Origin of the sequence: Bacteroides sp. Ga6A2 (genome assembly GCF_000702225.1) — a bacterium.
Lineage (GTDB): Bacteria > Bacteroidota > Bacteroidia > Bacteroidales > Bacteroidaceae > Ga6A1.
In genome coordinates this window covers 57,672-107,192 of record NZ_JNKX01000015.1, presented here as the reverse complement: position 1 = coordinate 107,192, position 49,521 = coordinate 57,672, and the positions used below count along the sequence as shown (strand labels likewise).

At 43.6% G+C, this 49,521-nt stretch carries 47 protein-coding genes and 2 tRNA genes (1 of these 49 cut by a window edge); 35 read left to right on the top strand and 14 right to left on the bottom strand.

The genetic code is table 11. From position 1 onward, the window contains the following. The first annotated feature begins 772 nt into the window (after nucleotides 1-772). From T538_RS0105185 to T538_RS0105135, 9 genes are all read left to right on the top strand, one after another. Complete coding sequence (locus T538_RS0105185; protein WP_031532522.1) at nucleotides 773-1,456, top strand: hypothetical protein; 684 nt, start codon at nucleotides 773-775, stop codon at nucleotides 1,454-1,456. 304 nt (nucleotides 1,457-1,760) lie between these two features. Beyond that, nucleotides 1,761-2,066: a hypothetical protein gene (locus tag T538_RS0105175; RefSeq protein ID WP_031532520.1), complete on the top strand. Its 306-nt coding sequence runs from the start codon at nucleotides 1,761-1,763 to the stop codon at nucleotides 2,064-2,066. Between the two features lie 84 nt (nucleotides 2,067-2,150). Next, complete coding sequence (locus T538_RS0105170; protein WP_031532519.1) at nucleotides 2,151-3,014, top strand: hypothetical protein; 864 nt, start codon at nucleotides 2,151-2,153, stop codon at nucleotides 3,012-3,014. Nucleotides 3,015-3,069: 55 nt separating this feature from the next. Then, nucleotides 3,070-3,945, top strand: a complete 876-nt coding sequence (locus T538_RS18580) for a hypothetical protein (RefSeq protein WP_051655887.1) — start codon at nucleotides 3,070-3,072, stop codon at nucleotides 3,943-3,945. A gap of 518 nt (nucleotides 3,946-4,463) precedes the next feature. After that, a complete protein-coding gene (locus tag T538_RS0105155) occupies nucleotides 4,464-4,652 on the top strand; it encodes a hypothetical protein (protein WP_031540867.1) in 189 nt (62 codons plus the stop codon). Further along, nucleotides 4,649-5,242, top strand: a complete 594-nt coding sequence (locus T538_RS0105150; protein ID WP_155994230.1) for a hypothetical protein — start codon at nucleotides 4,649-4,651, stop codon at nucleotides 5,240-5,242. The genes T538_RS0105155 and T538_RS0105150 overlap by 4 nt, the downstream gene beginning before the upstream one ends. A 187-nt stretch (nucleotides 5,243-5,429) precedes the next feature. Next, a complete protein-coding gene (locus T538_RS0105145; protein WP_031532515.1) occupies nucleotides 5,430-6,383 on the top strand; it encodes a leucine-rich repeat domain-containing protein in 954 nt (317 codons plus the stop codon). A gap of 286 nt (nucleotides 6,384-6,669) precedes the next feature. Then, nucleotides 6,670-7,581: an RHS repeat-associated core domain-containing protein gene (locus T538_RS17610; protein ID WP_031532514.1), complete on the top strand. Its 912-nt coding sequence runs from the start codon at nucleotides 6,670-6,672 to the stop codon at nucleotides 7,579-7,581. After that, nucleotides 7,578-8,141, top strand: coding sequence for a hypothetical protein (locus T538_RS0105135; RefSeq protein WP_031532513.1), 564 nt, complete (start codon nucleotides 7,578-7,580; stop codon nucleotides 8,139-8,141). Before T538_RS17610 ends, T538_RS0105135 begins: the two co-directional genes overlap by 4 nt. A gap of 737 nt (nucleotides 8,142-8,878) precedes the next feature. On the opposite strand, the gene T538_RS0105120 is transcribed toward T538_RS0105135, so the two are convergent. Next, the gene (locus tag T538_RS0105120; protein ID WP_031532511.1) at nucleotides 8,879-9,265 is read right to left on the bottom strand and encodes a 2-amino-4-hydroxy-6-hydroxymethyldihydropteridine diphosphokinase; all 387 of its coding nucleotides are present in this window, start codon (nucleotides 9,263-9,265) and stop codon (nucleotides 8,879-8,881) included. Between the two features lie 72 nt (nucleotides 9,266-9,337). On the opposite strand from T538_RS0105120, the gene kdsB reads away from it, so the two are divergent. The 8 genes from kdsB to T538_RS0105080 all read left to right on the top strand — a co-directional run bounded on the left by kdsB (nucleotide 9,338) and on the right by T538_RS0105080 (nucleotide 18,802). Continuing rightward, nucleotides 9,338-10,093 carry a 3-deoxy-manno-octulosonate cytidylyltransferase gene (gene kdsB / locus T538_RS0105115; RefSeq protein WP_031532510.1) on the top strand — a complete coding sequence of 252 codons (756 nt, stop codon included), beginning with the start codon at nucleotides 9,338-9,340 and terminating at the stop codon, nucleotides 10,091-10,093. Then, nucleotides 10,087-11,382 carry a M16 family metallopeptidase gene (locus T538_RS0105110; RefSeq protein ID WP_031532509.1) on the top strand — a complete coding sequence of 432 codons (1,296 nt, stop codon included), beginning with the start codon at nucleotides 10,087-10,089 and terminating at the stop codon, nucleotides 11,380-11,382. Before kdsB ends, T538_RS0105110 begins: the two co-directional genes overlap by 7 nt. A gap of 65 nt (nucleotides 11,383-11,447) precedes the next feature. After that, entirely contained in the window at nucleotides 11,448-12,569 is a 1,122-nt protein-coding gene (locus T538_RS0105105) for an MORN repeat-containing protein (RefSeq protein ID WP_031532508.1), read from the top strand. A 98-nt stretch (nucleotides 12,570-12,667) separates the two neighbouring features. Next, the gene (locus tag T538_RS0105100) at nucleotides 12,668-13,120 is read left to right on the top strand and encodes a NanQ anomerase/TabA/YiaL family protein (protein ID WP_031532507.1); all 453 of its coding nucleotides are present in this window, start codon (nucleotides 12,668-12,670) and stop codon (nucleotides 13,118-13,120) included. Nucleotides 13,121-13,155: 35 nt separating this feature from the next. Beyond that, nucleotides 13,156-15,168: an alpha amylase C-terminal domain-containing protein gene (locus T538_RS0105095; protein ID WP_031532506.1), complete on the top strand. Its 2,013-nt coding sequence runs from the start codon at nucleotides 13,156-13,158 to the stop codon at nucleotides 15,166-15,168. 15 nt (nucleotides 15,169-15,183) lie between these two features. After that, nucleotides 15,184-16,362, top strand: a complete 1,179-nt coding sequence (locus T538_RS0105090; RefSeq protein ID WP_031532505.1) for a DUF6057 family protein — start codon at nucleotides 15,184-15,186, stop codon at nucleotides 16,360-16,362. Nucleotides 16,363-16,382: 20 nt separating this feature from the next. Further along, nucleotides 16,383-17,801, top strand: coding sequence for a 23S rRNA (uracil(1939)-C(5))-methyltransferase RlmD (gene rlmD, locus T538_RS0105085; RefSeq protein ID WP_031532504.1), 1,419 nt, complete (start codon nucleotides 16,383-16,385; stop codon nucleotides 17,799-17,801). Nucleotides 17,802-17,803: 2 nt separating this feature from the next. Further along, nucleotides 17,804-18,802: an RluA family pseudouridine synthase gene (locus T538_RS0105080; RefSeq protein ID WP_081834869.1), complete on the top strand. Its 999-nt coding sequence runs from the start codon at nucleotides 17,804-17,806 to the stop codon at nucleotides 18,800-18,802. A 46-nt stretch (nucleotides 18,803-18,848) separates the two neighbouring features. Here the strand turns inward: T538_RS0105080 and T538_RS0105075 are convergent, their stop codons facing one another. The 6 genes from T538_RS0105075 to T538_RS0105050 form a co-directional block, all read right to left on the bottom strand. After that, entirely contained in the window at nucleotides 18,849-20,015 is a 1,167-nt protein-coding gene (locus T538_RS0105075; RefSeq protein WP_031532502.1) for a hypothetical protein, read from the bottom strand. A 12-nt stretch (nucleotides 20,016-20,027) separates the two neighbouring features. Further along, a complete protein-coding gene (locus T538_RS0105070) occupies nucleotides 20,028-20,831 on the bottom strand; it encodes an inositol monophosphatase family protein (protein WP_031532501.1) in 804 nt (267 codons plus the stop codon). Nucleotides 20,832-20,889: 58 nt separating this feature from the next. Next, nucleotides 20,890-20,966: transfer RNA gene (locus tag T538_RS0105065), tRNA-Asp, on the bottom strand. Nucleotides 20,967-21,070: 104 nt separating this feature from the next. Next, nucleotides 21,071-22,045 (bottom strand): transporter, encoded by a 975-nt coding sequence (locus T538_RS0105060; protein WP_031532500.1) that lies wholly within the window; start codon nucleotides 22,043-22,045, stop codon nucleotides 21,071-21,073. 29 nt (nucleotides 22,046-22,074) lie between these two features. Then, complete coding sequence (gene nrdG, locus T538_RS0105055) at nucleotides 22,075-22,581, bottom strand: anaerobic ribonucleoside-triphosphate reductase activating protein (RefSeq protein ID WP_031532499.1); 507 nt, start codon at nucleotides 22,579-22,581, stop codon at nucleotides 22,075-22,077. A gap of 22 nt (nucleotides 22,582-22,603) precedes the next feature. Continuing rightward, complete coding sequence (locus T538_RS0105050) at nucleotides 22,604-24,820, bottom strand: anaerobic ribonucleoside triphosphate reductase (RefSeq protein ID WP_031532498.1); 2,217 nt, start codon at nucleotides 24,818-24,820, stop codon at nucleotides 22,604-22,606. Nucleotides 24,821-25,202: 382 nt separating this feature from the next. Here T538_RS0105050 and T538_RS0105045 point away from each other — a divergent pair, with 382 nt between their 5' ends. The 3 genes from T538_RS0105045 to queF are packed head-to-tail and all read left to right on the top strand — an operon-like array spanning nucleotide 25,203 to nucleotide 28,789. Then, nucleotides 25,203-27,629, top strand: a complete 2,427-nt coding sequence (locus T538_RS0105045; protein WP_051655885.1) for a transglycosylase domain-containing protein — start codon at nucleotides 25,203-25,205, stop codon at nucleotides 27,627-27,629. Between the two features lie 24 nt (nucleotides 27,630-27,653). Continuing rightward, nucleotides 27,654-28,328 (top strand): 7-cyano-7-deazaguanine synthase QueC, encoded by a 675-nt coding sequence (queC, locus tag T538_RS0105040; protein ID WP_031532496.1) that lies wholly within the window; start codon nucleotides 27,654-27,656, stop codon nucleotides 28,326-28,328. Next, entirely contained in the window at nucleotides 28,325-28,789 is a 465-nt protein-coding gene (gene queF, locus T538_RS0105035; protein ID WP_031532495.1) for a preQ(1) synthase, read from the top strand. Before queC ends, queF begins: the two co-directional genes overlap by 4 nt. Before the next feature lie 14 nt (nucleotides 28,790-28,803). Here the strand turns inward: queF and T538_RS0105030 are convergent, their stop codons facing one another. Further along, the gene (locus tag T538_RS0105030) at nucleotides 28,804-29,991 is read right to left on the bottom strand and encodes a DUF4421 domain-containing protein (RefSeq protein ID WP_155993003.1); all 1,188 of its coding nucleotides are present in this window, start codon (nucleotides 29,989-29,991) and stop codon (nucleotides 28,804-28,806) included. Between the two features lie 18 nt (nucleotides 29,992-30,009). Beyond that, complete coding sequence (locus tag T538_RS0105025) at nucleotides 30,010-31,008, bottom strand: Gfo/Idh/MocA family protein (RefSeq protein WP_031532493.1); 999 nt, start codon at nucleotides 31,006-31,008, stop codon at nucleotides 30,010-30,012. A 44-nt stretch (nucleotides 31,009-31,052) separates the two neighbouring features. Here T538_RS0105025 and T538_RS0105020 point away from each other — a divergent pair, with 44 nt between their 5' ends. After that, the gene (locus T538_RS0105020) at nucleotides 31,053-32,174 is read left to right on the top strand and encodes a hypothetical protein (RefSeq protein ID WP_155993001.1); all 1,122 of its coding nucleotides are present in this window, start codon (nucleotides 31,053-31,055) and stop codon (nucleotides 32,172-32,174) included. On the opposite strand, the gene T538_RS0105015 is transcribed toward T538_RS0105020, so the two are convergent. Continuing rightward, on the bottom strand, nucleotides 32,168-32,683 hold the full coding sequence (locus T538_RS0105015; protein ID WP_155992999.1) for a hypothetical protein: 516 nt from the start codon (nucleotides 32,681-32,683) through the stop codon (nucleotides 32,168-32,170). The genes T538_RS0105020 and T538_RS0105015 overlap by 7 nt on opposite strands. A 187-nt stretch (nucleotides 32,684-32,870) precedes the next feature. Beyond that, complete coding sequence (locus T538_RS0105010; protein WP_031532490.1) at nucleotides 32,871-35,069, bottom strand: RelA/SpoT family protein; 2,199 nt, start codon at nucleotides 35,067-35,069, stop codon at nucleotides 32,871-32,873. A 125-nt stretch (nucleotides 35,070-35,194) separates the two neighbouring features. On the opposite strand from T538_RS0105010, the gene T538_RS0105005 reads away from it, so the two are divergent. The 7 genes from T538_RS0105005 (at nucleotide 35,195) to atpC (ending at nucleotide 42,563) form a co-directional block, all read left to right on the top strand. Beyond that, nucleotides 35,195-36,721 (top strand): DUF4301 family protein, encoded by a 1,527-nt coding sequence (locus T538_RS0105005; RefSeq protein ID WP_031532489.1) that lies wholly within the window; start codon nucleotides 35,195-35,197, stop codon nucleotides 36,719-36,721. 33 nt (nucleotides 36,722-36,754) lie between these two features. Further along, nucleotides 36,755-37,918, top strand: coding sequence for a formate-dependent phosphoribosylglycinamide formyltransferase (gene purT, locus T538_RS0105000; protein ID WP_031532488.1), 1,164 nt, complete (start codon nucleotides 36,755-36,757; stop codon nucleotides 37,916-37,918). A 100-nt stretch (nucleotides 37,919-38,018) separates the two neighbouring features. Next, nucleotides 38,019-38,091 (top strand) — tRNA-Gly (locus tag T538_RS0104995). Between the two features lie 29 nt (nucleotides 38,092-38,120). Continuing rightward, nucleotides 38,121-39,533, top strand: a complete 1,413-nt coding sequence (gene nhaD / locus T538_RS0104990; RefSeq protein WP_031532487.1) for a sodium:proton antiporter NhaD — start codon at nucleotides 38,121-38,123, stop codon at nucleotides 39,531-39,533. 35 nt (nucleotides 39,534-39,568) lie between these two features. Next, complete coding sequence (gene pfkA / locus T538_RS0104985; protein ID WP_031532486.1) at nucleotides 39,569-40,546, top strand: 6-phosphofructokinase; 978 nt, start codon at nucleotides 39,569-39,571, stop codon at nucleotides 40,544-40,546. Between the two features lie 236 nt (nucleotides 40,547-40,782). After that, nucleotides 40,783-42,309 (top strand): F0F1 ATP synthase subunit beta, encoded by a 1,527-nt coding sequence (atpD, locus tag T538_RS0104980; RefSeq protein ID WP_031532485.1) that lies wholly within the window; start codon nucleotides 40,783-40,785, stop codon nucleotides 42,307-42,309. A gap of 11 nt (nucleotides 42,310-42,320) precedes the next feature. Continuing rightward, the gene (gene atpC / locus T538_RS0104975; RefSeq protein WP_031532484.1) at nucleotides 42,321-42,563 is read left to right on the top strand and encodes an ATP synthase F1 subunit epsilon; all 243 of its coding nucleotides are present in this window, start codon (nucleotides 42,321-42,323) and stop codon (nucleotides 42,561-42,563) included. Between the two features lie 48 nt (nucleotides 42,564-42,611). Here the strand turns inward: atpC and T538_RS18330 are convergent, their stop codons facing one another. After that, a complete protein-coding gene (locus T538_RS18330) occupies nucleotides 42,612-42,767 on the bottom strand; it encodes a hypothetical protein (protein ID WP_155992997.1) in 156 nt (51 codons plus the stop codon). Between the two features lie 211 nt (nucleotides 42,768-42,978). On the opposite strand from T538_RS18330, the gene atpB reads away from it, so the two are divergent. From atpB to rpiB, 7 genes are all read left to right on the top strand, one after another. Beyond that, nucleotides 42,979-44,052: a F0F1 ATP synthase subunit A gene (gene atpB / locus T538_RS0104965; RefSeq protein WP_031532482.1), complete on the top strand. Its 1,074-nt coding sequence runs from the start codon at nucleotides 42,979-42,981 to the stop codon at nucleotides 44,050-44,052. Nucleotides 44,053-44,088: 36 nt separating this feature from the next. Then, the gene (atpE, locus tag T538_RS0104960; protein WP_031532481.1) at nucleotides 44,089-44,340 is read left to right on the top strand and encodes an ATP synthase F0 subunit C; all 252 of its coding nucleotides are present in this window, start codon (nucleotides 44,089-44,091) and stop codon (nucleotides 44,338-44,340) included. A gap of 45 nt (nucleotides 44,341-44,385) precedes the next feature. Next, a complete protein-coding gene (atpF, locus tag T538_RS0104955) occupies nucleotides 44,386-44,883 on the top strand; it encodes a F0F1 ATP synthase subunit B (protein WP_031532480.1) in 498 nt (165 codons plus the stop codon). Between the two features lie 8 nt (nucleotides 44,884-44,891). Next, the gene (locus tag T538_RS0104950) at nucleotides 44,892-45,437 is read left to right on the top strand and encodes a F0F1 ATP synthase subunit delta (protein ID WP_031532478.1); all 546 of its coding nucleotides are present in this window, start codon (nucleotides 44,892-44,894) and stop codon (nucleotides 45,435-45,437) included. 54 nt (nucleotides 45,438-45,491) lie between these two features. Further along, nucleotides 45,492-47,075: a F0F1 ATP synthase subunit alpha gene (gene atpA / locus T538_RS0104945; RefSeq protein ID WP_031532477.1), complete on the top strand. Its 1,584-nt coding sequence runs from the start codon at nucleotides 45,492-45,494 to the stop codon at nucleotides 47,073-47,075. An 8-nt stretch (nucleotides 47,076-47,083) separates the two neighbouring features. Then, nucleotides 47,084-47,956, top strand: a complete 873-nt coding sequence (locus T538_RS0104940) for a F0F1 ATP synthase subunit gamma (RefSeq protein WP_031532476.1) — start codon at nucleotides 47,084-47,086, stop codon at nucleotides 47,954-47,956. A gap of 105 nt (nucleotides 47,957-48,061) precedes the next feature. Further along, nucleotides 48,062-48,505: a ribose 5-phosphate isomerase B gene (gene rpiB, locus T538_RS0104935; protein ID WP_031532475.1), complete on the top strand. Its 444-nt coding sequence runs from the start codon at nucleotides 48,062-48,064 to the stop codon at nucleotides 48,503-48,505. A gap of 51 nt (nucleotides 48,506-48,556) precedes the next feature. On the opposite strand, the gene aat is transcribed toward rpiB, so the two are convergent. Continuing rightward, nucleotides 48,557-49,210, bottom strand: coding sequence for a leucyl/phenylalanyl-tRNA--protein transferase (aat, locus tag T538_RS0104930; protein WP_031532474.1), 654 nt, complete (start codon nucleotides 49,208-49,210; stop codon nucleotides 48,557-48,559). 12 nt (nucleotides 49,211-49,222) lie between these two features. Further along, nucleotides 49,223-49,521, bottom strand: the final stretch of a protein-coding gene (locus tag T538_RS0104925) for an AAA family ATPase (RefSeq protein WP_031532473.1). The gene runs 2,008 nt beyond the window's last position; the window shows 299 of its 2,307 coding nt (coding positions 2,009-2,307); its start codon lies beyond the right edge, outside the window; it ends in the stop codon at nucleotides 49,223-49,225.

The window sequence follows — 49,521 nt, the reverse complement described above, 5'->3', positions numbered from 1 at the left end:
GGTAGGTCCAAGGTAGGTCCAAGGTAGGTCCAAGGTAGGTCCAAGGTAGGTCCAAGGTAGGTCCAAGGTAGGTCCAAGGTAGGTCCAAGGTAGGTAGAGGGAAGTGGGGAGTAATTCACAATTCATAATTGTAGAAAAAGTGGGATATTTAGTCTTTTGGTAAATACAAAATAGTGTCAAGGTATATGAAAGGTATATGTAAGCTATATGCAAGGTATATGTAAGCTATATGTAGGGTATATGTAAGCTATATGTAGAGTATATGTAAGCTATATGTAAGGAGGATGTAAGCTATATGTAAGGAGGATGTAAGATATATGATGAGTTGCCTGAGAATTCAGAAATAAGCTGCCAGTCGTTTGTAAAATCCCGAACGAATCCCGAATGCATCCCGAAGAGGATTTGGCAGCAAGCGAACAATGTTTGTGCGGTAAATTTGGCTTTACATAGAGACAACCTTTTTGTATTTATTTTTCAAAATATTGTCAGAAATAGGCTTCAGTCAAAAAATAGTTTGTATATTTACCGCAGTAAAGCATCAATTTAAATTGTGAAAAACTTGCGTACAACGGCAATATAAGCAGCATGCAGTGGCTGAACGGCGCTTCATCGCCAAAGAGCGGATTTAAGTTTACCTACGACGTAGTTCTAAACAAAACGCGTGTGCAGTTTGGCAAATTAAAAAATGCTGCAAAAGCGCAGTTAATAGGAATTTAAATCAAAATGTTAATGGTGTGGAAATAAGGTTGTTAATCAATTAAGAACAATAATTATGAGATATTATAAATTTGAATATGGGTGTGATAATAAAGAAGTAGGATCACAATACCCACAAGTATGGGATTTTATCAAGGGATATTCGCCAAAGAATGAAGATAATGGCGTTTATTCTTTGTATTATGACTACAATCCTTTGTTTCCACCGGTAGATCCAGATTTGTCAGGCTTTAAGCTGGCTAGTGGCGCTAAATATACTGATTTTTTAAGTAGTGCATTTGGAAATGAATTATTTTTCCTTAATGAAAATGCGAAAAGATTTATGGAGGATCAAAATCTTGATGTCCATCGTTTCTATAAAGGAAAAGTAACTAGTTTAAGAAAAAAGAAGGTTGAAGACTATTATGTAATGAAACTAGTGTCAGAAAATTGGCAGTATTTGGATTTACCTAACTGCGAATTTTACATTGAGGATGTCGAAACAGATGAAATCATTCCGGTAGAAATCAACTCTTCCGAAGAATTTATTAAAAAGTGGAATGAATTTCTGGCTGATGAAGAGGATTATCACATAATATATTCTAGTACTATTAAAATGACAGAAGCATTTTATAAGAAAAAACTTGACCTGTTTATGATAGATAAATGTAATCATGATTGGTTTGTTAGCGAAGGATTCGTTGAGGAATATAATAAGAGAAAGTTAACAGGACTTGAATTTGAGCCCATTGACATTTAAATGGGTGTGCGGTGATTATAAAATTTCTGAGGACTGGCGGTAAACTTATTTATTATAAGGCAGATAGAATGGTGCGAGACCCAATAACAAACAAGTATAAAATGATTATGAAACAAATATCGTTTATTCTTTTATTTTTATTTTCGTTAAAATGTGGGGCACAAAATGAGTTGAAGCTATTTGGTACAACGCTACATTTTGATAGTGAAGTTGTATGTAAATTGCTATATAGCCAATGTCCTCCAGAAAATAAAAGCATAAAAAAGGAAAATTTTATTTTTCGACTTTTAAGGATACAATTACTTTGTCTAAAAAAGATAAGAAAAAAATAAAACTTTTTTTAAGAAAAAAGGAAACAACTTCGGAGGCTACAACACATTTTAATGCTTTTGATGATAAAGATTTATTGGCTTTTGATTATATAATACCTTTTCGTTTCTATTTTAGAGTGTATGTAAATTCTGATGATATGTGGACGGCTGCAACATTTCCTGATTTTCATCATCATAGGACGACCCATGTGTACAAATCTCCCGGATTTTATAAATACTTGTTAAAAAAAAGAAGGAGAGAGGAACGACAGAATCGCAAGAAAGATAAAAATGAATAAATTAACAGTTTTTATATTTGCCACTGTTTGTGTGCTTTTTATCACCAAAGCTGAGTTTACATATTTTAGAATTTAACTAGTTTTATGGAAAAAGGTCTTATTCTAAACACATCATACAATGATTTTATCCTTGGAACTCATGTCTCTGATTACTTCGATAAGAGGCATGAGGAGGGAGTAGCAAGTGATAGTCCCTATGATGATATAGTCAGTTTTGAATTTTATGACGACGGAGTTGAAGTCTGGTGTAAAAACAATATTATTGACTCTATCTTTTGTGAAACAACATGCATATACGAAGGAGTCAATCTGATAGGAATGAAATACGATGAGTTTCTGAACCGTTTTCACTTTACTCCTATTGACGAAGATGTTATTTGGCTTGAAGGCGGTGAGGGAAAGAATGGTCAGAATCAGCATGTCTATGATTTCGACAAGGAAGGATTGCAGATATGGGTGTGGCGTAACAGAATTCGCACGGTGATAATTAGCAATTATACAAATATTCCTGACTTGATACTAAACAAATCGTATGAGGAATTTGAATTAAATGTACCTGTCTTTAATTACTTCTATAAGAAATATGACGAGATAGCCCAGGACTCCATCAATCCATTCAAGCGTTATAAATTTACTTTGCCTAAGATTGAAATATGGTGTAGAGACGATATGATTGACACCATAGTGTGTGAATTAATCTGTTATTATGAAGATACAAACCTTATCGGTTTAGGGTATGATGCTTTCTTAAAATTGTTTGACGTGATTTCTCCTGACAGCAAGCAGATATATGTAGATGCTAACGGAAGGAAAGAGCTGCGTCATGTGTATGAGTTTGATTCATTAGGTCTTCAGGTTTGGGTTTGGCACAAGAGCATCAAGACAATCCTAATATATAATGCGGAAAAAAGTAAGTTGTATAGAACAATGATTGAAAGAACGAAATAGAATTGTATAGATATTTTACTTCTATGCCATTCTTCTTAAATGACAACTCATAATTATGGAAAAAGGTCTTATTTTAAACACATCATACAATGATTTTATTCTTGGAACTCATGTCTCTGATTACTTCGATAAGAGGCATGAGGAGGGTGTAGCAAGTGATAGTCCCTATAGTGATACTGTCTCTTTCGATTTCTATGACGACGGAGTCGATATCTGGTGTGAAAATAACATTATAGACTCTATTCGTTGCACGAAAACATGTATATACGAAGGAGTCAACCTGATAGGAATGAAATTCGATGAGTTTCTGAACCGATTTCATTTTTCTCCGGATGATGAAGATGTTATTTGGCTTGAAGGCGGTGAGGGAAAGAATGGTCAGAATCAGCATGTCTATGATTTCGACAAGGAGGGATTGCAGATATGGGTGTGGCGTAATAGAATTCGTACTGTGATAATTTGTGATTATTCAAATTGTACAGATTTGGTTCTTAACAAATCATACCAAGAATTTGAACTAAATGTACCTATATCAAATTATTTCTACAAGAAATACAAGGAATTAGACCCAGATACGACTCACCCATTCAAACGTTACCAATTTTATTCACCCGAAGTTGAAATATGGTGTAGAAATGATTTGATTGATAGCGTAATAATTGAAAGAATATGTGCTTATGAATACAAAAACAAAACAGTTAATCTTGTTGGTTTAGGGTATGATACTTTCCTAAGGATTTTTGACGTAATCTCTCCTGATAGCAAGCAGATATATGTAGATGCTAACGGAAGAAAAGAATTGCGTCATGTTTATGAGTTTGATACTTTAGGTCTTCTGATTTGGGCTTGGCACAAGAGTATCAAGAAGGTTCTCATCTATAACACAAAGGAAAGTAAATTGCACAGGACTTTGATTGAAACTGCAAAATAGAACTCAGTAGTGTTAAAGGAACTATAATGCAGACATAGAACATAAATAAAGCAACAATCATTCCCACACCTCCTTCAATTTCTCGTGAATTCTTTGGTGGTGTGGGATTTTTACCCCCCTTGTTCTGCCGAATTTGTAATTTGGCAGCGGCGATTATATCGCGAGTTTGCAACTCGCATTGTCGCAAGGCGACAAAAGGTTATGTGCGATTTTTTTCAGCGGTGGAAATTCTTGCGCCCTTTCAGTAGCAAGCGAACGGAGTTCGAACGTCAAATTCCCGTTTTTTTCTCTGCCGAATTGCAAATTCGGCAGAACATTAGCGGTGGAAATTCTTGCGTTCCTTCGGTAGCAAGTGCCCATAGGTCGAGTGGCAAATTCGGCAGATCATAGGCTTCTGTGTCAAGTTTGGCTTAACGTTGAGTCAACCTTTCCGCTCTCGTTTTCAAAATATTGTCAGAAATAGGCTTCATTCATAAAATAGTTTGTATATTTACCGCCGTAAAGCATCAATTTAAATTGTGAAAAACTTGCGTTACAACGACAATATAAGCAGCATGCAGTGGCAGAACGGCGCGTCGGCTGCAAAGAGCGGATATAAGTTCAGCTACGACGGACTGAACCGCCTTACCTCTGCCATCTACGGCGAGGGCGACGACATGAGAAAAATTCAAAACTGCGGTAAAAATAATAAATGGGAAATAACATGAAAAAAATATTATACATACTTTGGCTTTGCCTGCTATCATCACAAGTGGCATTTGCTGGTGATTTTGTTATAGGCAGATTAAAAAAGGAACTGCCAGAATATAAAAATGCACCTTTGAAAATATGTTATGATTCCAAGTTCAATGATTACTATCCTTCGCGAATTTTTGACATTGACCATCGTGAAAGTAAATACATCGTGTATAATCTGCATGTAGTATATTTAGATTCATGCTCTATCCCTAAACTGAAAACAGTAAAGGTTAAGATTCCAAAAGAATTCAAAGGTATTCGCTGTCGTGTTGACTCAAAAGAACTCGTATATGTGTTCTTTGCAAAGAATAGGGAGATAGACGTGTCAGTTCCTGCAATAGAAAAAGATACGCTTGGCAAATATGCTTATAGTAATCTTTATAAATACCCTTTGGAAAATCCTATAAAATATAAATTGATATATATGCGAGAAAAAGAAAGTAAGGATAATCGTTATTTTGGAATTAGACAAAGCGCCTCTTATACTCTATTTTACTACAATTTCACTCTAAGGCAAAGGAATAGATATGAGGATGTTTTGAATTCTTTTGTTATGTAATTCTCAGCCATTGGCGATGCCTTAACAAAGCACGGAGACTGAGAAATTAAGAAATCATTAATACAGACAAATCCTCAAATAAAGTTTAATATTTTGCGTATGACATTGAAGAATGTATATAATGACGAAGGTTGGATAATCGGTTCTGAAATAGATAATCTTTTAATAGACAATTATTAATTAAGGTATGAATCATATCATAAAAAAAATAACTTTGGTATTGTTGCTTGCTAACATTACAGTTTGGACTGACGCAAAACATATTGTTGTTGATTCTTCTTTCCTTGCAGATACATGTATATATGTCGATATAGATTCTGCAATCATAGATTGTAAGATTGATAGTTGTAAAACGAAAATCCAAAAACGTCTGCCAAATGCCAAATATTTTGTAGTCGGAAATCATTCTGGCTACGTAAGTGACGATGGGATTTTGATAAATAAAGAAAGAAGTGCCATTATTCTCGTTCCTGCAAATATGGATTTTCCGAGTGGTAAATATGTTTGCAAAAAAAACATTTCGGAATTGACTGATTGTGCATTCTATAACGTAAGAAACTTAAAATCAATTGATATGCACAATAAAGTGTCGTCTGTCGGCAAAGCTGTATTTTTTAAATGTAGTGCATTGTCTGATGTTGTTTTTCATAAAAAGATGAAATATATAGGAAGCAATGCCTTTGGATTGTGTATCGGATTAAAAAAAATAAAAATAAAATCAGTCGATACTATTGCATTGGCAGCATTTAATAGATGTGAAAATTTGGAAGACATTAATATTTATGGCAAAGTAAAATTGATAGACGATATGTGTTTTATTGATTGTCAAAAACTAAAACGCATAATATTGCCAAAAGCAGAATACGGTATGTATGTCTTTGGTTATCCCGATTCAAAGTTAGAAAAGTTGGAATACGTATGTATGCTTGGTAATCCTACATACGCCCCAAGAAAGTATACAAATCCGCAGTATCTTGCTCTATTCAATTATGTTTCATCAAGTGCTATTTTGTATGTGAAAAAAGGCTATGCAGGAATATATAAGGATACTGACGAGTATGGCTGGTGTAGTCATTGGAAACAATTCAAAGAGATAAGGGAATACAATGTCTTTTCAGAAAAAGTGTTTTTAAGAAGATGAGTCTCCTGCTCTCGGTAAAATGTAGTATGTTTATGCGTGTGTTTTTTGTAATCTCCACACTTTTGCAACTATGCAGCAGAATTTCGTAAAAGTCAAGGAACATACTATTTGATAAAGCATTTGTAATGTCCTCAAGGCATAGCCTTGCAAAATAAGTAATAGAGCGGAAAAGCGAAGAATCAAACTCTTTAGTTTTTCCGCTCTTGTTTTTCAAAATGCAGGTAAAAAAGACTTCAATCAAAAATAATTTTGTACATTTACCGCCGAAAAATACCGATATAAAATCGTGGAAAACAGGCTTTACAATAGCAACGATCGCGCCGTTATAAACGAAATTGGCGATGTGCGACAGGTAACGAACTACTACCCGTTTGGCGGAGTGTTCAGCACCACGGCATACAACAGCGGAGACGACTTGCAGCCATACAAGTATAACGGCAAGGAACTCGACCGCACCCACGGCTTGGATTGGTACGACTATGGTGCACGAAACTACGATGCCTTTTTGCCAGGGTTCACAACCATAGACCCACATTGTGAAAAGTATTATAATGTTAGTCCGTATGCGTATTGTGGCAATAATCCTATTTTGTTGGTTGATCCAAACGGAATGGATTGGTTGCTTGTAACAGGAGATAAGGTTATTTGGTATGGCGGTGATTTGGGAGATACAAAGGACGAAATAATGGCTTTTAATGCTACTTCTGGATATAAGAACGAAGATAAAAATGAGGATTATCAATCCGCTGAATACCAAACATTAAAAAATATAGGACCTACTCCAGAAGGACTTTATCATATAAATCTAAAGCCAGATCCAAGTAGACATGCTGGGCGATATCAAAATGCAGATGGTACCTTTAATTATAAAAAGAGTCCAGATGGGGGAATAGAGCAATTAAATTATTGTGAGGTTGATGAACAAGGTGAAATGAGGCATTTTTCTAGCCCAGATTGGGGAAATCAAAGAGCTGCACTAACACCAGATAAAGTCACAGGTGCTACTAATTCTCAAAGAGATAATAGTTCCTACTATTTTCATGATTCACAGAAAGGATATACTCATGGATGCGTAGAAGTTGAATCTTCGTTGTTTAATATGTTAGCTATTTATAGAGCAGGGGGTAATACCAGCATCTTTGTACAAGTAAAATACCCGAATTCAAAACATAAAACTAATGGAGGGACAAAACGATGAAAAAAAGCTTGCTCATAATAATTATAATGATATGTACATCTACTTTCGCGCAATCGCCAACCGACAGCTTGGATATCAAAGTTGCGCTGAAAGATGAGTATGTAATTGGAGATATTATTAATTTTGAATATTTCAATAAATCACATAAATATTTGCGTGTGCATATTTCTTTGGAGCGTGCTGATGACGAAGGAAAATGGACTCCGTTCTTTCATGAAATATTTTGTGAACACAAGTTTCAAGATTACGACAATAAAATATTTATTATACTCAATTCGCATTTTTCATTATCAAAATATTCGAACGAGCGGATAGAGAATTACAGAAAAGACAAGTGGACGGTAAAAAAATCTTGCTTATATGGACAAGAAACTATTGCATTGTTCCGTTTCAAATATACCATTGGACAGATTCCATATGGTTTGGTTTTTAAAGAAACCGGAACGCATCCAGAAGAAACCGTTTACTATTCAAAACCCTTTTATATCAAAAAAAACAAATCTATAAAAAAGGATGATTTGGGCAAATGTGGTTATAAATTTAGTTTGTTAAAACTTTAATGATAAGCTATTTGGGCTTGCATTAAGCTTTTCGAATCAAATGCATTCCCCAAAGTTATTTGTAACGCCCCCAAGGCATAGCCTTGCAAAATAAGCAATAGGGCGGAAAAACGAAGAATCAAACCCTTTCGTTTTTCCGCTCTTGTTTTTTCAAAATGCTGGCAAAACAGAAGCGTTCGGCTAAAAGAAGTGCTTCGTATTGTAGCAGATGGGGCACTCTTTCAGTGTGCTTGTTGTTGGCTGGTGGCTTTTCCGCAGGTCGTTCCGACCTACGGTTACTGAGCGGAGACGCTTCCAGCGTCTGCAATTTCAACTTTCTTTCGTTCTGTTGGGGGGGCGCTCGACTTGTGGTCGTTTGCTCCCCCCTTGTTCTGCCGAATTTGTAATTTGGCAGCGGCATTATACCGCGAGTTTGCAACTCGCATTGTCGCAAAGCGACAAAACATCGCATCAAAAACAGACGTTTCTAAGCGGTGGAAATTTTAATTCATAATTCACAATTCATAATTGACAATGCTCGTAAAAGAAAATTCTGAAGTTGAATTCTTGTGTCTGTATGGTAGCAATCGAACGAATTTCAGTGGTGGAAATTCTTGCGTCCCTTCGGTAGCAAGCGAACAAAGTTCGAGCGCGGAAAATCGGCAGAACATTAAGTTTTAGATGAGTTTTATTTTGCACACGCATAATCATGGCTGTCAGACAACAGAGAAATATTGCCAGACAGCCATGACTGCTTATCAGAGGGCAATGCCAAGTTGCTTTGCTCCCTTTTTAATATAATCGCGGTCAACGTCCGTATCTTTTATAACCTCGCCGTCGAAGGCAATAAGGTCTATGTCTATCTCAATACATCCGTCGCGTTTCTCTTCGGGGTTTCGTCCGCACATATCCTCAATTCCTTTCAGCTGCATTTTTATCAGCCTTAGCGGTATTATGGTCTTGAATACACCGCATTGGTTAATGAATGGCGGCCAGTCGGGATGTCCTATAGCATCAGAGTTTGTAGGTTCAGCCCATGTTATTTTACCTAGAGACGCTTCGAGCACAAGTCGTGCGTTATTTAAAGATTTCTCTGCGCGAAAATTGCTTCCTATGCAGATAAAACAGGTATGTTCGTGAATCATGGCTGCAAAATTACATTATTAAAATTAAATTTTAACATTTTTTTTGTAATTTTGCGCCCAAATAATAAAAATATGAATTTTATTGGTATTATTCCGGCTAGATATGCATCTACGCGTTTTCCTGCCAAGCCATTGGCAATGCTCGGAGGAAAAACTGTAATTCAGAGAGTTTACGAACAGGTTAAGGATTTGTTAGACAAGGTTGTTGTTGCTACTGATGATGAGCGTATAGAACAGGCTGTCAAGGCGTTCGGCGGCGAGGTGGTGATGACATCGCCAAACCACAAGAGCGGTACAGACCGATGCTTCGAGGCTTACACAAAGGTTGGCGGCGACTTCGACGTTGTTGTAAACATACAGGGCGACGAGCCTTTCATCCATCCATCGCAGATTGCAAGCATCAAGGCTTGTTTCGACGATGACACAACTGATATCGCAACGCTTGTAAAGCCTTTCACTCCAGCCGACGGACTTGCGGCTCTTCAGAACCCTAATTCTCCGAAGGTGGTTCTCAACTCAAACTTCAACGCGCTGTATTTCAGCCGCTCGGTAATCCCTTATCTCCGAAACAAAGAGCCTGAAGAATGGCTTTCTTCGCACACATATTACAAGCACATCGGACTGTATGCCTATCGTGTAGGTGTGCTGAAGGAGATTACGTCTCTCCCTCAGTCGTCGCTCGAGATTGCCGAGTCGCTCGAACAACTCCGCTGGCTCGAAAACGGCTATAAAATAAAGGTAGGAATCACCGAGATTGAGACTGTCGGCATCGATACACCTCAAGACCTCGAAAGAGCAGAGAAATTCCTAAAGGAAGGCAGATGTTAGACCGTACAATTCTGCCGAAATTGTCGCCTCTTGGCGATTTCGTTCTGCCGGTTCCCGAAGACTCAACATTCTCAAACAACATTCCCGTTTCCGTTCTAAACGTAGGCGGACAGGACATTGTGAGAGTTGACATCGTTATAAATGCCGGCAAGATGCATCAGGAAAAGCTGCTTGTGTCATACTTCACAGGCATGATGCTGAAGGAAGGAACGTCGACCATGAGCAGGCAGGACATTGCCGAAAAACTCGATTTCTACGGCTCGTGGATGGTGGTTCAGTCAACCACTATATACACTTGCGTCACGCTGTTCTCTCTCAACAAATATCTGAAAGAGAGCATGGATATCGTTGTGGCTGCGATAACCGATTCGCAGTTTCCCGACGAGCAACTCGACAAGTTCCGTCAGATTCAGTATCATCAGTGGCTCGTGAACAACGAGAAAGTAGAAGTAATGTCGAACCGCGCGTTCCATTCAAACTTCTTCGGCTCTGAACATATCTGCGGAAAATATGCAGATGATGCTGATTATAACCAACTTACGAGCGATGATTTGAAGTGTTTCTTCAGAAAACATTATAATAGCGGAAATTGCCGCATCTATCTTTCGGGAATGGTGACGGACAAAGTCGTTGTCGATGTAGAGAGACTTGTGGGCACAACCTCGTGGGGGCAGATTTCCGAGCCTACCAGGTACATTCCTCAGACGGTTTGCAAAACATCAGAAAAACGAGTCTTTGTAGAGAAGAAAGATGCCACTCAGAGTGCCGTTAAGATGGGCAAGATGCTCATTTCGCGCAAGCATCCCGACTATGCAAAACTTCGTCTGCTGATGAGCCTCTTCGGCGGAAGTTTCAGCAGCCGCCTGATGAGCAATATCCGCGAGGATAAGGGCTACACATACGGCATCAACGCAAGCTATATGCACGTTCCCGATGCAAGTTACATGCTCATCTCGTCGGAGTGCGACAATCAGTATGTCGAGCCGCTCATTGCCGAAGTCTACAAGGAGATGGCTCTGCTTCGCGATGTAAAAATAGAGGAAGACGAACTCCGGCAGGTGAAGAACTATCTGCAAGGCGATATGATGCGCACATACGAAGATCCGCTCACGATGATGGGTGCGTACATCTCGATGGATTACAACAAAGTAGGTCGCGGCCATCTGGCAAGATGTTTCAACGAGGCGAATGCTGCAACAACCGAAGAATTGCATCTTCTGGCACAGAAATACTTTACTGAAGATGGATTTTTAGAGGCGATAGCAGGAAAAAAGATAAACAAATCTTAATTTTTTTTGCTTGTTTGACATTGTTTTGCTAACTTTGATGCCCTAATTATGATTGCTTTCTTGAAATGAAAAGATTTAAATTATTATATATATCGTTTGTCTTGAGCGTGTCGTCGGTCTGCGCCCAACAAATAAAGATAGGTAATTATACCTTCAAGGACGGGGCAGAGTATAGCGGCGAGATGGTTGGCAACAAACCCAACGGCAAAGGCAGAACGGTATTCCAGAATGGCGATGTCTACGAAGGCGAGTATGTAAAAGGCAAGCGCGAGGGCTACGGCATCTATTCGTTTCCCGACGGCGAGAAGTACGAGGGCGAATGGTTTCAGGACCAGCAGCACGGCAAGGGCACATACTACTTTATGAACAACAACCGCTACGAAGGCCAGTGGAACCGCGATTATCAGCAGGGACAGGGCACGATGTATTACTACAACGGCGATACATACGTTGGCAACTGGGTGCAGGATAAGCGCGACGGCTTTGGTACGTACACTTGGAGCAACGGCCCTACTTACACCGGCGAGTGGAAGAACGACCATAAATGCGGCAAAGGCGTGTACGACTGGAAGGACGGTTCGCGCTACGAAGGCATGATGCGCGACGACCTGCGCAACGGCAAAGGCACATACGTCTATGTAAACGGCGACAAGTACATTGGCGATTGGGTAAACGATATGCAGGAAGGCAAGGGCATATACGAGTTCAAGAACGGCGACAAGTATGAGGGCGATTACGTCAAGGGCGAGCGCACAGGTCAGGGCATCTTCCACTTCAGCAACGGCAACAAATATGTTGGCCGTTACGAGAAAGGCGAGCAGAACGGCTACGGCGTTTTTACTTGGAAGAACGGAGCAGTTTACGAAGGCCAGTGGAAGAACGACAAGCGCGAAGGCAAAGGCAAATACCGCTGGGCCAACGGCGATGTTTACGAGGGCGAATGGCGCAATAACAACATGAACGGTCAGGGCATCCTCCGCATGGTAGACGGTACAAAATACAAGGGCGGCTTCAAAAACGGACTGAAGGACGGCAAGGGCGTTATGGAAGACAAAGACGGCGTCCGCTTCGAAGGATTCTTCAAGAACGGAATGAAAGACGGTCCGTTCGTAGAGATGGATAAAAACGGCAACGTAACCCAGAAAGGCGTGTTTACCAACGGAAAATTGGACACATCAGCCAAATAATGCGTCGTTTTTCGTTCGTAATTAAAAATATTTTCATAATTTTGTATTTGTAAGTGACTATTATATAATTCGAAACAACATATATAAAATAAAAAACTATGGTAATTGATAGATTGGAAAACTTGGAAAAGTACGCTTCTCTTAATCCACTTTTCCCAAAGGTTGTAGAGTTTTTGAAGAATACTGATCTCGCTTCTCACGAGGCAGGAAAAGTCTTCATTCAGGATAAAGACCTTTTTGCTAACTTCACTACTGCCAAGGGCAAGAAAGCCGACGAGGCTACACTCGAGACTCACATCGAGATGATTGATATTCAGATTCCTATCAATACTTGCGAGACAATGGGCTACATTCCTGCATGCAAGCTTCCACAGGTAGAGTACAATGCAGAGAAGGACATCACAAAGTATCCGGGTGTGGCATCTGAGTCGTACATAAAGGTTCAGCCGGGAATGTTTGCCATCTTCTTCCCAGAAGACGGACATGCTCCTTGCATCTCTGACGAGGCTGAAATTCAGAAAGTGATTTTCAAAGTTAAAGTTGCGAAATAACAAACCTACTATCCTTAAATAAATCCCCTTATACCATGGAGGCAAAACTTAAAATACTTAAGAAAGATGCTTGGCTTGAACCGTATTCGATGGCGATTAACGGTCGGCACAGACATTATCTTGACAAGAAAAACGAACTTACGGGCAACGGCGAGAAAACCCTGTCCGAATTTGCTACTGGATATCTGTATTTTGGTTTGCGCCGGATATCAAAGGGGTGGGCTTTCCGCGAGTGGGCACCGCATGCAACAGAGATTTATCTCATAGGTGACTTTAACAACTGGAAGGAAAGCGAGAAGTTTAAGCTTAAAAGGATTACAGAGTCGGGCAACTGGGAACTGATTCTGCCTCCGAGCACGATAAAGCACGGCGACCTTTATAAGATGAAGGTCTACTGGAACGGCGGATGCGGCGAGCGCATTCCGGCATGGTGCCAGCGCGTGGTGCAAGACGAGCAGACCAAGGTTTTCTGTGCTCAGGTTTACGAGCCCGACAAACCATATCGCTTCAAAAAGAAGAACTTCAAGCCGAACGTTAATCCGCTGCTGATATACGAATGTCACATCGGAATGGGACAGGATGCCGAGAAAGTCGGAACATACGATGAATTCCGCGTGAACGTGCTTCCACGAGTGGCTGCCGACGGATACAACTGTATTCAGGTGATGGCTATTCAGGAGCATCCTTACTACGGAAGTTTCGGATACCATGTTTCGAGTTTCTTTGCGTCGTCGTCACGTTTTGGAACGCCCGACGATTTGAAGCGTCTTATCGACGAGGCTCATCAGATGGGCATATCCGTCATAATGGATATTGTTCATTCTCACTCTGTCAAGAACGAGAACGAGGGCTTGGGCAATCTCTGCGGCGATCCTTGCCAGTATTTCTATTCGGGCGACCGAAGAGAGCATCCGGCGTGGGATTCGCTTTGCTTTGACTACGGCAAGAACGAGGTCCTGCACTTCCTTCTGAGCAACTGCAAGTATTGGATGGAAGAGTTCCACTTCGACGGATTCCGATTCGACGGTGTGACATCGATGCTCTATTACAGCCACGGATTGGGCGAGTCGTTCAACGGCTACGAAGATTATTACAACGGTCATCAGGACGATAACGCAATCTGCTATCTCACGTTGGCTAACGACCTTATTCATGAACTCAATCCTAAGGCTATAACCATTGCCGAGGAGGTGAGCGGAATGCCGGGACTTGCTGCGCCGATAGAGTGGGGCGGCTACGGATTCGACTATCGCATGGCGATGAATATTCCGGACTATTGGATAAAGACCATCAAGGAGAAGGCTGATGAGGACTGGAAGCCGGGCAGCATCTTCTGGGAACTGACTAACAGAAGAGCCGACGAGAAGACAATCTCGTATGCCGAAAGTCACGATCAGGCACTTGTAGGAGATAAAACTCTGATATTCAGACTTGTCGATTCGGATATGTATTGGCATTTCAAGAAGGGTGACGAGAATTTTCAGGCTTCGCGAGGAATTGCTCTGCATAAGATGATTAGACTGGTAACGCTGTCAACAATAAACGGCGGTTATCTCAACTTCATGGGAAATGAGTTTGGTCACCCTGAATGGATTGACTTTCCGCGCGACGGTAACGGCTGGAGTTACAAGTATGCCCGCCGCCAGTGGAATCTGGTAGATAACAAGGAGTTGTGCTACAACTATCTTGGCGAGTTTGACAAGGCGATGATAAATCTGATGAAGCAGAGCCGAGGCATCCAGAAGACGGCGGTGATTAAGATTTGCGACAACGACGGCGACCAGATTCTGGCGTTCAAGCGAGGCGACTTGCTGTTCGTCTTCAACTTCAACCCTACAAAGTCGTTCAGCGACTATGGAATGTTGGTTCCGGAAGGAAGCTACAAGGTTGTGCTGAATACCGATAATCCTGAATTTGGCGGCGGTGGATTGACCGACGATACGGTAGAACATTTCACCCAGCCCGACGCGCTTTATCAGTCGTCAGGCAAAGGCTGGCTGAAGTTGTATATTCCATCGCGCACTGCTGTGGTTCTAAAAAAAGTTTAAGAGGCATAAAGAATAATGAGTTATAGTAGTATAAACCGTAATAAGACCGTACGCTCAGTCATTGTTGTGTGCGGTCTTGTTTTCGTTGCATTCTGCTTCTTGTTCCTTTGGAGAATGCAGGGAAGTATCATAAGTGCCGGACAGTATGCCTTTGCACACGGACAGACATCGTACAATCCGATAATCGGTGCGTGCATCACAACGTTTTTGCTGGTGCTGTTGCAGATAGGCGTGCAGAAGATGCTGCATTTTACTCGTCAGTTGTACGCTCTGTCATATCTGCCGTCGTGCGTGGTGCTGGGCTTTTACACGAGTTTCGGACCGTCAATCTATTCGGGCTTGAATTTTTCGTGGACATGGATTCTGATGCTCGTCCTTCTCATCGTCTTTTGCCTTCTGAGCAAGCCGATAAAGCGTCTTGCAATCTTCGATTTTGAGGAAGATGACAGAAATGTTGAGTTCTGGCGTCAGTATGGCGGAAATGCCATCATCCTTGCTGTGTTGTTCGGCATAACGGCGTGCATTTCGAACACAAACGATGAGTTTCATTACGATGTGAATATGCAGAATTATATCGTAGACGGCGACATGGATGCAGTTTTGGCAGAGGGTAGCGAATCGGAGGTGGCTAACCACGATATTACGGCGATGCGTGCCTTCGCTCTTTCAAAGAAAGGCGAGCTGGGCGAGCGACTGTTCGAATATCCGCAGTATTACGGTTCTGAAGGATTGCTCATCAGCATGGCAGATACAACTCATTTACTGTTTTCGCCTCTTGTGCAGTACAGACATCTGGGTGCGCTTCCGCGTCGCGAACATCGCACGGCAATACAATATCTCGAGGCTCTGAACCGTCATCCGCAGCAGGCAAAAGCCCCTGTGAAGCATTATCTGATGTGCGCCTATCTGCTGGATAAAGATATTGAGTCGTTCGTTTCGGAATTCGTAAAGCACTACGACGTGTCAAAGAATCACAAGATTCCGAAGCATTATGCCGAGGCACTTCTTCTGTACAAATATATGCAGGTTGACAGCGTTCAGGTGGTTTACAACGACAATGAAATGGAAAGTAATTATTCCGACTACCGAATGTTGGAGAAGAAATATAAGAACAAAACAGAATTGAAGAACAGATGCCGTGAAGATTTCGGCAAGACATACTGGTGGTACTATCAGTATGGAAAAAAAGATTGAGAAATAAACGAAGGTAAATTATGGCAAGAAAGAAAAAACAACTCCCTTTGCTGGAGAATATTACGATACAGGCCGTGGCTGCCGAGGGCAAGTCGCTTGCAAGGGTCGATGACCTTGTGGTATTTGCTCCGTACGTTGTGCCCGGCGATGTGGTGGATTTGCAAGTCCGCCGAAAGAAACACAGCTATGCCGAGGCAGAGGTTGTGAACATTCATCATTATTCGGAGTTGCGCGACACACCTTTCTGCGAGCACTACGGCGTTTGCGGAGGCTGCAAGTGGCAGTGTCTGAAGTATGAGGAGCAGTTGAAGGCAAAGCAGCAGCAGATAACAGATAATCTGACGCGAATAGGCAAGATTGAACTTCCTGAAATCAGTCCGATTTTGGGAAGCGAGAAGACAAAGTTCTATCGCAACAAACTCGAATTCGGATTCAGCAACAAGCGCTGGCTCACGAACGAGGAGGTGAAGAGCGGCGTTAAGTACGAGCACATGGACGGCGTAGGCTTCCATATTTCTGGCTGTTTCGACAAGATTCTTCCTATCGAAAAGTGCTGGCTGATGGACGACCTCTGCAACACGATTCGTAACGATGTGCGCGACTATGCCTATGCCAACAACCTGTCGTTCTACGATCTTCGCGAGCACAAGGGTCTGCTCCGCAACATGATGATTCGCAACAGCAATTCGGGCGAGTGGATGCTCGTAATGCAGTTCTGCTGGACATATAAGGACGAGGAGGCATCGGCAATGGCTCTGATGCAGCATCTTAAAGAGACATTCCCACAGATTACGAGCCTTATGTATGTTAATAATCAGAAGTTTAACGATACGATAAACGACCTCGACATAAAGACATACAGCGGCAACGACCATATTTTCGAGCTGATGGAGAATCTTCGTTTCAAGGTTGGACCGAAGTCGTTCTATCAGACAAATACCGATCAGGCTTACGAGTTGTACAAGGTGGCTCGAAACTTTGCTGGTCTGACGGGTAACGAACTTGTCTACGACCTCTACACGGGAACTGGAACAATAGCAAACTTTGTGGCTCATCAGGCTAAGAAAGTGGTTGGTATTGAGTATGTTCCAGATGCTATCGAGGATGCTAAGGTAAATTCGGAAGTAAACGGAATAAAGAATACGCTTTTCTTCGCTGGCGATATGAAGGATATGCTCACTCAGGACTTCATTAATGAGCATGGTCGCCCGGATGTGATTATCACCGACCCTCCAAGAGCTGGAATGCATCAGGATGTGATTGATGTTCTGCTGTTTGCAGAGCCAAAGAAGATAGTTTATGTTAGTTGCAATCCTGCTACTCAGGCACGCGATTTGCAGCTGCTCGACGTTAAGTATAAGGTCACGGCCGTTCAGCCGGTTGATATGTTCCCTCACACTCAGCATGTCGAGAATGTTGTTTTACTCGAAAAGAAATAATTATGCCACAGCCAAGAAAACAGTTTGTAAACAAACGAAATACAGTAAACGAATATGTGGTGAAAGAGTCGGGCGAACTGATGGCTTTTATTATGCAGGCGATGCACGGAATAAGCCGCACGAAGGCTAAGGAACTGCTCACCAAGAAGTGTGTTTCTGTAAATAATATGAATGTGTCTCAGTGGAATCACGAACTTCATAAGGGCGACAAGGTTCAGATTGGACATTACAAGGGACATAAGGAATTCCACAGCGATGCCCTGAAAATCGTTTACGAAGATGCCTATCTGCTTGTTGTCGAGAAGCGCGAGGGCGTTCTGTCTGTCTCAACCGGAAGACAGAAGAATTCGGCTCACGATATTCTCGACGAATATCTTAAAAGACAAGGAAGAAACAGTGGCGTTCACACCGTTCATCGTCTCGACCGCGAGACTTCGGGCCTGATGATTTTCGCTAAGGATATTAAGACGCGTCTCACTTTCCAGGAGGCATGGAAGGATTATGTTTACGACCGCCGATACATTGCGGTTGTGAGCGGCGATATGGAGAAGGACAGCGGTACGGTGGCTTCGTGGCTCACCGATAACAGAATGTTTGTAAGCTACTCAACGCCTTACGACAACGGCGGAAAATATGCTGTTACGAACTACAAGACGATAAAGCGTGCAAACGGCTATTCGCTCGTTGAGTTGAAACTTGATACGGGAAGAAAAAATCAGATTCGCGTTCATCTTCAGGACTTGAAGCATCCGATTATTGGCGACCGCAAGTACGGAAATGGCATCGATACGATTGGCAGACTTGCTCTCCATGCTTTCAAGTTGTGTTTCCGTCATCCTGTTACAGGCGCAAATCTTGAGTTTGAGACGCCTTATCCGCCAAAGTTCAAGAAGTTGTTCGAACAGGGAGCATCGCAATGTCCTGCTCCTACAAAGGAACTGAAAAAGCCTGTATTCAAGCCTCGTCACAACGAGGAAGATTATTACGGAGAAGAAGATTAAATAAGAAAGAGAGTTTTGCATTTGTTTGCAAAACTCTCGTTTTTATTTAGAAGGGGATATTGTGTTCCTTGCAATAAGCCTCTTGTTCTTCATCTGAGACAAAGATTTCGTCGCAAATCTTTTCAAATGAGTTTAGTGCATCATTCGTGTAGTCTTTAGTTGCATTTAGAACTTTTGATAGTTTTGTTATAAATTCACAAAAATCAGAATTGAGGTTGTTTAGTTTTTCTATTGTTGTATAGTCGAGTGCTTTTTCGCGAGCAGGAAAAAGAATTTTTGAATCGTTTACTTGCATCAGAATGACTCCAATACCAAAAGCGTTGTTTAATCGTTCAATTTCCTCATGTAAATCTTCATTTATTTCAAAGGCAACCAAGTAGCCGAAGTTTGCCCAACTACTATTTGACAGAGCCTGAAAATAATACTGTTTTAATTGGTAATCTGTTTCAATTCTCTTTTTTAACTCGTAAGAGTAAATATGTATTGTTTCTTTAGGCTCAGTAGCCTTTAGCAATGATAAGGTTGCATCATTCTTGAAATTGTCAAACTGTACACTCACAATATCTGGATGTACCCATTTTTGATTGGCATCACTCTTTGAAGAGGATTTCTCATGAAAAATGGTTTTGGCATAATTGTTTCTGGTTCTGAGAAAACTACAAAATATTTTGTGCAATGAACGCTCGTCGAAGTCTTTCTGATGCTCGTGCTGTACGGGTGCGGAATAGTGATTTCCTGCAATCAGTGCTTCTATTTCTTCTGAATATTTGGTGATATCACAGCATGTACCAATTGAACCCGAAGAATTTTTCAGGTTTTGCGACATATCTTTTCTGCTTATGGTTTTATTAATCCATTCAACTTTTCTGCGATGCGGGAGTTCTGAATTAGGAATGTAATAATAGTCGCTTGTAATAGTGCCGATATAGTAAAATCCTTCGCCTGAAGGACATAGAACGACATCGCCAATATTTAGTCCTTTTATTATTGTCCATAAGAAACCGCAAGCCAGTCCTGCTGATGTCTTAGATTTTCCCGGAACATGTTCCATCCAAATAGGAATGAATTTATTGTTGAAGTCTCTCCAATTTTCAAAAAGGGAGTCTGAAAGGTCTACGTTTATTTCAAAGGATGCACCGATGTAACCTTCTTCATGGCACAATTTTGCATATTTGCAACCCTGTCCCAACATTATTCTGTTGTATTTTTTCATGGTTGTTGATATTTATCTTCTAATATCATTCACAATTCTCAGCATCTCGTCATGAATAAGACCATTAGTGGCAAGAACCTCTTTGCCAGAGTAGAAGTTGTCGCCGCCGCTGAAATCAGTTATTCTGCCGCCTGCCTGCATCAATATAAGTGCGCCGGCTGCAACGTCCCACGGACCGAGCAAGCCCTCCACGCGCGCTTCAGCTCTGCCGGCTGCGATATAGCACAACTCGGTTGCACATGCTCCGATAAGTCTGAGTCCGCACGCATTACCGTAGAGTCTGTTGACTAGTTTTGTTTCGAAATCTCTGAAAGCCTCGGCATTGTAAGGGAAGCCGAGTTCAACGAGTGCATCGTCTACCTTGTCGATGTTTGTACAGTGAATCTCCTCGCCGTTAAGATATGCCTTGCTGCCTTTGTAAGCCCAGAAAAGCTCGTTTCGTGTACATTCGTAAACCACACCTATAAGCAGTTCCTTCTTTGAGCGAAGGGCGATGCTGATACAATAAGGAGTGAGATTATGTATGAAATTGGTTGTTCCGTCGAGCGGATCGACAACCCAATAGAATTCCTCATCGTTTAGTCCTGCCGAGCCTTCCTCGCAGATGAATCCGGCTGATGGCAGAAGTTCGTGAAGTTTGCCGACAAGTCGTTTCTCGCTTTCCTTGTCAACGTACGAGACATAGTCGTGAGCCGCCTTTTTCTCTACCTTTCCGCGTTCAAACTTACTGCGTTCGTCGCGAACCATTGCTCCATTAAGTACTGCGAGTTTTTTAACCTCTTCTGTAAGTTGTTCCAGATTGAGTTCGATATTCATAGTGGTCTGTTTTTCTGCATTTATAAAACAAAAGCAACCAAGAAAAATCTTGATTGCTTGGCGGTGCGTACGGGACTCGAACCCGTGACCCCATGCGTGACAGGCATGTATTCTAACCAGCTGAACTAACGCACCTAAAACTATATTTTCTTAAACCAGAATCGCTGTTCTGGAAAAGCGATGCAAAGATACAACAATATTTCGAATCTGCAAATTTTATCGGCAAAAATATTCGGTTTTTATGCTTTTTCTTGTTTCTGAGACTTTTCAGCCGTCTTTCTCACCTTGTAAAGTTGATAAGAGTTTACGACGTTGTGGCATACTGAGTAGAATCCTCCTGCGATTGACGTTACTGGCGTAAGGAATGTTGCCCCAAGCCAGATGGTGAAGACTGTATTCTTCTGTCCGAGAGCCTGTCCGCCGCTGATTCGGTCGTTGTATTTGCCGCCAATCATCTTTCCGAGTGCAAACTGAATGGCGCATGTTATGAGTGCAGCCACGGCTATGCCGACTTCCATAATCAAGTTTTCGTTGCTATGGACGATGCTTCGGGTTGTTACGGCAATGGCAAGAGACAGCGAGACTGCCCACATGTAGAATGCCAGATTCTTTGGCTTCTGCATCATTGCATGGAGTTTAGGCATGAAAATTCGCACTAACCACGCAAGAAAAAGCGGAAAAATGAGCAGCGGAAAAACTTTTCGCAGGATGGCAATGAATGCCGGCAGAAAACTGACTCCTTCGCTTGGATGTACCATCGGCACAACAATCGGAATTACGATTGCCGAAGTCAGGTTGGCAAGCATCGTGTAACTGACAAGCGTTTGTGCATTTCCGCCCAGTTTTCCGGTTATGACGGCGGCTGCCGTTGCTGTTGGGGTAATCATACAAATCATTGCTCCTTCGAGAACAACGCGATACTGATTCTCGGGACAAAAGATGAGCGGCAGTCCGAGTAGGACGAATGTGCAGACTTGTATCATGATGAGCCAGAGATGCCATTTTGTCAGACGAAGTGACTTAGGGTCAATCTTGCAGAAAGTAAGAAACAACATGCAGAATATCAGCATCGGCTGAATGTATGCTATTGCTTCGGATACAAATTCGTGCGTTTCGTCGAGTTGTGGAATAGCCGTGTATATAAAATATGCAGCAACTCCCGTTAGCATGGCTATCGGGAGAGTCCAGTTTCTTAAGAATTGTATGATTTTCATTTTTGTTTGTTATCCCGGAAATTTTGTGTTTAGAATAGGCGGGTAGGGTCGTAGTCGAGCAGAACGGTCTTCTGCTGCTTGAGCGATTCCTGAACGTCGATGATGCGCTGGTTGCTGCTTCCTCTGAACAGTAAATCAGGGTCGTGCAGGGATTCCTCAAACCGACCGTCTACAAGCACGTCTATCGACTTCAGAAGTCGGAGAGCCTGCGGATTCTGTTTCAGCGTCTCGAACGTATAGCCGGTATAGCACCAGATGTTCTTGCTGCTCGAATGCTTTATGGCTTCTGCCAGTTCTGCGAATCCTTCGGCCTGATACATCGGGTCGCCGCCTGTGAATGTCACGTCGGCAAATTCATCGGTAAGGATTTCCTTCAGGATATCTTCCGTAGATGTCATTGTGCCAGCGTTAATGTCCCATGTGCTGGGGTTTTGACAGCCTTTGCATGCATTTACGCAACCGGCACAATAAATTGAGGTCCGGAAGCCCGGACCATCAACTGTTGTGTCATGAATAATTTTTATGATGCTAATCATATCTTGTGTTTCAAAGATATTTTTAGTTCTTGAAGTCGTGAACCACTCTGTCGTTCAACTCGGCAAGCTTTGCGCGGTTCCATCTGTCGGTAGTTCCAACAAGGTAGCCGGTGATTCGCTGGAGCTTGTCTACGTTTGTGCCTCCACATTTAGGACAGGTGTCAAGATTCTGGTCGGCATTCTCGTATCCGCAGTCAAGACAGCGGTTGCGGTTGTGGTTTACCGAGCCGTATCCCATGTTGTACTTGTCCATCATGTCAACCACGCGCATAATCACATCAGGGTTGTGAGTAGCATCGCCGTCAATCTCAACATAGAAGATGTGGCCGCCGCGTGTAAGGTCGTGGTATGGTGCCTCAACCTGAGCCTTGTGAAGCGCGCTGCACTTATAGTAAACCGGAACATGGTTTGAGTTTGTGTAATAGTCACGGTCTGTCACACCCGGAATAACGCCGAATTCGTTGCGGTCTGTGCGAGTGAACTTGCCAGACAAGCCCTCGGCAGGAGTTGCAAGAACGCTGTAGTTGTGTCCGTACTTCTCAGAATATCCGTTCGCACGGTTGCGCATGTATGTGACAATCTTAATTCCAAGTTCCTGAGCCTCTTCGTTTTCGCCGTGATGCTTGCCTACGAGTGCCACAAGACATTCAGCCAAGCCTATGAAGCCGATTCCGAGAGTTCCTTGGTTGATTACCGATTCGATTGTGTCGGTTGGCTTCAGTTTCTCTGCACCGAGCCACAATGATGACATTACGAGAGGGAACTGCTTTGCAACGGCTGTCTTCTGGAACATAAAACGCTCGTGAAGCTGCTGTGCCGTGATGTCGAGCACGTTGTCGAGTTTTGCAAAGAACTGTGCGATACGCTCTTCCTTGCTCTTGATGTTCATGCACTCGATGGCAAGGCGAACGATGTTTATTGTTGTAAACGAGATGTTTCCTCGTCCTATTGATGTCTTTGGTCCGAAGCGGTTCTCGAACACGCGTGTGCGGCATCCCATTGTTGCCACCTCGTGAATGTAGCGCTTAGGGTCGTCAGCCTTCCATTCTTCGCTCTGGTTGTAAGTTGCGTCGAGGTTCAGGAAGTTAGGGAAGAATCGGCGTGCCGTAACCTTGCAAGCCAGTTTGTAAAGGTCGTAGTTTCTGTCTTCCGGCAGATAGTTCACGCCTCTCTTCTTCTTCCAAATCTGAATAGGGAAGATGGCTGTTTCGCCCTTTCCAACGCCCTCGTATGTGCTGATGAGCATTTCGCGGATGATGCATCGACCCTCGGCAGAAGTATCTGTTCCGTAGTTTACAGAGCTGAATACAACCTGATTACCGCCGCGTGAGTGGATCGTGTTCATGTTGTGGATGAATGCCTCCATGCTCTGATGAACGCGCGCAACAGTCTTATTGATAGCGTGCTGCTTTACGCGAGCCTCGCCTTCAAGTCCGTCGAGCGAAGTGTTCAGGTAATCGTCTATAGGAGCGTCGTAAAGATGCTTGAAGTCTTGAGCATAAAGATTTTCAAGATTCTTCACCTCTTCTATATAGCTGCGGCGAACGTAAGGTGCAAGATAGAAGTCGAAAGCTGGGATTGCCTGACCGCCGTGCATCTCGTTCTGTGCCGTTTCGAGAGATATACATCCAAGTATGCTGGCTGTCTCGATGCGCTTTGCAGGGCGCGATTCTCCATGACCTGCGCTGAATCCGAACTCAAGAATATGGTCGAGCGGATGCTGAACGCATGTGAGCGACTTTGTAGGATAGTAATCCTTGTCGTGAATGTGGATATAGTTGTGCGATACGGCATCGCGTACCGGCTCGCTCAGCAGATAGTCGTCAACGAAAGGCTTTGTTGTTTCGCTCGAGAACTTCATCATCATGCCGGCTGGGGTGTCGGCATTCATGTTTGCGTTCTCGCGTGTAATATCATTAGACTTGATGTTGATGATTTCGAGGAACATGTCGGTTGTCTTTGCCTTTCGGGCAATGTTGCGCTGGTTGCGGTAAGAGATGTACTGGCGTGCCACATCCTTACGGCTTGACTTCATCAGTTCGCGCTCAACCGCGTCCTGAATGTCCTCAACTGTCATTTGTGATTTTCCACGGGTTGCAATGTGATCGGTAATCTGGTTGATGAGGTTTGCGTCCTCGCCAATCTCGGTGTGGAGCATTGCCTTGCGTATAGCGCCAGAAATTTTGGATTCGTTGAATCCAACAATTCGACCGTCTCGTTTAACGACTGTCTGTATCATTTTTTTCTTGTCAGTTAGAATTGTTAATTTTTTAATTGCTGCAAAGGTATAATATAAGATTTGAATTTCAAAATTTTTCAACTTTTAAATTTGTTAAAAATATTAAAACGCTGAAAATCAATAATATAAAAAATAGAAATGGAAAACTTTATAGTAAAACATTAAATAAAGTTTGCAAAAAGCTATTGCTGTGATAGTTATGAAAATTACATTGCTATCCTGCTATTTTTACCATAATTTTATGGCAAAATCTTATAAAGTTTTGTGGTGGTGTGTTTATCGTTTTTACACATTTGTTGTTAAGCGTTTGCAAATATATGAAAATATTTTTGTTGTTCGATTGATATTAGGTCAAAAAAAAATAAGTATTTTTGCAATCGATATGAGACGAAAAATTATTTATGTTCTTTGGGCACTTTTGTTGCTTATTATATTAGGTGTTGTCGGCGCATTCACCGCAATATCTAAAGGTTGGATTGGACACCTGCCTAAAATTGAGGATTTACAGAACCCTGTAGACAAGTACGCAACTCAGATTATATCGTCTGACGGAAAGCTCCTCGGCACATGGTCGTACTCGAAAGATAACCGAATCTATGCCGAATACAATTCCATCTCGCCAAATCTGATAAACGCATTGGTCGCTACCGAGGATGCGCGTTTCTACGAGCATTCTGGAATCGACGTGCGCGCTCTTTTCCGTTCGCTGGTAAAGCGCGGAATCTTTATGCAGAAGAGTGCGGGCGGTGGCTCAACCATCACTCAGCAGCTTGCAAAGCAGCTTTATACTAATGTTGCTAAGAACAGCGTTCAGCGCGCCCTTCAGAAGCCGATAGAGTGGGTTATTGCTGTTCAGCTCGAAAAATACTATACAAAGGAGGAAATCATCACGCTGTATTTCAATAAGTTCGACTTTCTTAACAACGCAGTCGGAATAAAGACTGCCTCGAAGACATATTTCGGAAAAGACCCTTCGCAACTCACCATCAACGAGGCTGCAACCCTTGTCGGAATGTGCAAGAATCCGTCTCTCTTCAATCCCGTAAGACATAACGAGCGTTGCCGCGGTCGTCGAAATGTGGTTCTCGGTCAGATGCTAAAGGCTGGCTTCATCACCAAGGCGGAGTACGACACTTTGAAGGAAGAGCCTCTGGTGCTCGACTTCCATCGTGTTGACCACAAGGAAGGACTTGCGACTTACTTCCGCGAGTATCTCCGTGGTGTGATGATGGCAAAGAAGCCTGAGCGCGACAGATATCCGGAGTGGAACTATCAGCAGTATTATCAGGATTCACTTTCGTGGGAGAAAGACCCGCTTTACGGATGGTGCAACAAGCACAAGAAGAAAAACGGCGAGAACTACAACATTTACGAAGACGGATTGCGAATCTATACAACCATCGACTCGCGCATGCAGGCTTATGCCGAGCAGGCAGTAATTGAGCATATCGCCGGAAAATTGCAACCTGCGTTCGACAAGGAGAAACGCCGCAAGAAGACCGCTCCGTTCAGTTCGATGCTCTCGACAGCCGATGTCGAGAAAATCATGAAGCGAAGCAAGATGCAGAGCGAACGCTACATCATGATGAAGAAGGCAGGCTGCTCGGATAGCGAGATTGACGAGGCTTTCAGCACAAAGACAGAGATGAGCGTTGCCAAGTATGTTGTAAGTCGCGACGAGAAGGGTGCGGTTAAGAATGTAGATATCATCGAGGTCGATACGATGTTGACTCCGATGGATTCAATCAGATATTACAAGCATTTCTTGCGCAGCGGATTCATGAGTATGGACGCTAAGACTGGTGCGGTTAAGGCATACGTCGGCGGCTTGGATTATACTCATTTCCAGTATGATATGGTAACTCTCGGACGCCGTCAGGTTGGTTCTACAATCAAACCGTTCCTTTATTCGCTTGCGATGGAGAACGGATTCACGCCTTGCGACGAGGCTCCTAATGTTCAGGAAACGTATAATATAAATGGTGTGGACTGGACTCCGCGCAACGGTAGCCGCGCCCGTTATGGCGAGATGGTTACGCTCAAGTGGGGACTTGCAAACTCTAACAACTGGATTAGCGCATGGCTTATGAACCAGCTCGACCCAGTTCAGCTTGTCGATTTGATGCATCAGTTTGGCATCAACAACAAGAAGATTGACCCTGTTATGAGCCTTTGCCTCGGTCCTTGCGAAATTTCTGTCTCTGAGATGGTTAGTGCATATTCAGCCTTTGCCAATAAGGGAATCCGTGCTCAGCCTATGTTCGTAACCCGAATTGAGGACAGTGAGGGCAATATCGTTGCCGAATTCCAGCCTCAGGTAAACGAGGTTATCAGCGAGATGAGCAGTCTGAAGATGGTTGATATGCTTAGAGCCGTTGTTGATCACGGCACGGCAGCCCGAATCCGCTGGATGTTCAAGATAAAGGCCGATATGGGCGGTAAGACCGGTACGACAAACCGCAACTCCGACGGATGGTTCATGGGCTTTACTCCAGAACTTGTGAGCGGTTGCTGGGTTGGTGGCGAAGACCGCGACATTCATTTCGACAACATGGCAAACGGTCAGGGAGCCGAGCAGGCTCTGCCAATTTACGGCAAGTACATGAAGATGGTTTATGCCGATGAGTCTCTGCCGTACAAGGAGAGCGCGACATTCGCATTCCCTGAGAATTTCAGCCTTTGCAACGAGCAGAGTTACGGAAAGGAAGAGGTTATGGAAGTGGGAGATGCTGCTTCTTCTGCAACGGGAAACACAAATAAAGCACCTCAGCAAAAACAAAGTGGAGGTATAGACGAAATATTTGATTAAACGGAGAGTTAAATTATGATGACAATGAACAAAGAGAAGGCTCTTGTGGTCTTCAGTGGAGGTCAGGACTCAACAACATGCCTATATTGGGCAAAGAAGAACTTCAAGGAGGTCTTCGCCCTTAGTTTTATCTACGGACAGAAGCATGTTAAGGAAGTTGAACTGGCAAAGAAGATAGCCGAGAAGGCGGGAGTAGAGTGGGCTTGCATGGACGTGAGTTTCATAGGCAAACTCGGTAAGAATTCGCTTACAGATTCGAGCATACCGATGGACAAGGATAAACCGTTAGATTCGTTTCCAAACACATTTGTTCCGGGACGTAATCTGTTCTTCCTCAGCATCGCAGCCGTTTACGCTCGCGAGCGTGGCATAAATCATCTGGTAACAGGTGTCAGCGAGACAGATTTCAGCGGATATCCTGATTGCCGCGATGCATTCATCAAGAGTCTCAATGTGAGCCTGAATCTTGCGATGGACGAGCAGTTCGTAATCCATACTCCGCTGATGTGGATTGACAAGTGTCAGACTTGGGAGATGGCAGACAATCTTGGCGTGCTCGACATCGTTCGCAACGATACGCTAACATGCTATAATGGCATTCAGGGCGACGGATGCGGCGAGTGTCCTTCGTGCAAACTCAGAAAGGAAGGACTCGACAAGTATCTATCAATTAAAAACTTAGCTTTGGCTGGAAAATGAGCGAGAATAGAGAAAAAGAAGGTCTTCAGGCCTTAGGAAAGAAGACCGAGTACAGACAGGACTATGCTCCCGAGGTGCTCGAGAGCTTCGTAAACAAGCATCCCGACAACGATTATTGGGTGCGTTTCAACTGTCCAGAGTTCACAAGCCTTTGTCCTATCACAGGACAGCCCGATTTTGCGGAAATCAAAATCGACTACATTCCGGGCGAGCGCATGGTCGAGAGCAAGAGCTTGAAACTTTATCTGTTCAGTTTCCGCAACCACGGAGATTTTCACGAGGATTGCGTAAACAAGATTATGAAGGATTTGATAAAGCTGATGGATCCGAAGTACATCGAGGTTACAGGAATCTTCACTCCGCGCGGCGGAATATCAATCTATCCGTATGCCAACTATGGCAAGCCGGGAACGAAGTACGAAAAAATGGCAGAATACAGACTTATGAACCACAATCTTTAATAGGTTGTGGTTTTTTATTTCTCGATAATCGGCTCTTTTACAGGTAGTTCTATTGCATTCTTTTTCTTCTTTTTACCAAAATTGAAGCCTGCATAGAACTTGAGTGATGCGTATGTATTGTTCACGCTGAAATACTCACGTCTGAAACTATAGGTGTGAACAACGAACGATAGCCCCGTGTAGTATTTTGCATTGTTCCAAGTTATTCCGATGCGGCTGAACATATCCAGACTGATGTATTTCATCTGCCTCTTCAGTTGGTTCATCGTTATGTCGCTGATTTTTACCTCCGATTCCTTGTAACCGATGGCTGGCTGCAAAGATGCCGACAGCAGGCAGTTTCTCTTGAAAACCCAGTTGTATGCGTATCCGAAGTTGATGCTGTAGTCCGAATATTTCAGTTTGTTGAACATCATGCTTTGGTCGAGTTCTTCGACCATTTTCTTCGGCAGTTTCTCGTGATTGAAGTCTATTTCGTGTTTTGAACAGGTTATGCCGAGCAAGAACGAGCCGCAACTTCGCCGTTGGTTTGTGCTCTGTGCAAATGCCGCCGGATACGAAAAATGCTTGTGATTGAAGATGTAATATGCATTCAGACCCTTTATCGAAACGTCGAGGGCATTACATTCTTTTCCGATTTGCGAATCGTCGGAAAAACCTGTGTAGTCGTCGAGTGTCATCGGTGAATTTCCTGATTTTCTCCAATAGATGTCGCCGCCAATCATATTAGTGTAGATACTCAGTTCGAACTCGCGCTTTGCGCTTGTCGAACGGCTGAATAGTCTGGTTGCATCTACCGAATATCCAAGGAAAATCCATTTCCATCCGAAGTAAAGACCGAGTTTGTAGTTGGCATTCGGACTGAAATCTATTTCCTGTTTGCTCGTAGAACTGCTGATGTTGTAGAATTCGTACCAGTTGCTTGTCTCCAGCATCACGGCATAGTTGTATTGATTTGGCGAAATCCAGATAGTATCGCCCCTTTTATCGAATTGTCTGAGTGTTGCTCCGACGGTGCTCTCAACGCCTCTTTCAAAGAGTTTTCCCGTCATCTTTCCTTGGTCAACGACAAATTTGCCCACCTTGTTTATTAAAGGTTTGCGCTGTGAGTTACTGTCGTTTGTTTCGATGTCGTTTGCATACAATGCCGTACACAGCGACAAAAATAGTGAAATTAGGTATGTTGCTTTTATTTTTCCCACGTTTGTTTTTCAGGTAAATTACTGTTTGCCAAGAATCTTGTCCATCACCCAGTTTGTAGTCGTTGCGCTGATGGCTGTTGCCGAGCATTTGCCGAGTCCCTGAAGATCCTCGACAACCGCCTTGATAAGCGGAAGCTGAACGTAGCTTGGATTCTCTATCGGATACTCTATTCTGCCTTTCTCGTTGTGCAGGGCGATAGGCTCGAAGGTGAATACCGAGCAGCATATCATTCCCTTTGTGCCGATTATCTCGATGCGGTCTTCCTTTGCCGATTCGTGACCGATGAAACACCACGAGCCCGAGCCTACGAGTCCGTTGGCAAACTTGAACGTTGCACTTACATTATCCTCAACATTGTAAAGTCCGCCCATGTTCACGCAGAATCCGTGAGCCTCGGTTATGACGCCCAAAAGTTCCTGAATGAAGTCGAGTTGATGAGGGGCAAGGTCGTAGAAATATCCGCCGCCGGCGATATCTTTCTGAAGTCTCCAAGGAATGTCCTTGCTGTTGTAGTCGAGGTCGCGCGGAGGCACGGAGAATCTAATCTGTACGTTCACCACCTTGCCAATCTCGCCGTTATCAATCAGTTCCTTTATCTTCAGGAAATAAGGCAGATAGCGGCGATAGTACGCAACGAAGCATGGTACGCCGGTCTGTTCTGAGATACGGTTTATTCTCACGCAGTCGGCATAGCTTGCCGCCATCGGTTTTTCGATATAAGCCGGCTTGCCAGCCTTCAGCGCCATAATTGCATATGTTGCATGCGATGAAGGCGGAGTGGCTATATAGACAGCATTTACGTTTGGGTCGTCGACCAACTCTTGAGCGTCGGTGTAGTACTTCGGAATGTTGTGTCTTTCGGCATACGAGCGTGCCTTCTGACGGTCGCGGCTCATCACGGCAGTAACCGACGAGCCTTCAATCATGCTGAAAGCCGGTCCGCTTTTCTTCTCTGTCACCTCACCACAGCCGATGAAGCCCCATTTTATTTGTTTTATGTTATTTATGCTATCCATATTTGCTAATTACATTTTAGAAGTTACAAAAATAAGTCAAAAAAATGAAAAAACAAATTATCGTCCGTGCTTTGCCTGTGTTTTTGTCGTCTTATGTGCTATTTTTGTGTTTTTCATGCCGATTTTGTCAGATTTTCTTTTTTGTTAAAAGCGAAAAATGTATACTTGCTCATAGTGATTCTGCAAATTTTATAAATAACTATTTGCAAAAACAATACATTTGTCTTAACTTTGCCGAAGTTAAACTAATAATTTTGGTGATGGAAACAGAAAACAAGACTGTTCTTTTTTATGACAAACGTAGTGTGTTGAAAAATATCGCCGTTGGAACATCGGTATTTTGCAATAATTTCAAGTCGCTTTTTCTGAAGGGCTTGCCTTATATTCTATTGTTGGCAGTGTTTACAGCGCTGTTGAATATGTCTTACAACCCTGAATATATTTTACAGAACATTCTGATTTTTATTGTGGAAGCGGTGTTTAGTATCTTTGCCAATTCTTTATTGCTGGCGTTTATTGCCGCTAATATGGAATATTATAGTGTTTACAACAAAGTGCCTCAATATTCGCTTAAAGAGATGTTAGATCTTGTTATGAAGAAAATATGGAAGGCTTTGGCAACAATAATAACAAATATTTTACTTTATACACTTATATTTGCATTTATTGCTTTTGTTTCCGTAGAAGCGAATTTGTCATGGGATGTGGCTATTATTCTTATTCTTGTGGCTTTTGTGGCGTGTATTCTTCTTGCAATTCCGCTTGGCTTGTGGGAGGTCGAGTTCAACATTACAGATTACCGATATGGTTTCTCGCTTGCAAACTCGTTTAAATTAGGCTACGGCAATTTTGTGAATTCCCTCGTTCTGTTAATCCTGATTTGTTGTGCGTTGGTTGTTCCGATGTTGCTTGTGGCAAGCCCGAGAATGATTCTTTTCCTGTCGGAGAATATGTTTATGCAGAGTAAGGAGATGGGCGATAATGTTTCGCTTCCTGGATATTTCGGAGCGTTGCAAGGTCTTTCAGTCTTTGTGATAAGCCTTGTTGCATCGGTTGTTAATATTGTGCTTTTCTGCATATATTTCTTCTTCTACGGAAGTCTGCTGAATGGTGCAGACAAGAAGAAAGCTTATAAGAACGAAATGGCAGCAGAGGAGATTCAATAGTAGAAAATCTCTCTCTGTTCTATAAATTCCTTGCCGTTGTTGTTGTATTTAAGCTTTCGCTTAGTCCAGTTCCCGTTATTGTCGAAAGTCAGATACATATAGTCTATGGCATAGTTGCGGTTTTCCTCATCATGGTTTATCCCATTGAAAATATGCGATTCATGATGACGAAGACCGTTTTTGTATGTGTACTTTATTATCTCGTTGCGCTTGCACGCATTGCAGGCATTGTGGTCGCTGTTGCATTTCTCGATAGTCTGCGTAAGTTGTCTGTTCTTATCGAAGACAAACTGAATGGTCAGAGTGCGGTCGCTCGTCTTGCAGATGACAGTTGAAATGTTGTCGTTGTTGTCGTGGTTAACGTACACGTCGCTGTATGTGCCAGAACTAATGGATGTAAGCTTGCCACTTCGCGAGAAATATAAGGTATCATCGTTGATGACATATTTCTTTACCTTCCCTTTCAGTTGGAAGGTTGGCAAATCCGTAGACCCGCTACAGGATGCCAAAATTATAATAAACGAAAATATTGTTGTATTAACAATTTTTTTACCAAAACTCATATGTAAATAAAGTTGTACCTTATAAAACAATGCAAAGGTACAACTTCTATTTATAATTACCGAAAAATCGTAACGTGTTTTTTAGCCAGATTTACTTTTTTGCCATAAAATGAAACATATAGAGCACCTGACTTTATATTCTGTTCACCTGTTTCACACCCTTTATTGTTTTGAGTTTGCGCAGAAGAGCCTCGAGTTTTGTGATGTCGTCGACCATAATTGTCACGTTCCCGGAGAAAAGTCCGTCGTTCGAACTGATGTTTATGTTTCTCAGAACAACCTTTTCTTCTTTTGATATTATCGAAGTGATGTTGTTCACGATTGTGATGTCGTCGTTACCGATTACTCTAACCGTTATTTCGTACTGCGAGCCGCCCTTGCCTGCCCATTTTGCCTTAACTATTCTGTAGCCGAAGCGTTTTCGAAGTTCGGTTGCGTTTGGACAGTCGGAACGATGCACCTTTATTCCGCCGTTTACAGTAACAAATCCGAAGATGTCATCGCCGTAAATAGGGTGGCAGCATCGTGCAAGCGTAAAGTCGATGCCCTTCATGTTCTGGTCAATCACAAGTACATCGTTGCCCATGCCTTGTGGCAGGGCACTTGTGTTGTTGATGTAAGTGTCTGCGCTTGTTACGGTTGTCTCTGTCTCCGGATTTAGCATAGACAAGTACAATTCCAGAACGCTGTTCACGTCGCGCTTGTTCTCGGCGATGTCGGCATAGAATTCAGAACCGATTTTGTATCCGAGTTTCTTTATCAGACGCATCATTATCGTCTCGTCATAGTCGAGTTTGCGGTTTTTGAACTTTCGCTGGAGTTCTTCCTTGCCGAATTCAGCCTGCTTTATGAGAGTTTCTTTGAGTGACTGCCTGATTTTTGTGCGTGCGTGCGGAGTTGCAGCGATGTTCAGCCATTCAGTCTTCGGTGTCTGAGTTGACGACGTGATGATTTCGACTTGGTCGCCGCTTTGCAGAACGTGGCGCATATTCACAATCTTTCCGTTTATGCGTGCCGATGTGCATCGGCTTCCCACGTTTGTGTGAATTCGATAGGCAAAATCGAGCACCGTCGCACCCTTTGCCAGTTTGTACAAATCGCCTTTCGGGGTGAAGACAAAAACCTCGTCTTCGTACAACTCCATCTTGAACTGGTCCATCAGGTTGCGGTCGTCGGCGTTGGTTTCGAGAGCCGTTCGAATGCTTGTCAGAATCTCGTCGATGCCGTTGTCGCCCTTGATGCCCTTGTATCTCCAGTGGGCAGCAAGGCCTCGTTCGGCAATCTCGTCCATTCTTTCAGAGCGGATTTGCACCTCGACCCACTTTCCCTGCGGTCCCATAACGGTTATGTGCAGACTCTCATATCCGTTGCTCTTCGGAATTGAAAGCCAGTCGCGCAATCGTTTGGGGTTTGGCTGATACATATCCGTGATGATAGAGTAGACGAGCCAGCAATCCTGTTTTTCTTTTTCAACGGGGGAGTCGAGAATGATTCGTATGGCAAACAAGTCGTACACGCCCTCGAAAGCGCATTTCTGTTTTTTCATTTTCTGCCATATCGAGTGGATGCTCTTCGTTCTTCCCTTCATGTGGAATTTCAGTCCGGCATCCTTCAGCTTTTTCTCGATTGGCAAGATGAATTCCGAGATATATTGGTCGCGCGCCTTTTTCGTAGCGTTCAGCTTGTCCTTAATCATATAGTAGGCATCGTGCTCAAGATATTTAAGCGACAAGTCTTCCAATTCCGATTTCAGAGTGTACAGACCGAGTTTGTGGGCGAGTGGGGCATAGAGGTACGCCGCTTCTTGTGCCACCTGTTTCTGCGCCGAAATGTTGTCGGTGTCGCGAATCTGCCTCATCAGATTTACTCTGCTGCCAATCAGAATAAGGATTACGCGCATGTCCTCGGCAAACGACAGCAAGAGGTTTCTGAAGTTCTCGCTCTCGATTGTCGGTTTCTTTGAATAGAGTTCGTTAATCTTTATCAATCCCGAAACAATCCCGGCAACATCCTCTCCGAAATCGTTCTTTATCTGTTCGGTCGAAGTTGTGTTGTTCTGCACGCAGTCGTGCAGCATTATACTTAGAACCGACGCGCGGCTCATGCCAATCTCGGATGCCACGATGATGGCAGTCTGCATATCCGATATTATGGGGTTTAGTCCGAACTGGTCGCGTTTTATTCCGTTGTTTGATACGGCTTCTATCAGAATATCCTTTATTTTTGCACAATCGTCATGTCGTAATGTATCTTCCGACAGTTTTAGTAGTTGACGGTACAAGGTGAAAAGCATAACCTTTTCTTCGTTTGTGAAGAATGTGTTTTCGTTCATATCCTGTCTGTGTATAGTTTTATAGTTACAAAAATAAGTTTTTTTTTTGAAACATGGTGCAAATACAATATATTTTTGTATTTTTGACGAATAAATTTTAATATCAACCTTTTAAATATACAAGTATGTTGACACTACAGGACAAGGAATTCCTTGCATCAAAGGGAATAACAGAAGAGCAGGTTGCTGCGCAGTTGAAGGATTTGGAGAGAGGCTTCCCGTTTTTGAAGCTTGCAGGTGCGGCCGAGGCAGGAAAGGGCATTGTGGTTTGTGATGATGCGGCTGTAAACGGATATCTCGACACCTGGAAAGAGTACAAGAAGAGCAACAGCGGAAAGATTTTCAAGTTTGTCCCAGCCAGCGGAGCGGCAAGCCGAATGTTCAAGAATCTCTTTGAGTTTGTAGATGCTGAATATGAAGAACCTACATCGGATTTTGAAAAGAAGTTCTTTGCAGAGATAAAGAAGTTTGCCTTCTACGATGCGCTTGATAAGGCTTGTAAGAAAACAAAAGGTAAGAATATCGACGAACTCGTAGCCGAAGGCTCATATAAGGCCGTTGTAAGCACTCTGCTCGACAAGGACGGTCTTAACTACGGACAACTTCCGAAGGGACTCCTCCTGTTCCACTCATACGACGATGGTTCGCGCACTCCACTCGAGGAACATCTGGTAGAAGGCGCGCTATATGCAGCCGATGGTGCAGGAAACGTGAATGTTCATTTCACCGTAAGTCCTGAGCACAGGGCGATGTTCGAGAAACTCGTGGCAGAGAAGGTTAAGAAGTACGAGGATAAGTTCGGCGTCAAGTACAATGTTTCGTTCTCTGAGCAGAAATCAAGCACCGATACGGTTGCCGGCACGATGGATAACCAGCCGTTCCGCACGAGCGATGGCAAGATTCTGTTCCGTCCGGGCGGTCATGGTGCTCTTATCGAGAATCTTAACGACCTCGATGCCGACGTTGTCTTCATCAAGAATATCGACAATCTTGTTCCTGATTGCTTGAAGGACGAGACCGTAAAATACAAGATGGTTCTTGCCGGACTGCTCGTTTCATTGCAGAAGAAGGCATTTGCATATCTGAAGAAGTTGGATAGCGGAGTCTATACTCATACCGACCTCGAAGAGATTATCCGTTTTGTTCAGCAAGATTTGTGCTGTCGCAATCCAAAGATAAAAGAGTTGGAGGATGCCGACCTCGTAATCTATCTGAAAGGCAAACTTAACAGACCAATGCGTGTGTGCGGAATGGTAAAGAATATCGGCGAGCCGGGTGGCGGTCCGTTCTTGGTTTACAATGCCGACGGAACAATTTCTTTGCAGATTCTCGAGAGTTCTCAGATTGACAAGAACAACAAGGAAAGCATGGAGATGTTCACAAAGGGAACTCACTTCAATCCGGTAGACCTCGTTTGCAGTCTGAAGAACTACAAGGGCGAGAAGTTCAACCTGCCTGAGTATGTTGACAAGAGCACAGGCTTCATCTCTTACAAGTCAAAGAACGGCAAGGATTTGAAGGCTCTCGAACTTCCGGGCTTGTGGAATGGCGCGATGAGCAACTGGAATACCGTGTTTGTTGAAGTTCCGCTTATCACCTTCAATCCGGTTAAGACCGTGAACGACTTGCTTCGTGAGCAGCATCAGAAGTAATCAAAGAAAAATAATCAATATATTCAACGTAAAATGAAAAAAATTCTGCTCCTGGGTTCAGGAGAGTTAGGTAAGGAGTTTGTAATTGCCTGCAAACGCAAGGGACAGTATGTCATTGCTTGCGATTCGTATGCAAAAGCGCCAGCCATGCAGGTGGCTGACGAGTGTGAGGTTTTCTCGATGCTCGATGGAGAGGCTTTGGAGGCTGTGGTGCGTAAGCATAAGCCAGATGTGATTGTTCCAGAGATTGAGGCTATTCGTACCGAAAAGCTGTACGATTTCGAGAAAGAAGGAATACAGGTTGTTCCAAGTGCGAAGGCTGTAAACTTCACAATGAACCGAAAGGCAATACGCGAGTTGGCTCATACCGAACTCGGTTTGAAGACAGCCAACTACCGTTATGCCACAACCTTCGAAGAGTTGCAGGCTGCAGCGAACGAGGTGGGCTTCCCTTGCATCATCAAGCCGCTGATGTCATCGTCTGGGCACGGTCAGAGCAAGGTCGATTCTGCCGACGATTTGAAGAAGGCTTGGGACTATGCTTGCAGCGGTGCTCGTGGCGACCTTATGGAGGTTATCGTAGAACAGTTCATCAAATTCGACAGCGAGATTACTCTGCTTACCGTTACTCAGAAGAACGGCCCAACGCTTTTCTGCAATCCTATCGGACATGTGCAGAAGGGTGGCGACTATCGCGAGAGTTTCCAGCCGGCTGCAATCTCGCCAGAGCAGCTCGAAGAGGCTAAGCGCATGGCAGCTAAGGTTACCGAGGCACTTACAGGAGCAGGAATTTGGGGCGTTGAGTTCTTCCTCAGCAACAAAGACGGCGTTTTCTTCTCAGAGTTGAGCCCGCGTCCGCACGATACGGGTATGGTTACGCTTGCCGGAACACAGAATCTCAGCGAGTTCGAACTTCATGCCAGAGCGGTGCTCGGACTTCCTATTCCATGCATTTCGCAGGAGCGTCAGGGCGTTAGTGCCGTAATTCTTTCAGAAATCGAGAAGAAAAATCCTGATTATGAAGGAATGGAAGATGTTTGCGCGGCAGAAAAGACTTATCTGCGCATCTTTGGCAAGCCCGAGGCTCACGTTGGCAGACGTATGGGAGTTGTTGTATGCTGGGACGACTTGAATGCCGACCAGAATGCTTTGCGCGACAAATGCAAGGCCCTTGCAGCAAAAGTTACAGTAAAATGAAAATATTGTAAAAAAATAGGATAAAATGTTACGAGTGCAAATATTTTTATTATATTTGCACTCGTTTTTGAAACTATTTTGAACAAAACGAAACCTTAATGCGGTTATAGCTCAGTTGGTAGAGCGTTGGCTTCCCAAGCCGAAGGTCACGGGTTCGAGACCCGCTAACCGCTCAAAAGAAAATGCACAAATATTTGCCGCAATGACCCTAATTATTGTCCTTATATTGTTATTGGGTTATGTTGCAATTGCAACAGAGCATATTACAAACATAAACAAAGCCTCGGTAGCTATGTTTCTGGGTGTAATAGGTTGGCTACTCTATATGTTCTTCGGCGAATATTACGTATCGGAAAATTATCCACTTGAATATTCGGCTTATCTTAGCGGAACGGCAGAAAACGTATGGTCTCTGCGCTCGTTCATAGCACAGCATGTCTTTGTGGGCTATGTTGCAAGCGCAGCTGAAATCGTCTTGTTCTTTGTTGCTACGATGAATATCGTCTCGGTACTGAATGCCAACGAATGTTTTGATTTCATCTCCGAGTGGATGCGTACGAGAAACAGCAAGAAACTTGTTTGGATGGTTGCTCTCGTAACGTTCCTCATATCTTTCAATCTCGACAATCTTACAACCGTCATGATGATGATTGTGATATTGCGAAAGTTGATTCCGAATGTACACGATCGTGCGTTGTATAACTGCGTTGTGATTCTTGCTGCAAACTGCGGCGGATGTTGTTCGTGCATCGGCGATGTAACAACGCTGATGATATGGGTTAAGGGTGCGGTTACCCCTACGGCATTTACGGTCGGCCTTATTCTTCCTGCTTTGGTTGCACTCGCTATCCCTACATATCTTGTTTCGAGAGTTCTTCCTGAAAGAGTGAACCTGACATCTCAGTTGGGAATGTATAACGGTGATGACAGCGTGTTGAGCCGCTGGCAAAGACTTCTGATGCTGTTTGTCGGCATCGGCGGTTTGTGGGCAATCCCAACATTCCATAACCTTACAAAGTTGCCGCCTTTTGTCGGTGCAATGTGTATTCTCTCAATTCTGTGGATTATTTACGAAGTCTGTAATCTGAAGAGAATGAGAAACGATGTTATGGTTAATAACCAGCGAGTTCCTTATTCAATACAGGATGTGAACAGCCAGCTTATCCTCTTCTTCTTGGGTATTTGGTTTGCCATCGGTGCGATAGAAGAGACAGGCGCGTTGGAAACAATGGCAAACTGGCTTGACGAGAATATTCACAACGTGTATATAATAAGTGTTGCGCTCGGATTTGTTTCGAGTGTGCTTGATAATATTCCGTTGGTGGCAAGTAGCATCTCTATGTACGATGTTGTTGACCCAGCCGATGTGACAGGTAGTGACTATGCCAGCGCATTCAGTCAGAACGGTTCGTATTGGCAGATTCTCGCATACTGTAGTGCTGTTGGCGGTAGCTTGATGACAATTGGTTCTCAGGCTGGATTCGCTGTGATGAAAGTTGAAAGAATAAGACTGAAATGGTATCTTCGCCACTTCTCATGGATGGTTCTTCTGGGATGGGGCGCAGGACTTATTGTTTATTGGGTAACAGAAATATTGTACGAATATTGTTTTTAGGATAATTTTATAGCAGACGCAAAAATCTATAGCTTATGGCAAGAGTAAAGTGTATTGGTATTCTTACTTCCGGAGGCGATGCTCCGGGAATGAATGCTGCCATACGTGCGATAACACGAAGTGGTATTTGTAACGGTTTCACCGTGAAGGCAATCTATCGCGGTTATGAGGGTTTGATGAACAATGAAATTGTTCCGTTCTCTACAGAAAACGTAAGTAACATTATACAACGAGGCGGAACGATCCTGAAAACCGCACGTTCTAAGGGCTTCGAGACTCCTGAAGGACGAAAGAAGGCATACGACAACATGGTTGCTAACGGAATCGATGCGCTTGTCGTAATTGGCGGAAACGGCTCTCTGACGGGCGCAAAAATCTTTGCTGAAGAATATGATGTGCCTTGCATCGGTCTGCCGGGAACAATCGACAATGACCTTTATGGAACAGACCTCACTATCGGTTACGATACAACGTTGAATACCATCGTCGACTGTGTTGATAAGATTCGCGATACGGCTAATTCGCATGAGCGTATCTTCTTTGTTGAGGTTATGGGACGTGATGCCGGATTCCTTGCGCAGAATAGTGCCATCGCATCAGGTGCAGAGGCTGCCATCATTCCAGAGGATAATACGGATGCCGACCAGTTGGAGCACTTCATCGGCCGAGGCATCAGAAAGTCAAAGAATTCATCAATCGTCATTGTGAGCGAGAGTCCGAAATGTGGTGCGATGTACTATGCCGAGCGCGTAAGAAAGGAATATCCTCAGTACGATGTCCGTGTTTCTATTCTTGGACACTTGCAGAGAGGCGGAAGTCCATCGGCACGTGACAGAATACTTGCCAGCCGCTTGGGTGCGGGAGCAATCGATGCTCTGCTCGACGGACAGCGTAATGTTATGATTGGAATCAAGCAGGACAATGTTGTCTATGTTCCTTTTGTCGATGCAATCAAGAAAGAGAAACCTATAAATAAGGAGCTTATCAGGGTTCTCGATGAATTGTCAATATAATATCGAAATCACCGATTACAATGATAAAGTGTCGTGCAAATGCTTTTGTACGGCACTTTTTGTTATCATAAGCATATTTTATGCCTAAAACACATTTCTTTCGACCTTTTTTGTACTATAGGCAAAAAAAAGTCGTTTTTTTTGTTGTTATTAAGAAATATTTACTAAATTCGCATTTGATAAACAATAAGTGAAATCATTTCGGGATAGTAAAAATATAAAAATAAATAAAGCTTATGTCACAAATAATTGGACATATTTCGCAGGTCATCGGTCCTGTTATTGATGTGTATTTTGACACAAAAAATGAAGATGCCGAAAATGTACTTCCAAAAATCCACGATGCTTTAAAGATTGAACGTCCGGGAAGAGGAGATTTGATTCTCGAGGTTCAGCAGCATATTGGTGAAGATACCGTTCGTACTGTCGCTATGGACCGTACTGACGGACTTAGAAGAGGTATGGATGTCTATCCGACAGGAAGTCCTATTACAATGCCGGTTGGCGACCAGATTAAGGGACGAATGATGAATGTTACAGGTGACCATATCGATGGTCTGAAGCCACTCAGTCGTGAGGGCGCATATCCTATTCATCGTGAGCCGCCTAAGTTTGAGGAACTTTCAACTACACGAGAAATTCTAACAACAGGAATTAAGGTTATCGACCTTCTTGAACCTTATTCAAAAGGTGGAAAGATTGGTCTGTTCGGTGGTGCTGGCGTGGGAAAGACCGTGCTCATCATGGAACTTATAAATAATATTGCCAAGGGACACGATGGCTTCTCTGTTTTTGCCGGTGTAGGTGAACGCACACGAGAAGGAAATGACCTTTTGCGAGAGATGATCGAGTCTGGTGTAATCAAGTACGGAAAGGAGTTTGAGGAGTCTATGGAAAGAGGCGAATGGGATCTCTCTAAGGTAGATTACAACGAAGTGCAGAAGTCACAGGCTGCACTTGTGTATGGTCAGATGAATGAGCCGCCGGGTGCGCGTGCATCTGTTGCGTTGTCTGGACTTACTGTTGCTGAATCGTTCCGCGATGAGGGTGCAAAGACAGGAAAGGCAAGCGACATCTTGTTCTTTGTCGATAATATCTTCCGTTTTACTCAGGCTGGTTCTGAGGTATCGGCTCTTCTTGGCCGTATGCCATCGGCTGTAGGATATCAGCCAACGCTTGCCACCGAGATGGGAGCGATGCAGGAACGAATCACGTCAACAAAGAACGGTTCTATCACATCTGTTCAGGCTGTATATGTGCCTGCCGACGACTTGACAGACCCTGCTCCTGCTACAACATTCTCGCATCTTGATGCTACAACCGTGTTGAGCCGTAAGATTGCCGAACTTGGAATCTATCCTGCGGTTGATCCGTTGGATTCTACATCTCGTATTCTCGACCCTTTGGTTGTGGGCAAGGAACACTACGAGTGTGCACAGAGAGTAAAGCAGATTTTGCAGAGATACAAGGAACTTCAGGATATCATCGCCATCCTTGGTATGGATGAGTTGTCAGATGAAGACCGTCAGACTGTAAATCGTGCACGTCGTGTTCAGCGATTCCTTTCACAGCCGTTTACCGTTGCTGAGAAGTTTACAGGTGTTAGCGGTGTGATGGTTTCTATTGAGGACACTATCAAGGGATTCAATATGATTATGGACGGCGAGGTTGATTACCTTCCAGAACAGGCGTTCCTCAATGTCGGTACGATAGAGGATGCCATTGAGAAGGGTAAGAAACTCCTTGCTGCGGCTAACGCATAATACATACGTTTATGAGTTTGAAACTGAAAATCGTTTCACCAGAGAAAGTGGTGTATGAAGGTGAGGTGGACAGCGTTCTCGTTCCGGGAACGAAAGGACCTTTCGAGATTCTGAATGACCATGCCGCAATTGTCTCAACCTTGGAAAAGGGTGTTGTAGAGATTGGTACATCACAAGGTAAACAGCAAATACCAATATCAAACGGATTTGTTGAGGTTCATAAAAACAATGTAAGTATTTGTGCAGAACTTTAATAAGTTGGAGAAAACACAGGGGCGAGACCTTTCTATGTCGTACCTCGTTCATAGTGTCTGTATATTGATGACGCTTGTTGCTGTGGGTGGGGTGGTTATCGGAGTAACCTCTTTGGATTGTTTGAAGAGAATGCTCGTTATCATCTTTGCGTACAATGCCTTTATGAGCGTTACATATACGTTGATGTGGAAGTTTTCCGCCATGTCATCGTCGAGAACACAACTTGTTTCTTACATGGTGGCATCGGCTTTCAGAATTGTAACGGCTTTGGTGGTTGTGTGGATATTTTTCCGCCGAGAACCCGACATTATGATGCGTAAAATATTTACCATGACATTTATGGTATTTTACTTGTCCATGTTGTTTTTCAACACATTATACTTCGCAAAGATTCAAAGAGAAAAAGAATAACTTATGAATTGCTTTAGAAAACTATTTCTGATTCTGACCTTGGCGCTAATTGTGCCTATGCTCTGCAACGCACAGGACGAGGATGAGTCGTTCAATGCGTCGGAATTGGTGATGGAACATATCAGGGACTCTCATGAATGGCATATAACCGGAGAAGGCGAGAATGCTATTATTATCCCGCTGCCTGTAATCGTATATACTAATGCCGGCTTCAAGGTGTTTCTTTCTTCTGGTTTTGCCGAAGAAAAAGACGGATTGAAGTTTGCATCGAATGGGTTGGCATTGGCGGAGAAAGGCGAATATGCAGGCAAAGTTTTGGAGAAGAATGAATCGGGTGAGTATATCCCTGTAAAACTTGATATTTCAATTACGAAGACTGTTGCCGTGATGTTTGTCAATGCAATCATCTTGATTCTTTGCATTTTGTTGCCGGCACGATGGTACAAAAATCGAAAACCGAGCGACGAGGCACCGAAAGGATTCGTCGGATTTGTTGAGATGCTTGTAATGTATGTTGTAGATGAAATCATAAAGCCAAGTATTGGAAAAGGATATGAGAAATATGTTCCGTGGTTGCTTACATGTTTTTTGTTTATATTTGTGTGCAACATTATGGGTGTTGTACCGTTCCCTCCAGGAGGCGGTAATGTTACGGGTAACATTACATTTACCTTCTTTCTTGCATTCTGTACGTTTGTGATAACGCAGTTCAGCGGAAATAAGCATTATTGGAAGGATATTTTCTGGCCAGAAGTTCCTGTTTGGCTTAAATGTCCGATTCCATTGATTCCGCTCATCGAGTTTGTGGGCATCTTTACAAAGCCGTTCGCCTTGATGATTCGACTTTTTGCAAATATGCTTGCCGGACATCTTATTGCTTTGGCTCTTACATGCATCATTTTTCTGATGGCATCAAAGGGTGTGGCGATGTTGACGAGTATGTCAATATTAAGTGTTTCCCTTAGCGTTTTTATGACGTGTCTGGAATTAATGGTCTGCTTTATTCAGGCTATGGTATTTACAATGTTGAGTGCTATTTTCATCGGTATGGCACGAACAGAGCCTGCCGAGGAGTGATAATAAAAAGAAATAATCAATAACTAAAAAATTAAAATTATGAGTTCATTACTATTGTTAGAGGCAGCAGGTGCTGCTGGTCTAAGTACAGGTTTGGCAGTTATCGGCGCAGGTTTGGCAGTTATCGGCGCAGGTTTGGGAATTGGTCGCATCGGAAGTCAGGCAATGGATGCAATGGCTCGTCAGCCTGAGATTCAGGGTAAGTTGAACGTGTCAATGATTATTGCGGCTGCTCTTATCGAGGGTGCTGCATTGTTCGCTGTGGCTGTTGCCTTTATGTGCGTATAATCATCTATTAAGAAAAGAATTTTTCAGAAATAAATAGTTCGAAATATGGATTTATTATATCCGAGTGTTGGACTGCTTTTTTGGATGTCGGTGGTGTTCTTCATCGTCTTCCTCATCCTATGGAAGTTCGGTTTCCCTGCCATTGTAAATATGGTAAACGAACGTAAGGCTTTCATAGACGAGAGTTTGGAGAATGCACGCAAGGCAAACGAGAAACTTGTCAACATAAAGGAAGAAAGTGAATCCATTCTGCAGGAAGCACGCGCTAAGCAGGCAGAAATCTTAAGAGAGGCTGCCGCTACGCGTGATGCTATTGTAAAAGATGCAAAGGACAAGGCTGATGCTGAGGGCGCAAAGATTATAGAAGAGGCTCGTGCACAGATTCAGAAAGAAAAGGAAGCCGCTGTTGCCGATATACGCAAGCAGGTTACCCAACTTTCGGTAGAAGTTGCCGAGAAAATTCTGCGTAAGGAACTCGCATCAGACAACAAGCAGATGGATTTGATAAGCCGATTGCTTGACGAAGTAACTGTTTCTAAATAAGTGTTATCATGAATGTAGGAGTTATTTCAATGCGTTATACGCGTGCGCTGCTGAAATATGCCCAGTTAAACGGTGAAGCAGAAAGCGTGTATAACGAGATGATGGTTCTTGCAAGATGCTTTATCGATGTTCCGAGGCTGCGTGCATCGCTGGCAAGTCCTGCTCTCGCAGCAGACAAGAAGACGGCGTTGTGTGTGACAGCCTGTGGAGGCAAGGCATGTGCAAGCACTCAGAATTTCATAAAACTTTTGATAAAGTCTGAAAGGCTGAATCTGTTACAGTTTATGGCTAACTCTTATGTTGATTTGTACAGAAAACAGAATAACATTACCAGAGGCAAGCTAATTACTGCTGTTCCTGTTTCTTCGGAGATTGAGGAAAGAATGCGCAAGATGGTCGAACAAAAGACTATGGGAAAGGTTGATTTTGTAACCGAAACCGACCCTGAGATTGTTGGTGGTTTCATTCTTGAGTATGATACATATCGACTTGACCAAAGCGTAAGCACACAGTTGCGCAAAACATTGCAGCAGTTTACAAATTTTAAGGCTTGATGCGCCGCTGTGCAGTGCAACAATGCCATGTGTTGAACAAATAAATAAAGAAAAATGTCTGAAAACATAAATTCCAGTGAGGTTTCTAAAGTCCTTTTGGAACAACTTCAAGGCATAGAGAACAATGCGGAGTTTGAAGAAACGGGCACCGTGCTCACTGTGAGCGATGGCGTTGCGCGCATCTATGGACTTCGCAATGCCGAGGCCGACGAATTGCTGGAATTCCCTAACGGAATCATGGGTATTGTGATGAACCTTGAGGAAGACAACGTTGGTGCCGTTCTTCTTGGTCCTACCGACCAGATAAAGGAGGGAATGACAGTAACACGAACCAAGCGCATCGCATCTATCAATGTGAGCGAGCAGATGCTTGGACGTGTTATAAATCCGCTGGGACAGCCGCTCGACGGACAGGGTGCCATCGGAGGAGAGACTTTCGAGATGCCTCTTGAGCGCAAAGCCCCAGGCGTAATCTATCGTCAGCCGGTAAATCAGCCTTTGCAGACAGGTTTGAAGGCTGTCGATTCGATGATTCCTATCGGTCGCGGACAGCGCGAACTTATCATCGGCGACCGTCAGACAGGAAAGACTGCCATCGCTATTGATACAATCATCAATCAGAAGGAGAACTTTGAGAAAGGCGACCCTGTTTACTGTATCTATGTTGCTGTAGGTCAGAAGGGTAGTACTGTTGCAAATATAGTAAACGCCTTGAAGGAGTATGGAGCAATGCCTTATACAATCGTTGTTTCGGCTACTGCTTCCGACCCTGCTGCGCTTCAGTACTATGCTCCGTTTGCTGGTGCAGCCATAGGCGAGTATTTCCGAGATACTGGTCGTCATGCGCTTGTAATCTACGACGATTTGTCAAAGCAGGCCGTGGCTTATCGCGAAGTATCGCTTATTCTGAAGCGACCTTCTGGTCGTGAGGCTTATCCGGGTGATGTGTTCTATCTTCACTCACGACTTCTTGAACGTGCTGCGAAGATTAACGCTCAGCAGGAGGTTGCCGAGCAGATGAACGACCTTCCTGACTGTCTGAAAGGCAAGGTTAAGGGCGGTGGTTCGCTTACAGCGCTTCCGATTATCGAGACTCAGGCTGGCGACGTTTCGGCATACATCCCGACAAACGTAATTTCTATTACAGACGGTCAGATTTATCTGGAGACAGACCTCTTCAATCAGGGATTCCGTCCGGCTATTAACGTTGGTATCTCGGTTTCTCGTGTAGGTGGTGCTGCTCAGATTAAGTCAATGAAGAAGGTTGCCGGAACGCTGAAGATTGACCAAGCGCAGTATCGTGAGTTGGAGTCGTTCGCCAAGTTCTCGAGCGATATGGACCCTGTAACGGCGATGGCTATCGACCGCGGTCGAAAGAACAACAAACTGCTTGTTCAGCCTCAGTATAGCCCTATGTCGGTAGCAGAGCAGGTTGCCATCATCTATTGTGGCGTAAACTCTTTGATGAAGGACATTTCTGTCGATGCAGTTCCTGAATTCCAGAGAATCTTCCTCGACACAGTGAGAACGATGTATCAGGACAAGATTCTGAAGCCATTGGCAGAGGGTCAGCTTACCGATGAGGTTACAAACCTTATCAGAGAGGTTGCAGCATCAGTTTCAGCACAACTTAAATAATTCAGACTATGCCATCTTTAAAAGAAGTTAAGGGAAGAATCGCGTCGGTGACCAACACGCGCAAAATCACTTCGGCCATGAAGATGGTTGCTTCTTCCAAACTGCACAAGGCGCAGCAGACGATTGAGAATATGTTGCCATACGAGACTCAGATGAGCACGATTTTGGGCAATTTTCTGAGCGGCGACATTGAGGTTGATTCTCTGTATACCGCCGAGCGTGCCGTGAAGAAGGTTGCGCTGGTTGTGTATGCCTCAAACTCGAGTTTGTGCGGTGGATTCAACGCAAACGTGATAAAATCGCTAACAAAGGCTGTTGACGACTACAAGCATCTTGGCAAGGAAAACATAATTGTCTATCCGATAGGCAGAAAGGTTGCCGATGCCGTGAAGAAACTTGACGCTACGGGCGTTGATGCTGATTATAGCGTGATGGCTGAACATCCGTCGTTCAAGACGGCAAGCGAGGTGGCCGAGGAACTTATGCAGAAGTTTGTTGCTGGTGAGATTAACAAGGTCGAAATCATCTACAATCACTTCAAGAACACGGCCTCACAGGTTTTGCGTCGCGAGGTTTTTCTGCCAATCGAACTTGATGCGTTCAAGGACGGTGCGCAGAATCAGAATCTCGACTATATCGTTGAGCCAAGCAAGGAAGAGGTTGTGAAGGCTTTGATTCCGACGGTTCTGCATCTGAAAATCTATACCGCGCTGCTCGACTCGAACGCGAGCGAACATGCAGCCCGTACGGTTGCCATGCAGACGGCTACGGATAATGCTGACGATTTGCTTCAAGAACTTACGCTGATGTACAATAAGAGCCGTCAGCAGGCAATTACGAGTGAGTTGCTCGATATTGTGGCAGGTTCGATGAATCATTAACAAAATAGTTAAAAGATATGGAAAGAAGGTTACGCATTATTTGTGTATCCTTCTTTTTATTATTATTTTTGCAGAACTAAAATTAACACATCAAATTTAATAACAGTGGAAGTAAAAACAATTGGACTTGCATCTGACCATGCAGGTTACGAACTAAAGCAGTTCGTTAAGGAATACCTAACTAAGAAAGGATACACATTCAAGGATTTTGGAACAAACTCAACCGACAGTTGCGACTATCCTGATTTTGCTCATCCTCTGGCAGAGGCAGTTGAGAGCGGTGAGTGCTATCCGGGCATCGCCATCTGCGGCAGCGGAGAGGGCATCGCCATCACTCTGAACAAGCATCAGGGAATCCGCGCAGCATTGAGTTGGATTCCAGAAATTGCTCATCTTGCACGTCAGCACAACAATGCAAATGTACTCGTTATGCCGGGTCGTTTTATCGACACAAAGACAGCCGAGGCTATCATGGACGAGTATTTCTCTACTGAGTTTGAAGGCGGTCGCCATCAGAATAGAATTGACAAGATTCCAGTTAAGAAGTAAGTTTTTCTTATATATAGTTCGCCCCGATGCAATCAAGCGTCGGGGCTTTTTTTATTCGTCTTTGATGATTTTCATGTATTCGTCGTACGAGATGTATCGGCCGCCCATGCTTTCCAGATGCGGTGTTTTGAGCTGGCAGTCAATCATTGTGCCTCCATTTCTCTGGAGGACTTTTGCCAGATAGATAAGCGCGAGTTTTGAGCCGCTTGGCACGCGCGAAAACATACTTTCGCCAACGAAATAGTGACCGATATTGACGCCGTAGAGTCCGCCAACCAGATTGTCATCCTCGTCCCATACCTCAACGCTGGCGGCAAAACGTTGCTTGTAGAGTTCGGTGTACGCCTCTATGATGTGTTCACCGAGCCATGCGCCTTCCAGCTCGTTGCGATTGTTCACCTCGGCGCAGTTGCGCATAACATCTTCGAACGCATTGTTTATGCTGAATTGATATTTGTTCTTGTTGAACAGCGTGCGCATTGAGTGCGAGATATGAATCTCGTTAGGGAAGATGACAAAGCGTTGCATAGGGCAGTACCATACAATCTGTTCGCAGTTCTTGTAGTCGTACCACGGAAAAATTCCGTTGCTGTATGCAAGCAGAAGTCTGTCTACCGACAAGTCTCCGCCCACGGCGAAGCATCCGTTCGGCTCGCCAAGACGAGGGTCGGGAAATGATATGGAGTCGTCGAGTTGGAATATCATAAAATGCTGATTTTATTCGATTATGATTTCGCCATTGCTGACGGTGGCATTGGCGTTTCCGCCTTTCTTTAGGTTGCCGAAGAGAATTTTCTTTGCAAGTTGAGTGGCGAGATTCTTGTGTATTACGCGGTCCATCTCTCGTGCGCCGTATTCTTTCGTAAAGCCTTTTTTCAGAAGTATCTCGCGCGCCTCGTCTGAGATGCTAAGGGTTACGTTCTTGGCAGAAAGACGCGTCTGTAGTTCGCCGATTTTCTTGTCGAGAATCATTCCTGCCATAGTCAAATCCATGTCGTTGAAGACCGCGATGCCGT

Bases quoted from the DNA above. Each gene is read 5' to 3' on its own strand.
- T538_RS0105010 (WP_031532490.1), bottom strand. From the start codon at position 35,069: ATGAACGAAAACACATTCTTCACAAACGAAGAAAAGGTTATGCTTTTC.
- nrdG (WP_031532499.1), bottom strand. From the start codon at position 22,581: ATGATTAGCATCATAAAAATTATTCATGACACAACAGTTGATGGTCCG.
- T538_RS0105005 (WP_031532489.1), top strand. From the start codon at position 35,195: ATGTTGACACTACAGGACAAGGAATTCCTTGCATCAAAGGGAATAACA.
- T538_RS0105145 (WP_031532515.1), top strand. From the start codon at position 5,430: ATGAATCATATCATAAAAAAAATAACTTTGGTATTGTTGCTTGCTAAC.
- T538_RS0105170 (WP_031532519.1), top strand. From the start codon at position 2,151: ATGGAAAAAGGTCTTATTCTAAACACATCATACAATGATTTTATCCTT.
- T538_RS0104940 (WP_031532476.1), top strand. From the start codon at position 47,084: ATGCCATCTTTAAAAGAAGTTAAGGGAAGAATCGCGTCGGTGACCAAC.
- queF (WP_031532495.1), top strand. From the start codon at position 28,325: ATGAGCGAGAATAGAGAAAAAGAAGGTCTTCAGGCCTTAGGAAAGAAG.
- T538_RS0104950 (WP_031532478.1), top strand. From the start codon at position 44,892: ATGAATGTAGGAGTTATTTCAATGCGTTATACGCGTGCGCTGCTGAAA.
- T538_RS18580 (WP_051655887.1), top strand. From the start codon at position 3,070: ATGGAAAAAGGTCTTATTTTAAACACATCATACAATGATTTTATTCTT.
- T538_RS0105025 (WP_031532493.1), bottom strand. From the start codon at position 31,008: ATGGATAGCATAAATAACATAAAACAAATAAAATGGGGCTTCATCGGC.
- rlmD (WP_031532504.1), top strand. From the start codon at position 16,383: ATGGCAAGAAAGAAAAAACAACTCCCTTTGCTGGAGAATATTACGATA.
- pfkA (WP_031532486.1), top strand. From the start codon at position 39,569: ATGGCAAGAGTAAAGTGTATTGGTATTCTTACTTCCGGAGGCGATGCT.
- aat (WP_031532474.1), bottom strand. From the start codon at position 49,210: ATGATATTCCAACTCGACGACTCCATATCATTTCCCGACCCTCGTCTT.
- purT (WP_031532488.1), top strand. From the start codon at position 36,755: ATGAAAAAAATTCTGCTCCTGGGTTCAGGAGAGTTAGGTAAGGAGTTT.
- T538_RS0105080 (WP_081834869.1), top strand. From the start codon at position 17,804: ATGCCACAGCCAAGAAAACAGTTTGTAAACAAACGAAATACAGTAAAC.
- atpA (WP_031532477.1), top strand. From the start codon at position 45,492: ATGTCTGAAAACATAAATTCCAGTGAGGTTTCTAAAGTCCTTTTGGAA.
- T538_RS0105070 (WP_031532501.1), bottom strand. From the start codon at position 20,831: ATGAATATCGAACTCAATCTGGAACAACTTACAGAAGAGGTTAAAAAA.
- T538_RS0105095 (WP_031532506.1), top strand. From the start codon at position 13,156: ATGGAGGCAAAACTTAAAATACTTAAGAAAGATGCTTGGCTTGAACCG.
- atpD (WP_031532485.1), top strand. From the start codon at position 40,783: ATGTCACAAATAATTGGACATATTTCGCAGGTCATCGGTCCTGTTATT.
- kdsB (WP_031532510.1), top strand. From the start codon at position 9,338: ATGAATTTTATTGGTATTATTCCGGCTAGATATGCATCTACGCGTTTT.
- atpB (WP_031532482.1), top strand. From the start codon at position 42,979: ATGAATTGCTTTAGAAAACTATTTCTGATTCTGACCTTGGCGCTAATT.
- T538_RS0105105 (WP_031532508.1), top strand. From the start codon at position 11,448: ATGAAAAGATTTAAATTATTATATATATCGTTTGTCTTGAGCGTGTCG.
- T538_RS0105075 (WP_031532502.1), bottom strand. From the start codon at position 20,015: ATGAAAAAATACAACAGAATAATGTTGGGACAGGGTTGCAAATATGCA.
- atpF (WP_031532480.1), top strand. From the start codon at position 44,386: ATGGATTTATTATATCCGAGTGTTGGACTGCTTTTTTGGATGTCGGTG.
- atpC (WP_031532484.1), top strand. From the start codon at position 42,321: ATGAGTTTGAAACTGAAAATCGTTTCACCAGAGAAAGTGGTGTATGAA.
- T538_RS0105100 (WP_031532507.1), top strand. From the start codon at position 12,668: ATGGTAATTGATAGATTGGAAAACTTGGAAAAGTACGCTTCTCTTAAT.
- T538_RS0105020 (WP_155993001.1), top strand. From the start codon at position 31,053: ATGAAAAAACAAATTATCGTCCGTGCTTTGCCTGTGTTTTTGTCGTCT.
- T538_RS0105045 (WP_051655885.1), top strand. From the start codon at position 25,203: ATGAGACGAAAAATTATTTATGTTCTTTGGGCACTTTTGTTGCTTATT.
- T538_RS0105135 (WP_031532513.1), top strand. From the start codon at position 7,578: ATGAAAAAAAGCTTGCTCATAATAATTATAATGATATGTACATCTACT.
- queC (WP_031532496.1), top strand. From the start codon at position 27,654: ATGAACAAAGAGAAGGCTCTTGTGGTCTTCAGTGGAGGTCAGGACTCA.
- T538_RS0105060 (WP_031532500.1), bottom strand. From the start codon at position 22,045: ATGAAAATCATACAATTCTTAAGAAACTGGACTCTCCCGATAGCCATG.
- T538_RS0105120 (WP_031532511.1), bottom strand. From the start codon at position 9,265: ATGATTCACGAACATACCTGTTTTATCTGCATAGGAAGCAATTTTCGC.
- T538_RS0105150 (WP_155994230.1), top strand. From the start codon at position 4,649: ATGAAAAAAATATTATACATACTTTGGCTTTGCCTGCTATCATCACAA.
- T538_RS18330 (WP_155992997.1), bottom strand. From the start codon at position 42,767: ATGGCGGAAAACTTCCACATCAACGTATATGTAACGCTCATAAAGGCA.
- nhaD (WP_031532487.1), top strand. From the start codon at position 38,121: ATGACCCTAATTATTGTCCTTATATTGTTATTGGGTTATGTTGCAATT.
- T538_RS0105050 (WP_031532498.1), bottom strand. From the start codon at position 24,820: ATGATACAGACAGTCGTTAAACGAGACGGTCGAATTGTTGGATTCAAC.
- T538_RS0105090 (WP_031532505.1), top strand. From the start codon at position 15,184: ATGAGTTATAGTAGTATAAACCGTAATAAGACCGTACGCTCAGTCATT.
- T538_RS0105185 (WP_031532522.1), top strand. From the start codon at position 773: ATGAGATATTATAAATTTGAATATGGGTGTGATAATAAAGAAGTAGGA.
- T538_RS0105110 (WP_031532509.1), top strand. From the start codon at position 10,087: ATGTTAGACCGTACAATTCTGCCGAAATTGTCGCCTCTTGGCGATTTC.